This window comes from Haladaptatus sp. DYF46, from assembly GCF_021083305.1.
Classification (GTDB): domain Archaea; phylum Halobacteriota; class Halobacteria; order Halobacteriales; family Haladaptataceae; genus Haladaptatus.
Map to the genome: position 1 here is coordinate 113,476 of NZ_JAJFAY010000007.1, position 57,671 is coordinate 171,146.

At 52.6% G+C, this 57,671-nt stretch carries 48 protein-coding genes and 2 pseudogenes (2 of these 50 only partly in view); 28 read left to right on the forward strand and 22 right to left on the reverse strand.

Annotated elements, in window-relative coordinates:
* Window positions 1–1,360: the 5' portion of a hypothetical protein gene (locus LJF34_RS23860; RefSeq protein WP_231188390.1), read on the reverse strand. Its footprint begins 299 nt before the window's first position; the window shows 1,360 of its 1,659 coding nt (coding positions 1–1,360); its start codon is at window positions 1,358–1,360; its stop codon lies off the left edge, out of view.
* Between the two features lie 1,030 nt (window positions 1,361–2,390).
* Complete coding sequence (locus LJF34_RS23865) at window positions 2,391–2,552, reverse strand: hypothetical protein (protein WP_231188391.1); 162 nt, start codon at window positions 2,550–2,552, stop codon at window positions 2,391–2,393.
* A 35-nt stretch (window positions 2,553–2,587) separates the two neighbouring features.
* On the opposite strand from LJF34_RS23865, the gene epsC reads away from it, so the two are divergent.
* Together epsC and LJF34_RS23875 are read left to right on the forward strand one after the other, a co-directional pair.
* Window positions 2,588–3,469: a serine O-acetyltransferase EpsC gene (gene epsC, locus LJF34_RS23870; RefSeq protein WP_231188392.1), complete on the forward strand. Its 882-nt coding sequence runs from the start codon at window positions 2,588–2,590 to the stop codon at window positions 3,467–3,469.
* A gap of 2,462 nt (window positions 3,470–5,931) precedes the next feature.
* Window positions 5,932–6,045 (forward strand): annotated as a pseudogene (locus LJF34_RS23875) (IS630 family transposase); the annotation flags it as partial.
* A gap of 16 nt (window positions 6,046–6,061) precedes the next feature.
* Here LJF34_RS23875 and LJF34_RS23880 read toward each other — a convergent pair.
* Window positions 6,062–6,418, reverse strand: a pseudogene (locus LJF34_RS23880) (hypothetical protein); the annotation flags it as partial.
* A 969-nt stretch (window positions 6,419–7,387) separates the two neighbouring features.
* On the opposite strand from LJF34_RS23880, the gene LJF34_RS23885 reads away from it, so the two are divergent.
* Window positions 7,388–8,638 carry a transposase gene (locus tag LJF34_RS23885; protein ID WP_231188393.1) on the forward strand — a complete coding sequence of 417 codons (1,251 nt, stop codon included), beginning with the start codon at window positions 7,388–7,390 and terminating at the stop codon, window positions 8,636–8,638.
* 376 nt (window positions 8,639–9,014) lie between these two features.
* Here the strand turns inward: LJF34_RS23885 and LJF34_RS23890 are convergent, their stop codons facing one another.
* Window positions 9,015–9,983 carry an alpha-ketoacid dehydrogenase subunit beta gene (locus LJF34_RS23890; RefSeq protein ID WP_231188394.1) on the reverse strand — a complete coding sequence of 323 codons (969 nt, stop codon included), beginning with the start codon at window positions 9,981–9,983 and terminating at the stop codon, window positions 9,015–9,017.
* Window positions 9,973–11,049 carry a pyruvate dehydrogenase (acetyl-transferring) E1 component subunit alpha gene (pdhA, locus tag LJF34_RS23895; protein ID WP_231188395.1) on the reverse strand — a complete coding sequence of 359 codons (1,077 nt, stop codon included), beginning with the start codon at window positions 11,047–11,049 and terminating at the stop codon, window positions 9,973–9,975. The genes LJF34_RS23890 and pdhA overlap by 11 nt, the downstream gene beginning before the upstream one ends.
* Before the next feature lie 220 nt (window positions 11,050–11,269).
* Here pdhA and LJF34_RS23900 point away from each other — a divergent pair, with 220 nt between their 5' ends.
* On the forward strand, window positions 11,270–11,512 hold the full coding sequence (locus LJF34_RS23900; protein WP_231188396.1) for a hypothetical protein: 243 nt from the start codon (window positions 11,270–11,272) through the stop codon (window positions 11,510–11,512).
* Between the two features lie 564 nt (window positions 11,513–12,076).
* Here the strand turns inward: LJF34_RS23900 and LJF34_RS23905 are convergent.
* From LJF34_RS23905 to LJF34_RS23920, 4 genes are read right to left on the reverse strand one after another with little or no spacing between them, the layout of a single operon-like run.
* Window positions 12,077–12,751, reverse strand: coding sequence for an acetyltransferase (locus LJF34_RS23905; protein WP_231188397.1), 675 nt, complete (start codon window positions 12,749–12,751; stop codon window positions 12,077–12,079).
* Entirely contained in the window at window positions 12,748–13,704 is a 957-nt protein-coding gene (phnE, locus tag LJF34_RS23910) for a phosphonate ABC transporter, permease protein PhnE (RefSeq protein ID WP_231188398.1), read from the reverse strand. The genes LJF34_RS23905 and phnE overlap by 4 nt, the downstream gene beginning before the upstream one ends.
* A complete protein-coding gene (locus tag LJF34_RS23915) occupies window positions 13,701–14,516 on the reverse strand; it encodes a phosphonate ABC transporter ATP-binding protein (RefSeq protein WP_231188399.1) in 816 nt (271 codons plus the stop codon). The genes phnE and LJF34_RS23915 overlap by 4 nt, the downstream gene beginning before the upstream one ends.
* Before the next feature lie 22 nt (window positions 14,517–14,538).
* Window positions 14,539–15,573: a PhnD/SsuA/transferrin family substrate-binding protein gene (locus LJF34_RS23920; RefSeq protein WP_231188400.1), complete on the reverse strand. Its 1,035-nt coding sequence runs from the start codon at window positions 15,571–15,573 to the stop codon at window positions 14,539–14,541.
* Between the two features lie 277 nt (window positions 15,574–15,850).
* Between LJF34_RS23920 and phnG the strand changes: the two genes are divergently transcribed.
* Genes phnG through LJF34_RS23960 form a run of 8 tightly spaced genes read left to right on the forward strand, consistent with a single transcriptional unit; the run spans window position 15,851 to window position 22,644 of the window.
* Window positions 15,851–16,297, forward strand: a complete 447-nt coding sequence (phnG, locus tag LJF34_RS23925) for a phosphonate C-P lyase system protein PhnG (protein ID WP_231188401.1) — start codon at window positions 15,851–15,853, stop codon at window positions 16,295–16,297.
* A complete protein-coding gene (gene phnH, locus LJF34_RS23930; RefSeq protein ID WP_231188402.1) occupies window positions 16,294–16,869 on the forward strand; it encodes a phosphonate C-P lyase system protein PhnH in 576 nt (191 codons plus the stop codon). The genes phnG and phnH overlap by 4 nt, the downstream gene beginning before the upstream one ends.
* Window positions 16,870–17,988, forward strand: coding sequence for a carbon-phosphorus lyase complex subunit PhnI (locus LJF34_RS23935; RefSeq protein WP_231188403.1), 1,119 nt, complete (start codon window positions 16,870–16,872; stop codon window positions 17,986–17,988).
* Window positions 17,981–19,072, forward strand: coding sequence for an alpha-D-ribose 1-methylphosphonate 5-phosphate C-P-lyase PhnJ (locus tag LJF34_RS23940; protein WP_231188404.1), 1,092 nt, complete (start codon window positions 17,981–17,983; stop codon window positions 19,070–19,072). The genes LJF34_RS23935 and LJF34_RS23940 overlap by 8 nt, the downstream gene beginning before the upstream one ends.
* The gene (locus tag LJF34_RS23945; RefSeq protein ID WP_231188405.1) at window positions 19,069–19,896 is read left to right on the forward strand and encodes an ATP-binding cassette domain-containing protein; all 828 of its coding nucleotides are present in this window, start codon (window positions 19,069–19,071) and stop codon (window positions 19,894–19,896) included. The genes LJF34_RS23940 and LJF34_RS23945 overlap by 4 nt, the downstream gene beginning before the upstream one ends.
* Window positions 19,893–20,660, forward strand: a complete 768-nt coding sequence (locus LJF34_RS23950) for an ATP-binding cassette domain-containing protein (protein ID WP_231188406.1) — start codon at window positions 19,893–19,895, stop codon at window positions 20,658–20,660. Before LJF34_RS23945 ends, LJF34_RS23950 begins: the two co-directional genes overlap by 4 nt.
* The gene (locus LJF34_RS23955; RefSeq protein WP_231188407.1) at window positions 20,657–21,841 is read left to right on the forward strand and encodes an alpha-D-ribose 1-methylphosphonate 5-triphosphate diphosphatase; all 1,185 of its coding nucleotides are present in this window, start codon (window positions 20,657–20,659) and stop codon (window positions 21,839–21,841) included. Before LJF34_RS23950 ends, LJF34_RS23955 begins: the two co-directional genes overlap by 4 nt.
* Window positions 21,838–22,644: a sugar phosphate isomerase/epimerase family protein gene (locus tag LJF34_RS23960; RefSeq protein ID WP_231188408.1), complete on the forward strand. Its 807-nt coding sequence runs from the start codon at window positions 21,838–21,840 to the stop codon at window positions 22,642–22,644. The genes LJF34_RS23955 and LJF34_RS23960 overlap by 4 nt, the downstream gene beginning before the upstream one ends.
* Before the next feature lie 65 nt (window positions 22,645–22,709).
* Here LJF34_RS23960 and LJF34_RS23965 read toward each other — a convergent pair whose 3' ends face one another.
* Window positions 22,710–23,747 (reverse strand): phosphate uptake regulator PhoU, encoded by a 1,038-nt coding sequence (locus LJF34_RS23965; RefSeq protein WP_231188409.1) that lies wholly within the window; start codon window positions 23,745–23,747, stop codon window positions 22,710–22,712.
* A 191-nt stretch (window positions 23,748–23,938) separates the two neighbouring features.
* On the opposite strand from LJF34_RS23965, the gene LJF34_RS23970 reads away from it, so the two are divergent.
* Complete coding sequence (locus tag LJF34_RS23970) at window positions 23,939–24,805, forward strand: helix-turn-helix domain-containing protein (protein ID WP_231188410.1); 867 nt, start codon at window positions 23,939–23,941, stop codon at window positions 24,803–24,805.
* 167 nt (window positions 24,806–24,972) lie between these two features.
* A complete protein-coding gene (locus tag LJF34_RS23975) occupies window positions 24,973–25,968 on the forward strand; it encodes a phosphate uptake regulator PhoU (protein WP_231188411.1) in 996 nt (331 codons plus the stop codon).
* A gap of 39 nt (window positions 25,969–26,007) precedes the next feature.
* On the opposite strand, the gene LJF34_RS23980 is transcribed toward LJF34_RS23975, so the two are convergent.
* Window positions 26,008–27,069: an LEA type 2 family protein gene (locus LJF34_RS23980; RefSeq protein ID WP_231188412.1), complete on the reverse strand. Its 1,062-nt coding sequence runs from the start codon at window positions 27,067–27,069 to the stop codon at window positions 26,008–26,010.
* Between the two features lie 192 nt (window positions 27,070–27,261).
* Between LJF34_RS23980 and LJF34_RS23985 the strand changes: the two genes are divergently transcribed.
* Window positions 27,262–28,992, forward strand: a complete 1,731-nt coding sequence (locus LJF34_RS23985; RefSeq protein ID WP_231188413.1) for an alkaline phosphatase D family protein — start codon at window positions 27,262–27,264, stop codon at window positions 28,990–28,992.
* Window positions 28,993–29,110: 118 nt separating this feature from the next.
* The gene (locus LJF34_RS23990; protein WP_231188414.1) at window positions 29,111–30,010 is read left to right on the forward strand and encodes a lamin tail domain-containing protein; all 900 of its coding nucleotides are present in this window, start codon (window positions 29,111–29,113) and stop codon (window positions 30,008–30,010) included.
* Here LJF34_RS23990 and LJF34_RS23995 read toward each other — a convergent pair.
* On the reverse strand, window positions 29,987–30,775 hold the full coding sequence (locus LJF34_RS23995; protein ID WP_231188415.1) for a DNA polymerase domain-containing protein: 789 nt from the start codon (window positions 30,773–30,775) through the stop codon (window positions 29,987–29,989). The two genes, LJF34_RS23990 and LJF34_RS23995, sit on opposite strands and share 24 nt — an antisense overlap.
* A gap of 93 nt (window positions 30,776–30,868) precedes the next feature.
* Window positions 30,869–31,870, reverse strand: coding sequence for a Cdc6/Cdc18 family protein (locus tag LJF34_RS24000; RefSeq protein ID WP_231188416.1), 1,002 nt, complete (start codon window positions 31,868–31,870; stop codon window positions 30,869–30,871).
* Between the two features lie 148 nt (window positions 31,871–32,018).
* Between LJF34_RS24000 and LJF34_RS29335 the strand changes: the two genes are divergently transcribed.
* From LJF34_RS29335 to LJF34_RS24020, 5 genes are all read left to right on the forward strand, one after another.
* Window positions 32,019–32,204, forward strand: coding sequence for a TFIIB-type zinc ribbon-containing protein (locus LJF34_RS29335; RefSeq protein ID WP_342765905.1), 186 nt, complete (start codon window positions 32,019–32,021; stop codon window positions 32,202–32,204).
* Window positions 32,205–32,660: 456 nt separating this feature from the next.
* Window positions 32,661–33,806 carry a Fic family protein gene (locus tag LJF34_RS24005; RefSeq protein WP_231188417.1) on the forward strand — a complete coding sequence of 382 codons (1,146 nt, stop codon included), beginning with the start codon at window positions 32,661–32,663 and terminating at the stop codon, window positions 33,804–33,806.
* Between the two features lie 199 nt (window positions 33,807–34,005).
* A complete protein-coding gene (locus LJF34_RS24010) occupies window positions 34,006–34,329 on the forward strand; it encodes an SWIM zinc finger family protein (protein WP_231188567.1) in 324 nt (107 codons plus the stop codon).
* Window positions 34,330–34,458: 129 nt separating this feature from the next.
* Window positions 34,459–34,950 (forward strand): hypothetical protein, encoded by a 492-nt coding sequence (locus LJF34_RS24015; RefSeq protein WP_231188418.1) that lies wholly within the window; start codon window positions 34,459–34,461, stop codon window positions 34,948–34,950.
* 205 nt (window positions 34,951–35,155) lie between these two features.
* Window positions 35,156–35,830 carry a hypothetical protein gene (locus tag LJF34_RS24020; protein ID WP_231188419.1) on the forward strand — a complete coding sequence of 225 codons (675 nt, stop codon included), beginning with the start codon at window positions 35,156–35,158 and terminating at the stop codon, window positions 35,828–35,830.
* A gap of 1,645 nt (window positions 35,831–37,475) precedes the next feature.
* Here LJF34_RS24020 and LJF34_RS24025 read toward each other — a convergent pair.
* Together LJF34_RS24025 and LJF34_RS24030 are read right to left on the reverse strand one after the other, a co-directional pair.
* The gene (locus LJF34_RS24025; RefSeq protein ID WP_231188420.1) at window positions 37,476–38,144 is read right to left on the reverse strand and encodes an O-methyltransferase; all 669 of its coding nucleotides are present in this window, start codon (window positions 38,142–38,144) and stop codon (window positions 37,476–37,478) included.
* 224 nt (window positions 38,145–38,368) lie between these two features.
* Entirely contained in the window at window positions 38,369–38,605 is a 237-nt protein-coding gene (locus tag LJF34_RS24030) for a hypothetical protein (RefSeq protein ID WP_231188421.1), read from the reverse strand.
* A gap of 1,026 nt (window positions 38,606–39,631) precedes the next feature.
* On the opposite strand from LJF34_RS24030, the gene LJF34_RS24035 reads away from it, so the two are divergent.
* Entirely contained in the window at window positions 39,632–40,642 is a 1,011-nt protein-coding gene (locus LJF34_RS24035) for a sugar-binding protein (protein WP_231188422.1), read from the forward strand.
* Between the two features lie 176 nt (window positions 40,643–40,818).
* Here LJF34_RS24035 and LJF34_RS24040 read toward each other — a convergent pair whose 3' ends face one another.
* Window positions 40,819–41,136, reverse strand: a complete 318-nt coding sequence (locus LJF34_RS24040) for a twin-arginine translocase TatA/TatE family subunit (RefSeq protein ID WP_303646687.1) — start codon at window positions 41,134–41,136, stop codon at window positions 40,819–40,821.
* 1,145 nt (window positions 41,137–42,281) lie between these two features.
* On the opposite strand from LJF34_RS24040, the gene LJF34_RS24045 reads away from it, so the two are divergent.
* Window positions 42,282–42,812 carry a plastocyanin/azurin family copper-binding protein gene (locus tag LJF34_RS24045; protein WP_231188423.1) on the forward strand — a complete coding sequence of 177 codons (531 nt, stop codon included), beginning with the start codon at window positions 42,282–42,284 and terminating at the stop codon, window positions 42,810–42,812.
* Window positions 42,813–43,326: 514 nt separating this feature from the next.
* Here LJF34_RS24045 and LJF34_RS24050 read toward each other — a convergent pair.
* Complete coding sequence (locus LJF34_RS24050; protein ID WP_231188424.1) at window positions 43,327–47,247, reverse strand: malectin domain-containing carbohydrate-binding protein; 3,921 nt, start codon at window positions 47,245–47,247, stop codon at window positions 43,327–43,329.
* 770 nt (window positions 47,248–48,017) lie between these two features.
* Here LJF34_RS24050 and LJF34_RS24055 point away from each other — a divergent pair.
* From LJF34_RS24055 to LJF34_RS24070, 4 genes are all read left to right on the forward strand, one after another.
* Window positions 48,018–48,668: a PGF-CTERM sorting domain-containing protein gene (locus LJF34_RS24055; RefSeq protein ID WP_231188425.1), complete on the forward strand. Its 651-nt coding sequence runs from the start codon at window positions 48,018–48,020 to the stop codon at window positions 48,666–48,668.
* Between the two features lie 442 nt (window positions 48,669–49,110).
* Window positions 49,111–49,686: a hypothetical protein gene (locus LJF34_RS24060; RefSeq protein ID WP_231188426.1), complete on the forward strand. Its 576-nt coding sequence runs from the start codon at window positions 49,111–49,113 to the stop codon at window positions 49,684–49,686.
* A 238-nt stretch (window positions 49,687–49,924) separates the two neighbouring features.
* Window positions 49,925–50,158, forward strand: coding sequence for an AbrB/MazE/SpoVT family DNA-binding domain-containing protein (locus LJF34_RS24065; RefSeq protein WP_231188427.1), 234 nt, complete (start codon window positions 49,925–49,927; stop codon window positions 50,156–50,158).
* A complete protein-coding gene (locus LJF34_RS24070; RefSeq protein WP_231188428.1) occupies window positions 50,155–50,499 on the forward strand; it encodes a PIN domain-containing protein in 345 nt (114 codons plus the stop codon). The genes LJF34_RS24065 and LJF34_RS24070 overlap by 4 nt, the downstream gene beginning before the upstream one ends.
* Before the next feature lie 622 nt (window positions 50,500–51,121).
* On the opposite strand, the gene LJF34_RS24075 is transcribed toward LJF34_RS24070, so the two are convergent.
* From LJF34_RS24075 to LJF34_RS24090, 5 genes are read right to left on the reverse strand one after another with little or no spacing between them, the layout of a single operon-like run.
* A complete protein-coding gene (locus LJF34_RS24075; protein ID WP_231188429.1) occupies window positions 51,122–51,793 on the reverse strand; it encodes a cyclase family protein in 672 nt (223 codons plus the stop codon).
* A gap of 39 nt (window positions 51,794–51,832) precedes the next feature.
* Window positions 51,833–52,864, reverse strand: a complete 1,032-nt coding sequence (locus tag LJF34_RS29095; protein ID WP_255666470.1) for a molybdopterin cofactor-binding domain-containing protein — start codon at window positions 52,862–52,864, stop codon at window positions 51,833–51,835.
* Window positions 52,857–54,197: a molybdopterin cofactor-binding domain-containing protein gene (locus tag LJF34_RS29100; RefSeq protein ID WP_255666471.1), complete on the reverse strand. Its 1,341-nt coding sequence runs from the start codon at window positions 54,195–54,197 to the stop codon at window positions 52,857–52,859. The genes LJF34_RS29095 and LJF34_RS29100 overlap by 8 nt, the downstream gene beginning before the upstream one ends.
* A 2-nt stretch (window positions 54,198–54,199) precedes the next feature.
* Window positions 54,200–54,682, reverse strand: coding sequence for a (2Fe-2S)-binding protein (locus LJF34_RS24085; RefSeq protein WP_231188430.1), 483 nt, complete (start codon window positions 54,680–54,682; stop codon window positions 54,200–54,202).
* Window positions 54,679–55,524 (reverse strand): FAD binding domain-containing protein, encoded by an 846-nt coding sequence (locus LJF34_RS24090; protein WP_231188431.1) that lies wholly within the window; start codon window positions 55,522–55,524, stop codon window positions 54,679–54,681. The genes LJF34_RS24085 and LJF34_RS24090 overlap by 4 nt, the downstream gene beginning before the upstream one ends.
* A 1,508-nt stretch (window positions 55,525–57,032) precedes the next feature.
* On the opposite strand from LJF34_RS24090, the gene LJF34_RS24100 reads away from it, so the two are divergent.
* Window positions 57,033–57,671 carry the 5' end (the start) of an alkaline phosphatase D family protein gene (locus tag LJF34_RS24100; RefSeq protein ID WP_342765906.1) on the forward strand. It continues 1,368 nt past the right edge of the window, so the window shows 639 of its 2,007 coding nt (coding positions 1–639); the start codon lies at window positions 57,033–57,035; its stop codon lies beyond the right edge, outside the window.

Here is a 57,671-nt window from a genome sequence, read left to right on the forward strand (position 1 = left end):
GGCTGCTGTCGTCGATGCCGTTCTCGATGTGGGAGTCCGTGACGGTGACTCCCTCGGCGTCGCTCGTGATGCGAAGTGCCTCGTTCCCGCTGCGTGCGCGTGCCGAGACGCTTTCTATCATCGTTCCGGTACCGCTCTCCACAAGCGCGTTTTCTTCGGAGACGTAATCGCCCTCGTAGATCACGACGTTGTTCCCCGTATTCGTCAGCGCCCGTCGACCCGATTCACCGCCGTGGTGGACTTTCAGATTACGGAACTCGCTATCGTCGCGGTTGTTCTGGATAGCGCTCCGGGTGCCATTGGTCGCTGCGTTCCCGGTGACGGTGACGTTTTCGAGAGAAACTGGCTGTTCACCCTCCTTGATTTTGATAGCCTCCGAGCCCCCTGTCTCGTGATTGACGGTGGTTCGCTTGATACTCGTCCGGCCCGAAGATTCCTGAATGAAAATCGCATTGGATGGGCCATCGGTTCGAGTTGTGATAGTGGAGTCGACAACTGTTACGTCGTCCGCATCGCTCGTAACCCAAATTGCGGGACTCTTATCAATGTTCGTCCGTATGTCGACGTTCCGTGCGACGATGCTGGCGCCTCCTTCCAGGCGGAGACCACGCTGACCGATATCAGTGCTGCTTTTTTCGTCGATGGTGATAGTGGCGTCCTCGACGTAACTGCCATTGCCACCAATACGGACGTTCGAGCTCAGACTGTTTTGGAAGTGACCACCTTCGACCTGGATAGCACCGGTCCCGTTGGAGGCGTACAGCCCGTTGTCCGGGAAGCTTCCGAGTACACAGTCGCGAAATGTCATTGTCCCCTTGTTCGCTTTGTTGCAGAGGATACCGGTCGGTCCACGCCACAGGGAATCGCTCGGCGCGTTCCCTTCCCACACGGCGCCGTCAGGTGCCTCAAACCGTTCGACGAGACCGCTACCGTCTGAGTTGTGAACGACGGCTCGGAGCGGCCCCCACGTTCCACTGTCGTGTGTGCCCTTGACCTCGATATCGCGAATGGTCAACCCGTCGGTTATCTCGGCTTCGATGACACGGATACCAGTATTTTTTTCAGTTTGATCGACGGTGAAATTCTCGATTCGCAGGTCTGTTCCGAGGTCGTACTCGACGCCGAGCCGGAAGAGCCGGTAGTTATTATCACCACTATCGTCAAAGTCGGAGTAGTTCGCCGGGACGAGTGTCGCGTCGTTGCCAATCATCCCGAAGTTTTCGAAGCCAGTAAAGCGGAACTGCGAATCTATATAATATTCCCCTTCAGGGAAGTAAAGGAGTGTGTTGTCGTCTGCATTGTCTTCGAGTACCGGTGTGATGGATTCGTTTCCACCGTTGTCCGCACCGGCCTCAGTCACATCAATGACTGTGTCGTACTGGTCATCGTAATCCGATAGGGATGAAGAGGCGGTTCCCATAATTGCAGACGATGCTATGATAGATCCGGTTAGTTTGAGATAGGTTCGACGACTTGCGATACTTCGATTTTGCCTGTCTGACACCATCAAAAGTGCAGTCTCACCACCCCGTATTAATTATCTTGTGCCTAGTTCTGTTTCTCTCGCTTTTTCTCCGCTTAAAACGTTGTGAACGGTATAAACAGTATTCCTTCACCAATATTACCAAGAGTAAAAAATTCTCGGTGTTGTTTAAACAGCACTCAAATAAAATGAAATTCGAGGGAGTCAAGTAGCATTGGTGCACGATGCATGACAAGACGATTCCCCGACCGTGATGGGTCAATGAGGCTGAGCGACTGGACAATCAGTCTCAAATGACCAAACAAACTCGGACGTGGACGCCTCGAACTGACGCAGTTATATACGAAGCAACGACAGTTGGTCGTCGCTAACCATGCCTGGCAGTGCCGGCAGGATTTGAGAGGACCCATCCATCTCTGATACGAATTTCTGAAACACTACCTCCCGGGTGAGAAGGCACTGTACAACAAACCGTATTCGGCCCGTCGTGAAGAATGAGAGGGAAAGAGGGAACTCTCACAACCAGACATGACGACATTGTCGGGTGATGGCGCCAGACGATGGCGTCGTGCTGGCCTCTGTGAGAGCGTATCTCCACCAAAGCTTCGATGGAGCAAATAAGTTCGTCAGACATAGCTTAGTTGTATTATATAATTCAGTCAAGGGGCTGACCAACGGTTGCAGCCGAAAGTCTCACGGCTGTTGCAGCGCACGTCGTTCATCTTGAAGACTAGCGTTTTTGGTGTCGTTCGTCCACGACGACGGCGGATGTTTCCGTGTCTTAAACGATAGTCCATCCTCCGTGAAGAAGACGTATAGCGCGTCATGGACCTCCTTCCACATGTACGTTTTCCGTGGTCCGCCATCGACGTTGACAGAGACCTTGTAGTCCGTGCCCCAGGGGATCTTATCCTGCCGAGTTGGATTCCGGTGTTGGTTTTGAGATGGTGAGCGTTTTCTTGATTTGTTTGTACCCACCGTCAGCGTCGTTAACGCCGACAGTGACATTCTTCATCCTGTTCGCCTTGTGCTCTACAGAGAAAACAAGGCAAGTGTCCTCCTCTCCCACAGCTTCTTCCCAGCTAGCTCCATACAAAAAGAGTGATGGAGTACCGCTACACCGGTAACGCTCACCACAGCTTGGTCGCCGCCTACGAGGCCGACGAGCCTCCCTTTCCGGTCCACGAGCCCCGAACCGCCCCAAAGACCTCACATGTGCGCACTGAACTTTCGCTTCTTCACCGTCTCCTCTTTCCAAGCTGCTGGAATGCCTATGCAGACCACATTGACACCGAAGACGTTCAAGAAACCCTCACCGAACTCGGTGAGCAACTCATGAGAGGCTGCCAGTTGTATGCTCCCCATACTCACCCACGGGACTGCATCAGTGCCGTCATCGACGAGCTGCCCGCGATCAGAGAGCGGCTCAAACGCGATGTCGAAGCCGCGTACAAAGGCGACCCTGCTGCGAAGTCATATCTAGAGATTATCCGAGCGTATCCAGGATTTCACGCCATCGTCGCACAGCGTGTCGCTCATGAACTGTACAAGGAGAGCAGGGAGGAGTACGCCCGCGAACTCACCGAAGCTGCGAAAAGCGACACGGGTATCGACATCCATCCTGGCGCCGAGATCGGAGACTACTTTTTCATCGACCACGGCACTGGAGTCGTCATTGGCGAGACTGTCACTATCGGAGATTGGTGTCGGCTCTACCAGAACGTCACCCTCGGTGCCCTGCACTTTGAAGAAGAAGAGGACACCGACCACGCACTCAAGAAGGGGTATAAGCGCCACCCGGATATTGGCGATCATGTCGTCATCGGTGCCGGGACGAACGTCCTCGGCGCCATCTCCGTCGGCAATCACGTCAGCATCGGCGCAAACTCCTGGATTACCGAGGATATCCCTGCAAATACCACAGTGTACGTCTCTGACCATCCCGAGCAAGAACGCAAATCGAACGGTAGCGAGACGGAGGATTAGTCCACTTCGTTTCACTGTCGTGGAGGACAACCGCTTAAGTGGTGTGCGTCCACGGTAGTTGCGCCGGATGACATGCTTGCCCCTCCAATAACAGACGAGAGAACGCAAGACTCGCAGTTAATTTGCAGAGGAAACAACGGACAACGATATTCTGACGGCAGTGCGCGAGTCAGAGTTTCCAGCAGTGACCGCTCGGTGGGTGGCGGATACGCTGAAGATTGAGCGGCCCTCCGCGCATCGACGGCTTGAGGAGTTGCACGAGAATGAAGAGATAAAGCGGGGGAAGTTGAGTCCGCGGGTGGTTATCTGGTGGATTCCAGAGGAGTAGATGGTCGGAAAAGTTAGTATCTTATACTAACTCGTGCCAACCCAGAATCTATTAGAATCAGTGAAGAGGGGTGCCTCTGCTTGAATTACCTGATTTCACTAACTTGTGTGAAGGAAGATACTTATAAATGTGGTTGAAATATCAATTTATGCCCTCTAGACGACAGATACTCGTTGCATTCGCGAGCGTCTCTACTAGTGGACTGACTGGATGTGCCCGTCTTACCTCCACTCCTCCAAAGATCAAGGATCAACCCTGCCCACCCGGTGAGTTCGTCCAGTCGCCTGTTTCGTGTTCTCACTCGGACACTCCGGCGCATGGTGTTGCAGTGCGTGTCTCTCCGAGTACGATTAGTGATCAATCAGCAATCGACGACTTCAGGATTGAAATCAAAAACAAGAGCCAAACGGAGTTGTCTCTCGATGCGGCTCAGTGGCGAGTCTGGACTAAGAGTGGCAGCGACTGGGAGCGATTTGATGAGAATGAAGGGAACAATCAGTCACCAGATAGAGTGACACTGGTACCAAATAAGCATGTGAGTTGGACGGGGTTGAGGACTGCTTTTGATGTGTTTGACAGCAAATCACCGCCCGGACTCTACATCGCTGTCCTTCCCGTTCGCGTGCAAGATAAACATGTGAATTGTGTTTGTCTCTTCCGTATTATGCCGTAGGGCGATTACCGGGACTCAAATAACGGGGAGTCAGTTCCTCCAGGTATTGGATTTTCAGTAGTGGCCATTTGGTGGGTCACAGATCCGCTTGGCATTGAGCGACCGTCTGCCCATGGACGGGTCAGGAGTTACATGAAGATGGAGTGGTAAAGCGAAGAAAATTGAGTCCACAAGTTGCTATCTGGTGGATTCCGAAGTAAGTGTGAATAGACTTCTCAGTTCACGAAGTACGTCGAAAGACGTAGCTGCAGACAGGACACGTTCGTTTGAGTTCATCGATTACGCAATCACTTGTATTACCGGTCCATCCACAGTCAGGACATTGAGTGAGGCCAGTACTCATTTCATCTCACAACGGCCTCCTGTACCAACTACTTTGGGAACGCAAGAGATGTCCTGAATCGACGATCAAATCGACAGGTGTGTCCCTGAAGATACAAGTATATGTAGTTGTATTTATGGGATTTTAATAACTTAGATCGAAGGCTGGATATAGACGTTCTATTCCGTGATACTACCTGTATGAGCCCATATCGATCCGCAAATCTAAGGTTGGAATAGTAATAAGAGATGGAAAGTCTAAGGTTGGATGAGTAACAGGAATAGAGATATCACGGTAATGTCCGGCTTTCAGTCGTTTGAAGCCGTGAAAGGCTTCATTTATGATTTCGATCCAGCCTTAGAATCCTAAGGCTGGATTCTATGGCCAGAAACCATCCCTAAGCGATTCTATGCGATTTTAAAGGCGTCAAATACCGATCTGTACCTCCAAATTCTTCCAAAGTAATAGGGGGGTACGAACGAATAGAATGAGGATCGACAAGGGTGAGAATATCATGAGAGGAAGACTGTATAGGAGATTTGTATTTTCAGTATTTGAGAACAACGTCTGGTCAGTAGCTCACTGATCACTATCGCTAGTCGATGTATCTGTATCTTACCCGGCTTAGCCGACATACGGCGATGGGGAGAGTCACACCGTATTCTCGGGATTTGTTCATATACCCCCTGTTCCAACAGCCCTAAATGATTTATCACTAGTATAGTAACCCGAGTATGGATGAAGATCTCGATTGAGTTGCAAGACGGTCACGAGTTGGAACTCACAGATGTGGGAATTGAAACACACGAGCAATCCAATACAATAGCACTGAGCGTCGATGCTCTCATTAAAGGACTAGACGAGGAGACACTTGCTGCATTCGAAGACCGCAAACTCCATCCACTCTCCCTTGTCTTCGTGAGCGAGGATGAACTCCCAATTGATGAGGAAGAGCGCTCCAGTAGAAAATAAAGCACAGTCGGATTCCTCGTTGGGACGCGCATAGAGCAATTCGCTCTCACTAGCATCGTAATCACTCTCAGGACCACCGATGGTGAGATCTATAGTAGCCGTTAGAAATTTCTGCCCGGATAACGTTGAGTGTTCTAATGGACCATCTTGACGATATTTCTGTCGAGGAACTCCAAGACGCTCTGAGCAACCGATTCTTTGATTCACTCGACGAATTAACCACGGCGATTGATACCGCTCTCGACCAGCTATCTCTTCCAACAGTGAGCAACTACTTCTAATGTCTACTATAGTAAGAAGAATTCCGAGTGCGGTAAGATAGAGGGTACTCGATGGCATGGTGGGGAGCACAGCACGACCAGATAGGAGTGAGGCTAACAGAAACAGCGTCGGCAAAAACCCGTTGCCCCCGAAAATGTCGCTAATTGCGAGTTCATAATCGTCGAGTTTGATGGCTGCCATTCCGGTCGCAACTTCCGGCAATGAAGTAACAGCTGCTAACACTGTAGCACCGAAGACTGCACCACTAATTCCGAGATGGCGGGCGATTTGGTCGCTCGTTCGTTCGAGTACGATACCACCGACGAGTATTGCAACTGCAGCGAGAACGAAGAGACCGACGATGTACGGTGTTGTCTTGCCAGCGACCGTCATTCGGCGGTGTTTCTTTCGTTTGGCAACTCCTCGTGGCTCCTGCTGGCCGCCGGGTGCTGCACCCTCTTTCTCCCATGGTAGTCCTGAGACACAGAATTAGTATCTCGGGTGGAGTAATACCGAACACGAGAAATGATGGCGAGAGCTGGCTCCCCATCACGACGACGGAGAGGACAGCAATCACGACACTTGCCTCAACGACGAGTTGCAGCGATGACGCCCAGTACGTAAGTGCGTCCGATCGGCCAATTCCAAACACATCGAAAATGACGAGGACGACAGTTTGGATTGCGATTCCACCGAGAATATTCCCGATTGCCAAGTCCAGATTATGCGAAAGCGTTGCGCTCGTCGTGATAACGAGTTCGGGGAGATTTGTGACGATGGCGAGCAGAATGAGGCCGCTCAGTGCTTGTCCCAGCCCCCATCGGACTGAAAGGACATCGGTCGTGTTCAAGACATAAATGCTAGCGATATATACAACGTTAGCGGCACCGATGAAGAGTACAGACAGAACGACCAGAGAGCTACCCTGAAACATCGGTGTTTGTCAAATCCACACCGATGAGATAGCAGGTGGATTGTCATCGACGCAAGGAATGTCTTGGGAGGAAGCGATGAGTCTCAAACCGACCCCTCGAACAACGTGAATGGGAAACCGGCAGTCGAACGTGAAAGGATGATTCGACATTTTGTGGTATTAGGACTACTAATGGCATAGTCGTTCGGCTCACTCTGGGGACCCCGATATTGATCTCGAGATACAGTTCGTCACAATGAGGAATAGCTGGTAAGAACACGAACCAACACGAGATACGGCCGACAACAACTATCTTCCTTCGAGGAGAGAATCCCGCTCTTTAGGGCGGGCGTGAATCCGACAATTCCTACACGACCACCGTCGATTGCTGACCCGGATATTCCACGCTAATCCACACTATTAAGTAGATTTGTCTACATAGGCTATGTATGGCGATTCAGGTCACGCGCACCTACGTTGGTTCCATCCAGAACCACCGGCAGGTCTGCGATGGCCTTGACTCGCTCGGAGATTCCGCCTCAAAAATTTGGAACGTCGCACGATGGACAGCCGACCGAGTATGGGATGAAATTGGTGAAATCCCCGACGAAGGCTCGCTCAAATCGTATATGAAGAACCAGTCGTGCTGGAAAGACTTGAACGCACAATCTAGTCAGAAAGTCATTGAAGAACTTTCTGATGCTTTCCGGTCATGGTTCGACCTGCGACACAAGTTTGACGAGGCGAATCCACCCGGATACCGCAAACACGGCGACGAACGACCACGTAGTACGGTCACGTTCAAAGCAGACGGTTTCAAACACGACCCCCAGAACAATCGTGTTCGGCTCTCGAAAGGCTCGAATCTGAAAGAACACTTCTCGGACTTCCTGCTCTGTGAGTATCAGACTCGTCCCGATGTTGACCTCTCGGAAGTCAAGTCGGTGCAGAACGTTCGCGCCGTCTGGAACGGCGACAAATGGGAACTCCACTTCGTCTGCAAAGTCGAACTCGAAACCAACGATTCCACAGGCGACGGTGTGGCGGGCATCGACCTTGGCATCAAGAACATCGCCACGCTCGCGTTCCCTGACGAATACGTGTTGTACCCCGGTAACTCGCTTAAACAGGACAAGCACTACTTCAACCGTGTCGAGTACGACACTGAAGGTGAGAACGGCCCGTCTGAGAAGTCGATGTGGGCACGTCGGAAACTCGCTGACCGTGAGACGCACTTCTACCACACGCTCACGGACACCATCATCACGGAGTGTGTTGAACGTGGTGTCGGTACGCTCGCGGTGAGTTGGCCTGAAGAAGTTCGCAACTCGGATTGGGGTAAGACGGGGAACAAGAAGTTGCATACGTGGGCGTTCGACCGTATCTACCAGTACCTCGAATACAAAGGTGTGATACGAGGAGTTGAGGTGCTGAAAGAGAACGAGTGGAACACCTCGAAGACGTGTTCAGCGTGTGGTGATGACACTAAGTCGAACCGAGTTGAGCGTGGGTTGTACGTCTGCTCGTCGTGCGGTTTGGTCGGGAACGCGGATTGTAACGGAGCGGAGAATCTGCGTCAGAAGATAACTCCGAGTCCTCACGGCGAGGATAGGAGTAACGGCTGTGTGGCACAGCCCTCGACATACTTGTTCGACCGCGAGAGCGGAATGTTTCACACGAGAGAACAAGCCATGTCGTAGACCGGCAAATATCCCAACGTGCGGTATGGGAAGCCCCGTCGTTTACGACGGGGAGGATGTCACGCTTGTTCATCCCGTTTAACAGAGTTACGATGCCCTCTTCCAACGAACACGATACAGAAGCACCGTCAGGATGGACAACCGAAACAAGAAGCAATGAAATCTATGCGTGGGTCGGTCATGCAGAGCGAGTAGTCTGTACCCGCGAAGAACACAATGACGAGTGGATCACCTACTCACAACCACGGAGCGAACTCGGCACACCAACCCAAGTACGGTTCACAGATCGCCCTATCCAACTCGACCAGGCGCTCTCGATTGCTTTCGAATACATGAAACAAAACAGCGACACTGAGTAGTGGTCGCATTATTCATCTCACTCTTCGAGGATTTGCTCAATACCAGTCTGAATTCGACCAGCGTCCGGTAGGTAGTCGTCCTCCCGAGCAAACAGCGGATAGGGGACATCGTACCCAGTTACCCGCTGAACCGGCGCTTCGAGGTAATAGAGAGCTCGTTCATTAATGCGAGCGATGATTTCGGCGGCCATCCCTGCGGTTTGTGGTGCCTCGTGAACTACGACACAACGCCCCGTCTTTCGCACCGAATCGAGAACCGTCTCCGTATCGAACGGAACGATACTCCGAGGATCGATTATTTCGATACTTCCGTCGACCGCATCAGCAGCTTCGACAGCCTGCTGGCGCATCGCACCCCACGCTACGACAGTTGCGTCCGTACCCTCTTGAACCACTTCTGCTTCTCCTAACGGGACATGATACTCTCCATCGGGAACGTCTTCACGGAACGAACGGTAGAGACGGGTCGGCTCGAAGAATATCACCGGGTCGGGATCACGAAGCGACGTCGTGAGTAATCCTTTCGCATCCGCGGGAGTCGAGGGAACGGCGATTTTTAATCCTGGAATCTGTGCATATCCCGCCTCGAAACTCTCAGAGTGATGTTCGAGAGCACGGATCCCACCCCCATAGGGAGCACGAATCGTCATCGGACAGTTGAACTCGCCCCGAGTTCGGCTACGAAGTCGGGAGACGTGCTGTTGAATTTGATGAAATCCCTGAACCATGAACCCCGAGAATTCGATTTCCGGCACTGGTGTGAATCCGTAGGCTCCAAGCCCGACACCAAGACCGATGATACCTGCCTCGGCCACCGGGGCGTCGTACACACGGTTCGGATACTCGTCGATCAGCCCCTCCGTCACACGGAACACACCACCATCGACGCCGACGTCTTGTCCATACACCACGATGGAGTCGTCGCGTGCCATCTCCTCGAAGAGTGTGGTACGGATGGCTTCGACCAACCGTTGTTTAGTGGCCATCGTACTCACCCCGGAACGCTTCACGCTGGCGTTCAAGTTCGGGCGTCAGCGACGAGAACGTGTACTCGAACATGTCCTCGGAGTCCACTGACTTCTCTTCTTCCTGTGCCCGCTCAATCGCTTCAGCAAGGTCAGCTTCGATAGTCTCTTCGATAGTCTCGATGCGTTCGTCATCCAGTATATCTCGCTCACGGAGATACGTCTCGAAGCGAACGATCGGGTCACGTGTCGCCCACTCTTCTTCCTCGGTCTCCTTCCGGTAGACGGTTGGGTCATCGGCGGTCGTGTGTACCGACCGGCGGTAGGTGATCGCCTCGACGAAAACTGGGTCGCCGTTACGGGCACTTTCCAGTGCATCATTGACGACAGCGTACGTGCCAAGAACATCGTTTCCATCGACCTGTATCCCCTCGATACCTGCCGCAATCGCCTTCTGTGCCAGCGTTTCAGCACGAGTCTGATGCGTTCGTGGAACTGAAATCGCGTATTGGTTGTTTTGGCATAGAAAGACGGTGTGCGACCGAAACACGCCACCGAGGTTGCATGCTTCGTATACGTCGCCCTCGGAGGTTGCACCATCGCCGAAATAACAGAGCGTCGCGGCATCTTCCTTGGCGATTTCTTGTGCCCACCCGAGTCCCGCGGCGTGTAATGCTTGTGAGCCAACTGGAACAGATGGAGCCATCATACGGTCGTCTGGGGAAACCGCGGCACCTTCCTCCATCCCCATCGCGTACCAGAGCAACATGTGCGGCGGTGTGTTCCGTGAAAGATACGCGGGTTGTTCTCGAAATGACGTCACCATCCAATCGGCATCCGTAAGTGCCATCGCACTTCCGACCTGTGCGGCCTCTTGCCCAATTGCCGGAGCATAGGTGCCGAGTTGACCGCGTCGCTGTAAGGCGATCGCACGTTCATCGAGGCGGCGTGAGAGTTTCATTGTTCGGTACATTGCGAGTAAGCGATCCTCATCGAGATCAGGGTCGAGGTCGGTATCTATCGACCCATCCGAGGCCAACACCTGAACGTAATCGATGGTAAATTCGATGGCGTGGTCACGAGGCATGGGAGAAGAAGCATACGTTAGCCAGATACTTAGAGAGTTTTCCACGTCAGTGTACAACTCGTTGGCTATTAGGACACGAGCGGACAGCACAGGGTGCAGCGCTCGGAACAGAACACCGAGCTCGTCAACATCCACAAAATGCTTAGAGTGTGAACAAGTCGAGGGAAAGTACCTGAATGTACTCGAGCACGCGAAGAACATTACCAAAACGAATGACGTGATGGTCACACGATTGGGCTATCGAGAGGTTGCGACGCACTATTGCTGTGCGTACACAAACGACGGCTATCGAGTGATGGAGGAGATGGCTGAACGCATTCCCGGCGTGACCTACAAAGAGTCACGCACGTTGTCGGTCGACGATGCGATGGGCGTCGGTGGCCATCACATCGAAATCACGTTCGCCCATCCCGACGTAGCCGGATGGATGCGAGCCCACGAAGCCAACGCGGGAGGAAATTAACCACGGACGGAGCGGATTATACCATTGTAATCACGGGGGTTCGCAGAACCCCCGCTCGAACCAAACCACTACACGAGATTCACACCGCACTGCCGGTGACACATGGTGGTACTAGTGGGTTGATTACGGTGGAGTGCGTCTTTTTCTGCGAAACGGAGGGGGTCGTTCTCGCGATCCCCTTCTATTACAACGATATTATCAACAGACGCTGTGGGAGTAGAGGAGACGAGTCGTACTATCGGCGAGAATTGTATCGGAAATACCCGGTTCTATTATTGCGACAGAAGGGAAGACCGAAAATTGGAATCTCACTCCCACTCAAAAGTCAGTCGATAGCACTGTTTGCGTGCATCAATCACGGACGGTCGTGAGTCAACGAGATCTTGCTCGAGCAACGTCGCTTCGTACCGAGATTAAACGTTCGTTCCGCGAGAGTGTTCAGAACCTTCTGTCCTGGGCACTCACCAGTCCTGATCAAAACATCGACAAGCTAATGCATCAGATCGAAGGAATGTTCGTCTAACGTGCGAAGTCAAGTAAAAAGAGACCAACCAACCCATCGAATTATTTCGGTGTGTATCGTTCGAGGAACATCTCCAAGTCCCGAAACGCATCAAGACGGTCGGTCAGAGTCTCGTGACTCCACTCCCACCACTCGGACCGAATAAGACGTCCAGCGGTCTCCTCGTCGAAACGGACTCCGATATGTTCGGCAGGGACACCCCCGACGATGGTATAAGGATCAACATCATGGGTGACGACGGCACCGGATGCAACGACAGCACCAGTTCCGATTTCCACACCGGGAAGAACGGTCGCACCGTGTCCAATCCAGACATCGTGACTGACATTGACGCGATCGTCGGCACGCCATTCAAAGACCGACTCGTCGTTCTCGCCCATCCCATAGATCTCCGCCCTGTAGGTGAAGTGGTGAGCCGTGGGGCGGTCAATGGGGTGGTTCGTTGGTCCGAGGCGGACATCTGATGCGATGTTGCCGAACCGCCCAATTTTGGTGTAATCCAATTGAACCCGCTCCATTAGATAGGTGTAATCGCCAATGGTCGAGTTACTCACGCGCGTTTCCGGCCGAATTTCGGTCCACCGTCCGAGCGTGCTGTCCGTAATAATGACGGGGTCGTGAAGCGTCGGTTCCTCGGAGAGTGCCGTCACACGAGAAGTACCGTAAGAGTCGACGAAGTACCCGTCGTCCGATTTTGTTCCGACGTGTTTGCTCATCGGGCGAACGCCTCCCTCGTTTTCACGGGAAACTCCCGTATGATTTCGACGAACCCTTTCGTCTCCGTATCGTCACGAAGCCGCGAACGTATTCGCTGGCTGGTCATCTCGATGGCGAGGATGAGCACCACCGAGACGAGGATTGCCGCCATCATATTCGTATACTGGAACGTCTGGCGCTGCATGTTCATCACGAATCCGAGTCCACCTGCGCCGATGAGTCCGAGCGTGATGGCGATCCGAACGTTCAGTTCGAAGATGTACATTCCCCACGCGATGTACTGTCGAATCACCTGCGAGAGCATGCCGAAGTAGACCGTCTGTTTCTTGTTCGCACCCGTCGACTGGACACCTTCGACGGGACCGTCGTCTATTTCTTCGAGTTCGTCGGTGAACAACCGGCCGAGATAGCCCATCGTATCGACGGCGATGGCGAGAGTACCTGTGAACGGCGTCACGCCGCCCAACGGAATGAAGATGAGCGCCCAGACGAGCGCGGGAATCGCGCGGATGACGCTCATCGTGATCCGGAAGACGAAGTTGAACGGAAACGGCGTCACTCGCTCGGAACCGAGCGTTCCCATGACGAGCGCCCCTGGAAGGCCCAGGAGCGTCCCCGTGAACGCCATCGAAATCGTAACCACCGATAGATTCAGCAGATTTTCGGCGAGGATGAAGTCGATGTACCGCCCCACGTCGAGTATTGGGAGGCCGATAACGGTCGTCATCGGGAAGTAGTCGCCGAGTGCGTCCGCGAACGCCGGCCAGTACGCAACGAGTTTCGTCACGGAGAATCCGACGACCGTGTACGTCGCACCGAAGGCTATCATGACGAAGCCGAACCCGACGAGATACAGCAGCCTTCGGAGTCGTTTCTGCTGTCGAATGGTTTCGAGCCGACCCCGCACGTTCCCATCGAAGGAATCGGACTGGGTGGACGTATCGAGACTCATTGCGGCTCTCCGAGAATCCTGTTCGTTCGGTCGCGTCTTGGCTCGTCTGACGTGCTTGCCACCGTGGGCTCGGTCGGCATTCCCATTCCGACTGTCTCGACTTCGCCGTAGAGGTCGTCGATGACTGCTCGGGTGAGTTCTTCCTTTCCGCCATCGAAAACGATCGACCCGTCACGGAGGCCGATAAATCGGTCGCCGAAGTATCGGGCGATGTTCACCTGATGCAGGCTCGTCAGCGTCGCGATGCCGTACTTCCGGGAGGCCTTCCTAAGGTACTCCATCACGCGCTCCGCGCTCGCCGGGTCGAGACTCGCGACTGGTTCGTCGGCGAGCATGAGTTGGGGATTTTGGACGAGAGCACGTGAAATACCGACGCGCTGCTGTTGGCCGCCGCTCATGTGAGCGACGCGTTGATCGGCTTCGTCAAGGAGTCCGACGGTCTGCAACGCATCGAGCGCTCTGAGTTGATCGGTCTCGTCATTTTGTTCGAGCACGCTCCGGACGAATCCGGTTCGGTTCAGCGAGCCCGTCAGGGCGTTTGCGAACGCAGACAACTCTTCGACGAGATTGTGCTGTTGAAACACCATTGCGACGTCCGACCGCGACCCGGTCGATTCTTCTCCGCCGATCTTTATCGTTCCGTTCGTCGGGGCGGTTAACCCGTTAATACATCGGAGGAGCGTCGACTTTCCGGCCCCGGACTGTCCGAGAAGGACCACGAACTCGTCCGACTCGACGCTGAGCGAGACGTCGTCGAGCGCCGTCACGTCCCCGTATCGTTTCGATAGATTCCGTACTGTGAGTGTACTCATACGAATTGTATTCTACCGTCGATTAGCTCTCTTGCGTCAGGTCGATACCGAGTTCGTTGACGCGCATTATGACCGGTTGATAGTCGTCCATCGACGTGTCTTTCAGCGTCGTAAACGGAAGCGACCCGTCGTAGTCGTCACCCTTGTACTGCTTCATCTTCTCCTCGGTGGCCGAATGAAGCGTCTTCTCTATTGTGTCCTTCATTGGGTCGTCCCAGCTTTTTCGTGCGTAGATCGGTTGTTTCGGGATCGGCTCCGACCACAGGAATACATCGAGATCGGGGCTCGCCGACCCGGCATCGTCCACGTACGCGGACTTCTCTTTGACCTCGTCGGGGAGGTCGCTTTTCGGGACGTTTTTCATGCCGTTGCCTCCCCACGTCGAACACGCATCGGCTTTATCGTTGATGAGCTGTTGGAGCGCCGCCTCGTGGTTCGACCACGACCCTTGGAAGTCCGCTCCTTCGTCACTACCTGGGGCTTTTCCGATTTCGAGCCCGGCGTTTTTCAGTTCGTAGAGTGCGTAAATCGACCCCGACGTCGACAATGGGTCGGCGAATGCCATCGTTTTTCCATCGACGTCGGCCGGTTTCGAGATGCCGCTTCCGGGCTGTGTCATCATCAGCGAGTAATAAAACGCCGTGCCGCCCGTAACTGCCGTTCCCATGACGTCCATCTTGTCGCTCGCGGCGATAAGCGTGATATCGTCCATCCCGATTTCGGCCTGTTCGGATTTAAGCGCAGGGAGGATCGCCGAATAATCGAGCGGCACGCGATAGTTGACTTTCAGACCGTCGATCTCAGCTTCAAGGTACTTCTTCATCGGCATGTACTGTTTTTTCACCTCCGTGGGGTTGTCGGGCGTGAGGAGGATGGTGATCTCTTTGGATTTCTTCGACGAACCCATCGTCGTCCCGCTGCCTGCGGCGTCGGATTTGGAATCACCGGAACAGCCGGCCAATGCGGCCGTTCCTGCTGCACCCGCCGCCGTGATGAAGCCTCGTCGAGTGGTAATCGAATGAAATCGGGTCGTTTCAGTTTCGAAGTCTGTCGTCATACAGGCGGTGCAAGTGAAGGTTCCCGGATAACCGTTGTCTGGGTACAGTACTGATGGCTGTTCGGAAAGGGTCGAGAGTGCACAGTCGGCTTGATACCTACATGCCGTTCATAAGTCAACGTTCCAATGGGTGGAATTACGTGGGCCTATTCTCGTGAGTCCGTACCTGTCCGGACCGTCATTCGAGGCGACGGCGTTCGGCCACCTCCCATTTCGGATACGCGAGAGTACCCAGCGAACCCTTATGCGGACTCTGTCGGAGTCACCGACCGAACACATGACTGACCCAACCGACAGAACGGACCGGTTCGAGCTGATCGCCGCGTGCGACGGTGACACGCTCGTCGGACTCGCCGACGATCTCCTCGACGGCGAAAGGCCGCTCCGTATTCTGCAAGAACCGAAGCCACAACTGGTGATGCACCGCGTCCGCGAACCGGTCGAGCGACGACCGTTCAATCTCGGCGAAGTACTCGTTACCGCCGCAGAAGTCGCGTTCGCGGATGAACGGGGATTCGCGATGGTCGCGGGAAAAGCCGAATCGAAGGCCGTCTCGGGAGCGATAGTCGACGCCGCAGTCGCCGGTGACCATCCGGAAGCAAACCGCATCTGTACAGTTCTCATCGACGCCGAAACCGACCGCGAGGCAACGCGACGGAGACAGTGGAACGAGAGTCGAGCCACGACGGTGGAGTTCGAGACGCTGGAGGACGAGGACGAATGAGGGCGCTCGATATCGATCCGGTTCACGACACGCGAGCGACCTTCCGGTCGCTCGTCGACGCGACGAGCCGACCAGGGACTGTCGAAACGACGGCGATTGCCCCGGCAACATATTCGATTGTCGCGACGCTCGTCGATCACGAGGTGACACTCTACGGCGGGAGCGACGAACTCCACACGACGCTCGAACGCGAGAGCCGACTCGACAGCGCACCGTTCGAAGAAGCCGACGTCATCGTCGTCGATGGCGATACCGACGGCGACGTAACTGCCGCCAAACGGGGCAGTCTAAAAGAACCAAGTGACGGTGCGACGCTCGTCTACGACGTAGAGACGCTCGCCACGGATGCCGCGCCGGACGCCGACGCTCTGCCCGTTGCCGTCAGTGGCCCCGGAGTTCCGGACACTCGAACGTTCTATGCCGAGGGGATACCCGCCGAAGAGGTCGAGGCGATAGCGACGGCACAGTCGTCGTACCCTCGAGGTGTGGACGTGTACCTAACAGCGGATGATCGCGTCGTCGGGCTTCCACGGTCGGTCACCCTGACGGTCGTCGACGAGGAGGGGACGTAGATGGGCTACGTCGCGGTCAAGGCAGGTGAGAAGGTCATCCGCCGTTCGGAGGAACTCTTCGAAAAGCGGCGCGTCGAAGGGGAGGACGAACAACTATCCGTCGAGCAGATCGAATCGCAGTTCGGTCGCCTCGTCGGGCAGGTGATGAGCGAAGGCGGACTGTACGCGCCGAAGCTCGCGGCACGGGTGATAAAGCAGGCACAGGGGGACGCCGCCGAGGCCGCGTTTCTCCTGCGTGCGTATCGTTCGACACTTGAGCGGTCCGACGAATCGACGTCGTCGGACCCGGATTCCATGTTCGCCACTCGGCGGGTCTCGCCGGCGTACAAGGACGTCCCCGGCGGGCAGATACTCGGGGCGACGAAAGATTACACCCAGCGGCTCATCGACTTCGATTTCGACGGGACGGATCCGACCGAGGAGTGGGACCTCGGGAATAGCGAACCGACTTCGTTGCGAAACGTGATGGAAGTACTCCGCGAGGAGAACCTCGTCAAAGACCCGAGCCCCATCGTGGACGATACGCCGACGGACACGACCCGCGAACCGGTGATGTTTCCAGCTTCCCGCGATGCGATCCTTCAGGAACTCGCGCGAGGTGAAACAGGTGCGGTGACGGCGCTCGCCTATAGTGCGCTCCGGGGATATGGGCAGGTACATCCGACGCTCGGCGAGGTTCGCGTCGGCGCGCTTCCAGTCGAAATCGAACACCCCTACACGGGAGATCCTGCGGAAGTAACGAGCGTCGACGTGACCGAATCGGAGAGCGTCGTTCCGGTGTACGCAAAGCGGGACGACCCGAAGTTCTCTTTCGGGTACGGACTCGTTTTCGGCCGAAACGAGCGGAAAGCCATCGGAATGACGATCCTCGACGCCTCCATCCAGCTCGACGGGAACGAACCCGCGGAGGACGCGGAATTCGTCCTCGATACGGTGGACGGAATCGACTCTTTCGGATTCATCGAACATCTCAAACTCCCACACTACGTCACGTTCCAGAGTATTCTGGACCGTATTCGGGCGATTCGGGAACGGCAAGGATTCGATACGGGAGAGTCGGACGATGAACGCTCCGTACCCGAATGGGAGACCCCGCTGACGGTGAACGATGATGACTGAACACGATAGGACGAGCGACGTGGAATCGACCGCGGCGGCGGATTCGGCCGTCGCTGCCGAACCAAACTCCGTTTCGGAGGTCGTGGCGGGAACCGACGCCGGGCTTACGGGGTACAACTACGCGTATCTCGACGAACACACGAAACGCGAGGTCCGCCGAAACGTACTGAAGGCGATTTCTCTTCCCGGGCACCAAGTTCCCTTCGGCTCGCGCGAGATGCCGCTCGCACGTGGGTGGGGGACCGGGGGAATTCAAGTATCCCTGTCACTGCTCGGTCCGGACGACACGTTCAAAGTCATCGACCAAGGGAGTGACGAGAGTGTGAATGCGGCCAACATCAGACGACTGGCGGAAACGACCGCCGACGTCAAGACCACGACGGACATGACGGCGGCCTCGGTCATCCAGACGCGTCATCGGATTCCTGAGGAGGTACTCACCGACGAGCAGATTCTGGTCCTGCAGGTACCGACGACCGACCCGCTCCGCCGCGTCGACGGCAGCGACGACGCGAATCGCCGTCGCCACGCCCATAAAAATTACTCGAAGATGTGGGTCGCGCTGTACGAGAACGTCGTCGAATGGGACGAAATCCAGATCTCAGCGCGGTATCCGGTGATGGTTGACGGCCGCTACCTGATGGACCCGTCGCCCATTCCGCGGTGGGATACGACGAAGCTCAACGACGCGGATTCACTCTTCCTCTTCGCCGCAGGACGCGAAGCTCGAATCTACGCCGTTCCGCCCGACACCGACGTCGAACCGCTCGCGTTCGACGACCGCTCGTTTCAGGTCGAACGGTTCGACGGACGGGTGTGCCACCGCTGCGAATCGTCGGATACGTACTTGACCGAAGTTACCGACAACGATGGAACCACGCGATACGCGTGCAACGACGCCTCGTTCTGCGAGAAGCGGGCGGCAGATCCGACCCTACCGAAGGACCATCATCTCGATGTCGATGACGTGGGGTGGGGGCCGGAAACCCCGGACCCGATCCTCTGCGACGGTGATGACGGTGTCGCGGCGAACAGCGAAGACGAATCCGCTTCTGTTGCCGAGTCAGGAGGTGACGGCGCGTGAGTCTCCTCGAAGCGAACGACGTCACTCGATTCTACGGTGATTTCGACCCCTGCGGTTCCTGTATCAATCGGACCGGGGCAGCACACGGCCAAAACCGATGTCCGGAGTGTGGCACCGTGGTCGGCTGTGCCGACGTCGATTTGGACGTCGAGCGCGGCGAAGTTCTCGGCATCGTCGGTGAGTCCGGCAGCGGTAAATCCAGCCTCGCGGAGATGCTCGCACTGGACCTCACCGCGACCAATGGAACTGTCGACTTCGAATCCTATGACGGCAATCTCTTCGAAGCGAACTACGAAGAGCGTGTCGAGTTGCGGAACGCTCACATCGGCATGGTTCACCAACACGTCCGCGACGGATTGAACCTCGAATTCACCGGCGGCGGAAACGTTGCTGAGTCGTTGCTCGCCGCAGGATGGCGGAATTTCGGCGACGTCCGAGCACGAGTTCGCGAACTCTTCGAGGAGACGGAAGTTCCGGTCGACCGAATGGACGACCCCACGGAAACGTACAGCGGTGGAATGCAACGGCGCGTTCAGATCGCGAAAGCCATCGCCAACGACCCGGAACTGGTCATCCTCGACGAACCGACTACCGGATTGGATGTGAGCGTGCAGGCCCGCGTCCTCGACATGTTCAGGCGTATTCAGCGGGAGCAGAACGTCGCGACCATCGTCGTCTCACACGACCTCGGTGTCGTCCGCTTGCTCGCGGACAGAACCGTCGTCATGCGTCACGGCCGCGTTATCGAGTCGGGACTCACTGACCGTATCATGGAAGATCCGCAGCGGGAGTACACTCAGACACTCATCAATTCAGTCATATGACGATACTCGAAATCGACAACCTACAAAAGGAGTTTCGGATGCACGTAATAGACGGGAAGCGCGTCGTCGGCCTCGATGGCGTCTCCTTCAACGTCACGGACGGAGAGTTCCTCGCCATCGTCGGCGAGTCCGGCAGCGGTAAGTCGTCACTGTTGAAATGCCTTCATCGGACGTACCTCCCCTCGGGTGGGGAGATACGGTTTTCGAGCACGGACGGTGTCGTGGACCTCGTCTCGTGTTCCGAGCGTCGTACGCTCGAACTCAGAAACGACGAAATCGGTTACGCGTCACAGTTCCTCGACGAGATACCGCGTGTCTCCGCCCTCGACGTCGTCGCACGGCCGCTGGTCGAGGACGGCATCGACCGAACCCCAGCCCGCGACCTCGCCAAGGACCTTCTCATGGCGTTGAACCTCCCTGAAACGCTTCACGACGCCTATCCGGCGACGTTCAGCGGGGGTGAACGACAGCGGGTCAACCTCGCCCGCGCCATCGCGCCCAGACCGCGGTTGCTCCTCCTCGACGAACCGACGAGCGCGCTCGACCCGGAAACCAAGGCGGCCGCCATAGACTTGCTCCGGTGGTATCTCACCGACGAAACCACTGTCATCGGTGTCTTTCATAATCGCGATGTCGTCGCACAGTTAGCGGACCGCGTGGTCGTCCTCGACGACGCGACTCTGCAACAGGTGGTCGACACCGACACCTACCTGTCCGAAACGAAGTCCGATTCGGACGTGACGCTGTCGGAGGTAGACGCATGAGCGAAAGCGCGGAACCACTGCGGCAGGACGACGGGACGACCTACGAGGTCGCCATCGAAGACGCCCGCGTGGTGACGCCGACCCGGACGGTTCGTGGTTGCGTTCTGATTCACGACGGGAAAATCGGCGCCATCGAGGCAGACGACCCTGACGCCACCGCGACCGACCACATCGACGCCGACGGCCGGGTCCTCATGCCGGGCATTGTTGATCTCCACGGCGACGACATTGAAAGCCATCTGCATCCGCGAAGTAACGCGGCCGTCGAGCCGTCGATGGCGCTGGCTGCGGCCGACAGGGCGAACATCGCCTCGGGAATCACGACGAAATTCCATGCCATCGCGTTCGAAGACGCACCGGAGAAGAACCGTTCGCCGGAACTCGCGATGAATCTCGTCGATTCTGTTCGATCGAACGATTCCCTGCTCGTCGACCACCGTATCCACGCTCGCTGTGAGATAACCGACGAATCCGGGATCGAAGCGGTCGAGGATGTGCTCGCCGCCGATGCCACATCGCTCGTCTCGGTGATGAGCCACATCCCAGGCAAAGGGCAATTTCGGGACGTCGAGCGATTCCGCACCTACTACGAGAACGATGCGAACCTCTCGGTCGAGGAGGCGGACGCCCTCATCGAAGAGCGAACGAACCTCTCCGAGGAGGTGCTCGCCTCCCGCGTCGATCGAATCGTCTCGGCGGCCGATGAAGCCGACGTTGCCGTCGCTTCACACGACGACGAAACTCCGGTCGAAGTTGAGCGACTACACGAGCGCGGTGTCGATATCAGCGAATATCCGATCACGCTCGACGCCGCGAAACGAGCACGGACGCTCGGGATGGTGACCGCCATGGGCGCGCCGAATCTGGTCCGCGGAGGCAGTCAATGGGGGAACCTCGCGACGGACGAGGCCATCAAGGCGGGGGCGGCAGACGCGTTGCTCGCCGATTACCACCCGCCGTCGCTGCTCGCCGCCCCGTTCGTCGAAACGGGCGAGTCGCTTTCGACCCGCGTCGCCCGCGTTACCCTGAATCCGGCCGAAGCCGTCAGTCTCGGCGACCGCGGTCGAATCGAAGTCGGCGCCCGTGCCGATTTGATTCTGGTCGACCCTGAGCCGACACCGGTCGTCGAGCGTGCGTTCGTCGCGGGCGACCCCGTGTTCAAAGCGGAGGCGGGAAGATGAGCGACGACGGCTTGCAAACACGACTCGGGGCAGCGATGGACCTTCGTTTCGACGAATCGGTCCGCGAGTTCGCCGCATATCTCCACGACGTGGGACTCGATCACATCGAGCTCAAGCGCGAGTATCTCCACTCCCATCCGAACGCACCCTCGCCTCGCGAACTCTCCGAGTTGCGACGCGAGTACGATCTGACGTTCACCCTACACGCGCCGTTCCGTGATTGGAACCTCGGTAGCTTCAACGACGCCTCCCGCAGAGCGTCGGTCGAACAGGTGAAACGAACCCTCGATGACGCTGCCGCCGCCGACGCGGGTGCGGTGGTCGTTCACGGCGGCTCCGTTCCGCGGCGATATCCCGACCCTGTGCGGGAGAAAGCGAAACGAAACGCCATCCAGTCACTATCCGAATGCGCCGAACACGCCGCCCACGTTGGGATTCCACTCTGTCTCGAAAATCAACCCCGTTCGGACTCGACAGAGCGTCACACGACGACGCCGAGCGATTTGGAAGGGATGATCACTGACGTGGGCGCGGATTCTGATTGGCTCAAGCTCACGCTCGACGTCGGACACGCGACGGTGAACGGGTATGAGTGGCGGACGTTCGTCGAGCGGTTCGGCAACCGCATCGAAATCGTCCATCTACACGACAACGACGGAACCAACGACGATCACGAACCGCTCCAAGCATACGGGGATATCGGTTCGTCCGTCGATGCGTCATACTTCGTCTTCGAGATGAAGCGGGTCGACGATATCGCTACCTGCGTCGGAGAGGCCGAAACGAACGACACCGCAAAATAGGGGCTCACCACCGTATTTGAAGTCGATGACGAACCACCGCACTTCGACTGAACAGGATGATCACGTTATTCCAGTCCCGTTATCGAGGTGCCATCCGTTCTCTCGTTTCGCATGGTCTGCTGGATTCCCATCTCCGCGATATTTCGTCCGTAAGCGGCGGTCCGTCGAACGCTATCGAGCAGCAAACCGAACGTGAACGCGACGGTTGCGTCCTCTCGCGTGTAGAGGCTTTTATCGAGCGCGTCAATTGCATCGTCGAGTTCCGTTACTTCGGTGAGTAGGGAAAACGCCGTGTCGATATCAACGTCTGATAGGACGACATCGGCGGCCCGTTCGATGATTCGCCGGGCGGTGTCGGCGAGGCGGGCGAACTCGTCGACGTTAACGTCAGCGAGGACGCCGTCCCGTTCCATGACGAGTCCGACCATCTTCGTTGCGTGGTCACCGATTCGCTCGAATTGACGTGCGGTATGATAGTATTCGAAGAGTTCCGACCGAGTCGTTTCGAGCGCCTCGACCGTTTGGAGGTTTTCGATAGCACGTTGGAACTGCCGAGTGACGAGGCAGAACAGTTTGTCGGCCTCATTATCGCGGGCGACTACTCGCCTCGCAAGCCGAGCATCGTCGTCGACGACGGCACGAACGGCGTCACGATGCATCGAGAGCACGATCAGCTTCATCCGCAGAACGCTCTTTCGGATAGAGATGCTCGACGGGTCGATGATGTTTCGAAAGGTGAGTTTCGTTTCCGCCATCTCCATGATTTCGAGGCCGCTCAAGTTGGAACAGAGGTCCATTGCGGTTTCGAGGTTATCGTCGTCATATCCGTTGCGGTCCACGATGACGAGTTCACTGACGCCGACGAGGTACATCGATTTGACAACCTGGCCAAACATTTCTGTTGTGTAGCCTGAAACGTCTATACGAACCACCTGTTGGTCAGTATCCTTTCGTGATCCCGCTTCGATGAGTAGCGTACCGTCGGCTTCCGGATGGAGATAGAGTACAGACCCGCTCGAGATGTTCTGTTCCGTCGCCCACTGTTTTGGGAGTGAAACGGTGAAGGTGGTGCCGCCCGACAACTGAACCTTTCGCGTCTCCATACTCGAATATACGACTGGGGGTTCGACCCTTAGCCGTTGGTATGAGTACTTGCATGATGATGGTAGCCCTCCGTAGCAGTACCGAGTTCGAAATTGATTGTCGTAGAATACGTGCCGTAATCGAATCTCCGTACTAGTCCGGACTGTACGTGGCTAACTGATAACTAAAACCCCGACGAGATCTGACGAATATGCGCTGGAGCCAACCGAGCATCGCCCCGGAAGGTGGCCGAGAAGTCACGCTCGCTCGCGTCATCGAGACGATCGATCGAACGGCACCCGAGACGAAAGCCGAACTCGCCGACGAACTCGGTCTTTCGAAGCATTATCTCTCGGAGTTACTACAGGAGCTGAAACATGACGGTATCGTCCGAAAGGGATACGTCATCGACGACGGAGCCGTGTACGACAACGCCCCATCGCTTTCGAAATTATCCCACGACGAAGGTGCGAGGCATGCGAGACTCATCGAACAACTCGAACGGCTGGAATCGGTGACGACGGATCAGTATCGTGCCGCACGGACGCAGTTTGCCGGCGACGAACCGGCTCAATCAGCTGACGATCTCGAACCGTTGGCGAACGAACGGTGTCTCGTCGTCCTCCAAGAACTAAAATCGATGACGATGACGACCGATTGGCCGGGAAATCGAGTGGCCTCGGATCTCGGGATCATCGCGAGAAATCTGGAGATAATCGGCGACCGCGCGTGTTACATCGCCGATATCGCTGCGACGATGGAGACGGATTCCGTCGGAATTGTTCACGACCACGTACTCGAAATCTTCGACGGTGGGCTGACCATCAACGAAATTATCGTAGACGTTCTCTTCGATGCGAACGTCGCTCGTATGGACGAACTGTACACGGAAGAGGACGAAGTTCACAGGAAACTCGACGAACTTTTCGAACTGGTGACGGCCTACGACCCCGAGATGTTTGGGCAACTGGCGACCATGACGCGTGCCCTCGAGCGTGCGATTTACTACTGGGTCCACACGGCCGAGATGGCCGCACGCATTCACGTCGGCCTCGAACCGGAGCACATCCCGGAGTAACGTCCGTCAGACGTGGGCGGACGGTTACCCTCTCGATTACCGATAGTGAAAAGCAGCGAAAGGAATGTAAATATATACCTTTCATCTATTGTATGCCCATATGTGAACTTTTGTCAATAATATATATTGTTGATAAAATTTATTGTGGCTCTCGTGGACTACGCGACATGGAGACGCGTAAAATTCAGATTACGGGTGGTTCGACCTACACGGTTTCCCTCCCGAAGGGGTGGGCGAAGAGGAACGATGTGACCGAAGGAAGCGTTCTCGGAATTCATCCCGACGAACATACCCTCATTCTCGCCCCGACTCACATCGACAATTCAACCGAGGGGCACCTCGATGTGACAGATTCTTCCGACGAAGAACTCGTCCGTAGCGTGATCGCGATGTACGTGAGTGGATTCGAGCGTATCACACTCGAAATGGACCGCGTTACGACCGATGTCCGTCGCGCTATCCGGTCGGCGACGAAAAATCTCGCCGGTCTCGAAGTGGTCGAAGAGAAGAATCGGACGGTAACCGTCCAAGTCCTCTTCGATGCTTCGCAGTTTTCTATTTCCAACACGATTGCTCGAATGCAGGTGATCGCTCTCGGCATGCTGAACGATGCCATCACCGCTCTCAAAGAGCTCGACTGCACCCTTGCACGGGACGTCGTCGACCGTGACAACGATGTCGATCGGTTGTGGTTCGTCATCTCACGGATGTTCCGAAAGTCGCTTCGAACGCCCACCGCGGTCGAAGAACTCGGTCTCCCTCGTGAGCGATGCTTTGATTTCTATACGGGAGCACGTCAACTCGAACGTATCGCCGATCACGCCGCGAAAATCGGGACGGTCGCTATCGACCTCGAGACGATACCCGAAGACGTTGCAGAGTCGGTGACGAAGCTTCACGAGGAGACACAGGTGATAATCAACACTGCGATAGAGGCTCTCCTTACGGACGATAGGGAGGACGCCACTCGGCTGGCAAACCGTGCCCGTGACTCGGTTTCGACGATGGATGAACACATCCGCGCTATCAATGGTCTCCTTCGAAATCTCGATTCACGCCATGCCCAGCAACTTCGGCTCGGTGTCGATTCGCTTTCGCGGTGTGCGGACTACGGTGGGAACCTCGCCGAAGCAGCACTGCAAAAGGCCGCTCCTCGCCCCTGAAGTCCCGCGACCACCCGACACGTCTACCCGATCGATGAATCACGGCAATTTCCCGGAGTCACCACACGTCGTTGCCATAGGTTGATTGTCCTCGAGAATCGCGGTTTGTATGCGACAGTGATACGTCGCGTTGTCGTTCGGAATGCGAACCGTCTCTCCGGTTCCGTGTGGGTCCAACACGAGGTACGCTCGCACATCGATGTCGGACTGTTCCCCGCGTTGTACGTGCGACCGAAACCAATCGCCGACCCGATCGTTGTTCATGGTGACTACGAAGGTGACGGTACGGGTTTCGCCGGGACGGATGAGCGATGTCGTATTCACTGTGTTCGGCGACAGGGTTCCGTTCCCGGTGTGGAACAGCTCGATGTCGTTCATCGCGAGAGACATTCTGAGTCCCGTTGAGTCGACGGCGAGCGGAACCGTATCGCTCGGATTATGAATCCGATAGTGTATCAGTAGCGTCGTTCGTTTCGCATCAATTCGTCCCCATGTCGCCCACGCATCTTTGACCTCTGCACCGACGACGACTTGTCGATGGGAAATCGGAATCCGGCGACTAGTGACGTACCGTCCCTCCGTTCGTTCGACGACACGTGAAATCGAATCGAGGATCGGCGTTCGATCTTCGAATTGCGTGTCCGATTTCGTCGTTCTGTACGTCCAGTTCACAATCGGCGTAGTGATGCGAACCTGACCGTTTACCGTCGCATCGAGGGTTTCGTTATCGCTGAGAAAGCGTACCCACCACGAAACAAGTCGGTCAGTCTGTATATACGTCGTTTGCGTTTGTGACGTGTTTCCTTCAGGGAAGTCGATACGACTTCGAGAGCCTTCGGCGATGGAAACGCCGTTGAGAGTAAGGGAATAGTGGATGTGAAGAAATTCGCCCATCGTGAGGCCGATTGGGTAGGGGTTGTTCGTCCAGAAGGTCGTAACGACTTCGACGCGGTCGTCGGTGACGGTTCCCCAGTCACCGTAATCCTGAATCTCGACGTTCGGTGTCGGAACCGACTGTCCTCCGGTTACAAGGTAACCACTTGCCGTAAGAACCAGCACGGCCAGTAGCAGGTTGGATAGGGTGTCTCTCTTTCGTACCATTCGGAATCGGTGATCTTTCGAGAGACGTCTCTCCCTCGAGTTTCGGCGTGCTTGATGTCTTTCCGTACCGAAGGGTTCGAGCCTGCATACGTGATCGTTTATATTTCAACAATATATCGGAAAATATGGCTCTAAATCTCTATATATAATATTTCCATTAAATATATATTTGTGTCCTAATTGAACCAGAGTATGGGATTCAATAATGCCACTGGTAGTGAAGAAATCAACCGTCGGGGATTTTTCCGTAGCGTCGCCGGAACGACCGCCGCTGGAGGACTTTCCAGCCTTCTTGCGAAGCGAACGATTGCACAGCCGACGACTGCGAACCGGAATCAAGCCGAAGAGGTCTTTTCGTACGACCCGACTATGGACTCGGACACGACGTTCCCACAGTCGGTCATGAGTGGCGGGCCGACCGATTCTGGAGCTATCATTTGGACTCGAATCGCCAAAACGGCATATCGGGAACAGCAATCCGTCGGCATTCAGGTTGCCCGTCATTCGACCTTCGACGATCCGGTTTTCGAAGGAACGGTCGATTCCACAGCGGTTTCCACGGACCGGGATTACACAGTCAAGGTCGATTTGGACGGCGAACTCGACGCAGACCGTTTCTATTACTACCGATTCATTTACGATGGGGTGGCCAGTCGAACCGGCCGCCTACGGACGTTGCCGACCACGGACCAACATGTCGAAGAACTCTCGTTTGCGGTCGTCACCTGCCAAGATTACCAAAACGGCTACTACGGTGCATTCGAGCACATCGCAAACGAACCCGTCGACTACATCATACACCTCGGCGATTTTATCTACGAATCCTCCGATGGTGCGTACGTTTCCCCCACGGAAGGTATCAAGGAGGGACGCGATTTCGGCCTTCCGAGCGGTGCCAGCCTCGCCGAATCCTTGGACGACTTTCGTTTCCTCTATAAGACGTACAAATCCGATTCGCTCCTCCAATCAGCTCTCGAACGACACACCCTCATCGCCGGATGGGACGATCACGAAATTGGAAACAACCGATACTGGGATTACGCGACCGACGCTCCGGTCGTTCCCAACAAGGAAAACGGCTCGGACCCTTCGACTGCCGTTCGGATCACTGCGAACGGGATCCAAGCGTGGATCGAGCATATGCCGATGCGTGTCGAGTACGACCCATCGAAGGACGACTTTCACGAACAGCTCAAACTGTGGCGGCGGTTCGAGTTCGGCGACCTCGTGGACCTCGTTCTTACCGACGAGCGCCTCTTTCGTGATGGTCCCCCCTGCGAAAACCAAACAGTCACCTGCACCAACGAAGACGATCCGGATCGGACAATACTGGGTTCCGAACAGAAATCGTGGTTCACCGAGGTCCTCTCCGAATCATCGGCACGGTGGACAACGTGGGCGAATGAAGTACTCACGATGCCGTTGACTGCCGGAGAGACGTGGTATCAGGTCGAATTTCTTCACGACTCGTGGGACGGCTTCCAAGCCGAGCGCGCAGAACTAATGAACGCTGTCGATGATACAGGTCTCCAGAATTTCATCACGCTCACCGGGGACCTCCACTGCTCGATGGCCGGGTATCAGCATGCAGGCTACGGGGACGTTTCGTGGAATATGGATACTGTCGGTATCGAGTTCATGACACCATCGGTTACGAGCGTGAACGCAGCCGATGTCGTGGACTTCCCCAGCGACTGGGACAAAGAGGCGCTGGCCGCGATAGCGAAAGAGGAAAACGACCACCTCGAATATGTGAATTGGCACAAACACGGTTATTCGGTCGTCGAATTTTCCGAAGAGGATTGTACTTACACTGTCTATGAAGTCGACAAAGAAGAAGATTCGGCTGAAGCTGAGAGAGATATGTTAGTACAGTACCGGGTTCCAGACGGCGAACTCTCGCTTGAGTTAGTGTCGGAGTGAGCAGTACATCCACCGCTAAACTTCCATCCCGACCGAATTCAGTGCGGATATATTTGCCTATTTATTCCACTAATGAACCAATACAAATTTATTTAAAAATGGGTGTTGATTCCTAATTGTGGTAGAAAGTACTAAAGATAGGGTCGCTATAGTATTGCTATCGACATTACTTGTCTGTGGCGTAACAGCCGCAATCATCGTCACACCGGCCACCGCTGAGATAAGCGGTAGCCAACAAGTGACGGTGACGAACGTCGTTGATGGCGATACTCTTGACGTCCAATATGAAAACGGAACCACCGATACCGTTCGATTGTTGGGCGTCGATACCCCAGAAACGTACGGTGAAAATACGCCCGATGAGTGGGAAGGCGTTCCAAATACACAGGCTGGAAAAGATTGTCTCCACTCGGAGGGAGAGGACGCGAAGGCGTTCATGAAAAACAACCTCGAAGGCAAACAGATAACGCTCAAATTCGATTCTGAATCGGACCACCGAGGCTACTATGGTCGTCTTCTCGCCTACGTGTATTACGGTGGTGAAGATTACAACTACAAACTCATCGAGAGTGGCCAAGCCCGGGTATACGACTCGACATTCTCCAAGAGTAGCTCCTACTACAGTGCCGAATCGTCAGCCCAGAACACCGAACACAATGCGTGGACCTGTCGCAATGTTGACAGCAGTGGTGCGTCTGTGAGTATTTCCCAGATTCACGAGGATGCAGCGGGTAACGACAACAATAATCTGAACGACGAATACGTCGTTTTCAAAAATACTGGTTCCACATCAATCGATCTCTCTGGGTGGACCGTTACGGACGAATCGGGGAAGACGTACACGTTTTCCAGTCTGACGCTCAGTCCAAGCCAGACGGTAACGCTTCATTCGGGGAGTGGGTCAGACACGAGTGGCGATGTCTTCTGGGACCGTTCGACGGCCGTATGGAACAACGGCGGTGACACTGTTTTGATCTCCGATAGCAGTGGGTCATCAGTCGCCACAAAAGCGTACTAGCACACCGTTCTGTTTCATACAAAATAAACAGCTCACTCCATTATTTTCCTCCAAATAGCCGCTAAACGACGCTAAGCTCGACTCCGTATATTGGCTTATCTCCTGCTCGATATCCGATTCACGCCACCCAAGCGGCGATACCACACTCGCCGCAGCACGAACCAACAACTCCCGATAGAACCCAACATCATACTCGTCTACCTCCTCACTCGCCAACTTCACCCGCTCCCGCGAGCACTTCCCGTCATCCACCACCACATACGAGACACTCTGGCCAGGCAATCGCGTCAACCCCAGATCAGCCGCCCGCTCCAACGCCACCACACTTCGCGTCGATTGCGTGTAGTCCTCCTTCTTCTTCGAAACCCGATTCGTAATCACCAGTTCATTCGGATCGACCGCTCCCCGCTCAAGTCGATCCACCCACGACCGCAGTTCCTCACAAACTATTTCCGGGTCACGATACGCATCCACCGCTCGAATCAACGCTTTCTGTGCTTCGTCGATATACGACGGTGTACTTCGCTGACGGCACTCAATCCCCCGATACTTGTACTCATCCTCACCAGCAACCTTCCCAAAGTACTTCGTCAAGGCACCGGCATCCGAATCACGCAACGGCACAAACGATATCCAGTCGTAGTGGGCCTCATGCTCCAGCCGAATCTCCACCTCTTCAGAAATCTCAGAGACAAGCGCAGACAACGACATCTGCTCTTCTCCGTCGATCGGTGTCACCCACACGCTATCGACGATACCATGCACAATTCCCCACCCGTTCTCCTCGAGTACTGCCTTCGTCTCCAAAAGAATCTCCCTCGCGAACGCGTTAATCACCTGGGACTCAAGAGAAACCAGTCAACGAGGGCGGTAGGTACGAGCGCGGTTCTTTCCCTCGGCAATCACGAGCCGATAGTGCTCCATTTTCTTCAAATGATTCCGAACCGTCCGATTCGTTTTCGGCTCGTCGACACGCTCTTGGTACGCCTCGTACAATTCGCCTGGGTCAAGTTTCCCCTGTTCGTCCAAAATCTCATAGAGGACACGCTGATGGGGGTTGAGTTGGTCAATAGTTTTCTGGCGAACTTCGTGGCGACCGTCAGGTACTGCCTCGTGCACGATGTCGGTCGTGATGTGGTCTATTCCTGACTGACCTGCACGCCGGGCGGCGTTTCTGAGAATGCCAATTGCAACTCGTGCATCTCCGGCAGCGGCATCAGCGATCAGCGATAGTTGCTCGTTTCCAATTGTCCCTTCCGAAAGACCACACTGGACACGAGCAGAAAGGATCGCGACGAGTTCCTCAAGGTGATATTTTTCAAAAGGGATGCGAACGCAGGTCTGCAACCGACTGGTCAAGCGATCATCGAGCTGGCTGAATACGTCTTCTTCTCGATTCGAAATGAGAATCATCGTGATGTTCGGCATCCGATACAGATCATACAGGATGCTCTTGTCTTCGAGTTGATCGACCTCGTCAAGAATGGCAACGAACTGCGGGCCGTCATATCCTTGGAGTCTGTCGAGCAGTTCGTCTTTCGGCGTTGATCGACGATGAATGTCGACCGTGTTGCCGATGCCCTCCAGAATCCGATAGAGCACCTGGAATCGCGTATACTCCTGCCAGCAATTGACGTATTGCATGTTGATATCGAGAATATTCTCACGCAAGCGTTCGACCGTATAGTTGGCGAGACACGTCTTTCCCGCACCAGACGGCCCGAGCAAAAGCGACGTTTCACCGGGTTGGCCGTCCATAATCGGCTTGAGTGTGTTCGAGAGCGCGTTGACCTCTTGGTTGCGATGCTCGATCTCATTTGGGATGAACTGTGGTTGGAGGACCCGAGCATCTTGAATCATCGTTTGACAGCATGATTCTATGCCCACTCTGATAAACGAGAGTGGGTAGTTTCCGATTCTTCCAATACGTATGGATGAGAGTACTACAGGGAGTTTTTTCGCCCCCTGAGGGGTGCGGGGCGTTCCAGAACGAGCGTCTCGATGAGGAATGATTTCGATAATACGCAGCGACAGCTACGCAACCGGCTTCGATGAAGACGTACCGAGCGAACTAACCAACCAATGTCCCAGATGCGACGGGCTGATCACCACCAACATGATTGAAACAGTCTGCGAGGACTGTGGCCTCGTCATCGGCGACCAACGAACCACTCACAGGCCAGAGCTCGCATGAAAGACTTCCTGATGCAGTTCACTGGCCGATCACACAGCACTGTCATCGCCGAGTGCCGACAGTGTGGAACGACGGTTGAAGTCGAAACGAGCGAGTGTCCGGAATGCGATCACACCGGGATCGCAATTTACCGATTCGATTGATCGACCTGAGCTACTATCGACCCTTGCTACGAGTGATCCCGTTCTGCACACGTCGGGAACGTGTTTTTTGTACCGCCAAGGGATACAAGCGATGTAATGATGTTCTCGACAGCACTCGCTACATAGATTGAAACTCAATATCTGCATCCGTGAAGTATACATGCTCATATATGGGTTGCACAGAGAGGCCGAATTGAGGTTTGAAAATATACAATCCGGGCTCGATTTTCACATGAGAGTTTCTTAGCGAGCCATTCGTATACTGAGTATAAAAACAGCTATACCAATCGAGCCATAGAGTGTTACTACAGAAATGCCCACGAGAGAGCTTCCTGATAATGCACCGGGAACGTACGTCCCGTATCATCCGAATCCGTACTATTCTCCAGAAGCGCTCCCAGTAGAGCCGAAGCTCAAGATTTCTGATCAAACACGTGACCTCGTGGCCGATGCCGCGTATCAGATCGGCCGTGTCGACGGAATTAGCTCAACAGTCGACTTTTCCGCCGTTCTCTACACATCTCTCATTCGTATCGAAGCCGTCGAATCCGCCCGTATCGAAGGAGCAGACGTCGAGTATCAAGAACTCGAAGCGTATCACACACAACACCCTACAGGTGAGACAGACCCAACGATCGAGAAAGACCTGAGAGAGGCACTGAACTACGAAAATGCGCTCAACAACGGGCTCAAGAGAATAGAGAGCGGGGACTCGATAACGCTCTCACTTATTAAAGAACTTCACTCGATGCTCCTCGAAGACGTTCGAAACGACGGTGACGTCGTCGGCGACTTCCGCGACCACATGGTCCATCTAGCAAGTCCACAGTCTGGACAACGTCCGTTCGTCCCCCCGACTCCAGAAGGTCTCACTGGACTCATGCAGTCGCTTGAGTCGTACATCCAAATGGGTGGGCAGTATCATCCGCTTATCGACGCTGGCATTATTCACTACTTTTTCGAGACAGTTCACCCGTTTTCGGATGGAAATGGTCGGCTCGGGCGCCTTCTCATTATCCTCTACTTGGCGAGTGAGGGCTATCTCGAAAGTCCGTACATCTACCCGAGTGCGTATTTCAATCGCAACAAGGTCGAGTATGTCGAGCAGATGCGTGCAGTAAGCGAGGAAGGTGCATGGGATGAGTGGCTCATGTTCTTCATCGAAGGGCTTCGGAGTCAAGCTGAGACGTCATACAACCGGACCCAACAACTCCGAGAACTCCAAGAGCGGTACGAGAACGAATACTCGGGGAGTACAACCACGGACGCATTCGCTCGTCAGTTGCTCCAGTATCCATATTTCACTGCTCCAGACCTGGTGGAGTATCTCGATGTTTCACGTCGAACCGCCTACAAGATCGTTGACGATCTCGAAGCAGATGGCCTCATAGAAGAAGTGACTGGAAAGGAACGCGGAAAAGAGTACAAAGCAGTCGATGTGTTCGACATCCTCGAGTGAGGAGTGAGCGGACACGAGACGACGTACAGCTGTTTTTTGTGCCCCCGAGGGGTGCGGGGCACACTGCGTGCCTCGTGGAGCGAGTATGTCCAGTAAACACGTCCTATCCCACCTGACGTTCACAAAGCGAGTTGCAAAGCGCGCCCAGTACGAAGCCCTCGAATTTTCACTCACAACGAGGGGTGTCCTCGTTCGAAATATGAGTCATGCAAATCCAGCTGATCATGAATATCTCGTGACTGTTCGCGATGGGATACCTATTGAGTGCGAATGTCCTGCGGATGATCGCTACGATGGGGCCTGCAAACATCGGATTGGCGTCGCAATTCGAACGCCACTCCTGCAGGCAGCGACAGACCACTCTCTCATAGCAGACGGAGGGACACAAATTGAGAACAACCCTGAAGCCTATGAAAACGGTAGCGACAGTGACCAGCTAGCTGACTGTGACTGTGAGGGGCTTGGTGGCTTTCCGTGTTGGCCCTGTGTACGGTCCGGGCGTCGAGATCTCCCGGAAAAGTAGTGCGAATCACGTGTGAATCTGCGCTTCTTGCAGGAGTATTTTATTGGCGCCGGCGATGGGTGCCGGCGCATAGATGAAGTGTTGTGTGATAGAGTTGTGTCAAACCAATGCGTCGGCGAGGTGACTGATATGCACCAAGTAATTTACGCACTCGTAGAAGCATCGACTGAAGACACTGCGCTTGCATGCGGAAGATCAGCGTTCGACCGATTGGTTGGCGCTGGTCCCGACAACGCTGCCATCTTTGATTACTATGTGATGTTCGATGACGAGCGGTCATCTGTCGCAGGGAAAGCTCGGTGGGGCGAACTTCCGGTTGTCGCACTAGTCGACTCAAAAGACGGCGAAAAACTCCTAGAGCGAGGCTGGGAGGCACCTAGACAGGAGTTCGAACGCAATCTTGAGCGAGTGAGAACTGCGGTCACCGAGTTCAGTGATGAGGAAATCATGCACGACAAAGATCTTGCTCGACATGCCTGTTACAATCTCGGGGCGTATCGTGGTCCCTCGCTCTACCTCTACACTGAATTCGGCGACGCGATTCGCAATCGAGAACACCTTGAGCATGTGCTCAATGCCGACGAGCAGGTATGGGTCGTTCCGGCAGATGTTCGCTACTAAAACCAATCGCGACAGACGCTCCACAACGAATAGACTGGATCAAAATCTTTGTACAGAATATTGCACTGTTTGTTTAGGACAATAAAGTATAATAGCCACCCCGATAGTGTGTTAATGAGTGGCAATGCAGTCGTGTAGAAATCAGTTGCTCACCCGGACGTCGCTTCCGGGTGCACAACAACTCGTTAGCAACGAAGAATCCCAGGTGCAAGCAGAAATAGATGCCTTCGAAGACTTTCTTGACCTGCTCGAAGAGATTCCACCCCATCCATATCAAACAGATGATGGTTCAATGTATGGCGCAGTTCAATCTCCATCACACTCCTCACACACATTCTCGAGTGCGGTTCAGGACGCCTATCGTGAAACAGTCCTTGCAGTCGACCATTGGAAAGAAGAATATGGTGAGAGGACCACCCTGGAGAGCATTAAAAATGAATTCAGGCCCGAAGTAGCAGCCGGCTTGGCGGGCGGGTCAGCGATGTGGTCACAACCGTTGTGGAACCAACTCAAAAGTTCGAGTGAGGAGGCTATCGAAACTCGTCAGCGATCATACTCGGCGATAACCGAAGAACAACAGCAACTCAAGAACCTCCACAGTTCGCTTACCGATATCGGTGAGGAGCTAGCTGCAATCGAACAGCGTGAGTTCACATTCAATGAGTGCAGCGATCGATTGACGTCGATACAACAGCAGTTGGATGAGCTGACACACGAACAGCAATCGTATTTGCATCAGCGTAAACGATTGAATCCAGAATTGTTCACGACGTATGTCTATGCCAACCTCGACACTAAGTATCCTGGATTGGCAGCGATCGCAACAATTCGCCAACTCCTCGATCGCATTGAACTTCGCCATTGGGCGGGAACGTACTAACCGTTGATCCAGAGTGGAGAATCTGTCGTAGCCAATTGATCCTGCGATCGTGGCTGCGACCAAACTCCTAGCAATTAGTGGCGGTCATGCGAGAATACATCGAGCTACCACGAGCAAATCGAGTCCATACGACGAAACACCACCTCACTACATTGCAAGCCGGGAGGTGTTACTGTGACTGTGAACGGTGGTCGTCAAGCTTGGTCGCAATATTATGCAATAGGTGTTCAAGTTGAGACCGTTCGCTTTGCCACCAATTCGTTGAATGATGATACTCGGCGAGGACCGCCTGCATAGCCTCCAATTGGCTGATGGAAAATGTGACGCGTCCAGCGTCAAGTGTTTCGAATGCTTGGAAGATCTCGAGTGGTGGTGGATCAACAACTGGGTCTTCCGCAGTCGTTTCCCGGTCAATACGGTGGAGCAGCACGTGGTGGAGTGTCCAATGCTCTTCGGGAGGAAGGTAAAGGGCGTTCGACTGCGACTGAGAGGACTGTGATTCAGTGGACATAGCGGCTGTATTGGGGGAATTAAGTGTAGGGGTCGTCACTTTATAAATGCTTGTGCAATGGTAGCACAGCTCTCAGCCGATGACCGGGAAGGCGTGAATACGATTCTCCACTTGGATCGGGTTGTGAATCACGAAGGAAGGTTATGTGCGCTTATAGTGAACAGAGTGACATCAGGTGTCTCCGGCCTGAGCAAGGGTGGAATTTTCGAAGCGTCAGAATGAGCAAATAGGTCAATAAATATCATCATATGCGTAGACATACCCAAATGTGGTACCCTCCTCACTCAGCAGTGCACTTGGAAGTGTATCGAGTGCATCCCCCGTACGTCGTGTGAATAGTGATCACCGATTCAGAGGCATGCTCGCCTCGCTATTGTCTCGGTCATGCAGGAACAGCACACGGCGTGACAAGGTGGGTGAGGCATCGGCGCCACGCCGTATACTGAGTAACAACGGCCGCAATCTTCAATTCAAATCCCATACATGAAAAATGTTGTCCAACCGGAAGGAAAGTGAAAAACGTAGGCACACACTGTGAATACCTACGACAAGAAGTTCTAGCTTACACAAGACCACCCGGCACATTCGTCGCGAGCACTGCTGTTTCACTCCTCGTTGTCGAAAGTACGTAGAGAATTTCCATTTGGGATTGGAGGTTCAATATTCGCCATCTCTTTCTAATGAGCGATCCGCGAGAACTCATTCGATTTCCATCTCATTGGCATCCTACCATCACGAGAGGAGTGAAGCTTCATGCTCGGCTAAACACACACCAGTGATGAACGCAACCACAGCCCCTACTCCCATCGCTGGCCAACGAGCAAGTCCGGCCGCGAGCGCTATCTGAAGCGTCATTTGCGCAAGTACGAGCCCTATTAGGCAAATAAGTACGCGAGTTGCCGACCGATCCAGTAACGTATCTGGGTGTAGGTTTTCTAATCGAATCATAGTCCGTTCGTTAGTGTATGTATCGGATGGCCCCCTCATATTCCGGGGCCACAGAGTGAAAGTAAAGTTCCGTATGAGGAGTTGCTTGTCAGTTCTTATCGCTCGCGACCCGTTGGACACAACGAAGGGTTGCGAGCCTTCCAGGACAAGTATCATACGACACCACAAGTCGTGTTGATAGCTGTCTCAAGTTCGAACTGAGACGAACAGACCCTGCCCGACAGGAATGACTGTCGTCTCGAATCCGGGTGAATCACGGACATGGTGGAAGTACTCGACGACATTCTCCAACATCGGTACCGGATTTGCATCCCCATCGTTGTGAAGGTACGCTTCGAAGTCAGCGGACGTGAACTCCACGTCCGGATAAAGTACGTTTTCGGCGATGACGATACCACCGGGGGCTATATCTTCGCGGACGGCCTCGAACGCATCAATATACCGCTCCTCTTCATGGTCGAGCAGTACAAGATCGAACGGTCCGTCGTGATGTTGGACCGCCTCAAGTGCGTCACCGACTTCAAATGTAGCACGGTCAGCGTAGCCACCGCGCTCGAAGTAACTTCGCGCTTGAGCGAGGTTGTCTTCATCAAATTCGGTGAGGACGACCGTTCCATCTTCGCCAACGATTGGCGCGACCCAATATCCGGAATAACCGAATCCTGAGCCGAACTCGAAGACGGTTTCAGCATCGATCAAACGAGCACACAGTCGAAGAAACGAACCGACCTCATGGCCAACAGTTGGAAAGTCATCCTGCTCTGCCTGTTCTTCCATCTCGGCGAGAATGTCGTCGGTTTCTGAAGTCGTCAACGACAGGATGCTATCGGTAGCATCCGTGTGTAATTTTGACATACACTTCTTAATCCTAACACCAAACGTATAACGTTATATTGTTATCGACTACCGGAAACCATAGATCTCCTCGCATTCAACGGTAGATTGATGAGAGCAGAGAACGTGTAATAGTTTCGACGGATGTGGTCTGGGTAATTGCTGCCATTCAGATGATGTCCCAGTCAGAATTCCACGTCGAATCAATTGTTTGCTAGAAAAGAGCTGGAACAAGGCTGTCTTTGTTATTTAGAGTCGTAATCCGTGAGTCTGAGTTTCTCTTCAACCTCATAGATATGGCCCCGCATGTAGAGTCGCTCGACGATATCCTCGGCGGCTGGTCGATCCAGATCCTCTTCTTCGTTCAAAATCGTATAGGCGTGCTCATATGAGAGTTCATTTTCATCAGGGAGTTTCTTCGTGAGCGCGTCAAGGGCATCTTGCGCAAGTGGAGTGAGTGACGATTTCCCATCTGGAACCATTCGTACTTCCCATTTCACGAGGGCATAGGTAAATCCTCGGTCAAAATTTCAGCGAACCGGAGCAGAAGTTTTTCAGCTGGTACATCGGTCGGTTGACAACGTATCTGACCCTCCGTCGACGAGACCACTGTCAATGGAAACGGCCATCGGTTATGGTCATACCATGCAATAAAAACCGGCACAAAGTTGTTACTCCAGGTCATTATGATTGATCAGCAGGACACTGATTCGGAAACTGTCTATTTCTAATCTTGCCGAGAAACACAATTGTTTGGATACTGCGTATTTTGTCCAAAGTCACGAGTATCGAACCTCACTCTCTCGAATTGTGATGTGTGGTTGACCGACTATACAGACGGAAGTCTGATTGGAAAAATGATTCTATACGCTCAAAATATGGACTGATCGATACCACGCGTTATGAGTGGACAGTCTAAACCTCTATCTTTGTCTTGAATAGATTGCACATTACTATGGCTGTCAGAGATCACTCAACTGCTCAACAATCGGATCCTATCCGGAGAGGAGCGAAATTGGTCAGGGCTCTCTTCCATGATAATTAAACAGTTGAAGCTGTCACACCAATTGATTTATTTCGGTTGCGTCTGTTGTATCAAATGTCCTGAAGAGGACAGATACGTTTGTCAAGAATGGCTGAGAAGCTATTCAACGCTGATGTGAAACTGCAGTACTCTCCACTCACCTCACATCGGTTTGTGCCAGACATTACCGAGGAGAACAACGTGACGAATTTGCTCTCATGGTTAGTTTCGAGAAGAGGAATCTCGATGTCTGCCACAGGACATACTTAAAAATCCGGTTAGTAGAGTCAGTATGGACTACGTTAAAGATGAGATAATAACTATCTCCAAAGAGAACACCGAATCCTAAAAATCCGAAAACTTCGAACCTCGTGACCCAGACATTGGCAGTCACGCTTTTGAGGACCTAAGTGTGAAATATTGTTCTATCATAACTATTAAATCACTAATTTTATTGTTATCGATGATATAATAGGATCCGTGAATGTCACGAGACAACCTCAATCAAGATACGCGTACCGAGAAATTCGAAAATTCAGCTGGACTGAAGCGCCGTGCTGTGCTTCAAGGCATTGCTGCACTCGGATTGGGTGCCGGCAGCGTCGGCTCCGTCGGTGCTCAGCAAAATGACGTTGTTGATACCGGTGCGGATACAGGAGCGTCCCTTGTGGCTCAGGACAACGGAGAGTACGTTGTCCCCAATACTGGAGGTGGGACGGACGATGAACCGGCATTCACGTTGCTACCCGAGGGGGATACATTCAATGACATCGACGGAGATGGTGAAACAAGTGGACCGGAGGATCTCTCAGCAGATGTTTTCCTCGGTTACGATACAAACAATCTCTACCTTCGGGTGGAGCTTACCGATGACACGCACGCTGGGATCTCTGGTGCGGACATGTGGCAAGCAGACTGCCTCCAATGGGCCGTTGCCAGTAATGACACATACGGACCGGAATACGGGCTCAGCCATGTCGACGGCGACACATCGATCCACCGATGGATTCAGGGGAATGAGTCAGCAGGCACCTCCGCAATCGCTGCTTCGACTGCGCGGAGTGAAACGACAACAACGTATGAAGCGACAATCCCTTGGAATGCCATGTTCGCCCAGAGCAAGGAACCTGGTGACTCCTTTCCGTTCAGTGTTCTAATAAACGAACGTGACAGTGATGGTTCTCGTGATGCCGTCCTCGGTTGGACGCTCCCAGGGATTAGTACCGATAAATCACCAGCGGGACTTGGAATGCTCGTTTTAGGATCTAACGATGCACCAAATCCAGTTGTTGGTGACGATGAACCACTGGATCCGGATAGTGACGGGAAGTATGAAGACATCAATGGAGACAGCGAGACAACGTACGGTGATGTTTCTGACTTCTTCGAGAATTACGATGGTTCATCTATTCAGGACAATCCGGATGCCTTTGACTTCAACGAAAACGGTCGCCTCGACTACCATGACATCGTCAAATTGTTCAAAGACATCTAACCCGGATTGAGGCAAGCTCCAAACCCGATCACGGGTTCTTATTGAACACACCTTCAAACAGTACTCATGAATCGAAGTACACCAACAGACTGAACCGCAACCCATCGAATTTGGATATTCCTCAGAAGAAATAGGGCAAGCCTGGTGGGGATTCTGAACAAATCTCCGTCATCACCTCAATTGCTGTGGTGGTCCATCTCTGTCAACGGTTCGTCCGTCTCACTCGATGATTTCGATGTGGATGATTCCGATTCATCGGAATCAGTTTCGTCTGATTCACCTTTCATTTCTTTGAGTTCTTGTTCCATCTTTTCTCGACCTTTCTTAAATTCTCCTTGTGCCTGCCCTGTCGAACGAGCCAATTTTGGGAGCTTATTGGCTCCGAAGAGGAATATGAATATTACAACGATAATCAGCATCTCTGGTCCACCAGGAAGTGCGAATAAGGGATTCAAACTGGTCATTTCAATATTGTCTTCATATTGTTCAGCCATAAGTTTTTCTATGGTCTAGATACCTCACATTCAGACTGACATCACCACCGACACACAATGATTGTCAATCATAGTAGAAAAATGGACAGTACGAGTCTATTCTCGTTAATCGCGATATCATTTTGCAGTCGAAATAGTATAAAATTTCGTTGTTAGATACAATCTCCAAACACTGAAAGTTGCATAAATCTATTGGACGGAGAGTTTCTTGTTTAAATCCATTACCTCAAATAGTGGAACATGATAACAAGAAAAGTCGAAAAATAGGGTATTTTGTGAGTAAACTATTGGGAGATCAATCAATGACTGTTTAATTGCTTGTTCATGATTACAGAATCTCTGCTTCTCGTCTAGTAGAATACTCTCAGTTGATAATTGGAAACTGAACCACCGTTTTTGTTATTTATCATTTTCATGTTGTGTGATATTAAGATAACCATTACAGACATAGTTTTGTAATCATGGTCGAGCAATACATGTCGGGGTATTATGGAATATAAGAATATTCCTTCCTTGATTCTGTATTCTCAAAAACTAATTATGTGTAGACCTCCATCGATTCTCCCACCAGTACCACCGGAATTTTAAGCAATTGAATGACAACTAGGTGACAGTACTCTAAATGAAGTGATTGACTACGAACCACTCAACCCACACCCAGGCCAGGTACTATCAGAATCATCTGGTATGAAATTGTCATTACCCTGTGGCAGTGGAACTCTAACACACCTCTATCAACCGGATGGGGAATTGTAACACGCTTGCATCCGTACCTCGCATACTACTGCACTTTCAGTGACTATGCCTCAATCAACCGAATTCTTCAAGAAAAAGTGACTACTCCTCCGTAAATAGTTCTGTATCTAGAACGAAATAAATCTTATATGGATTGCTAATAATAATTGATGTGTATATCTATTACTCTCCTCCAAATAAGGAAGTTGCTGAGAACGACGAAGAATTGGAGTACCTCAACGAAGCGGGGCAAAATGGCGACGATGTTGCCCGCCCCCCGAGCGAATCACTTGGGAGCCCGTACAATCAGCTCTCACGCTTTACTGTGAGCGATAACACGATCGACCCGGACTATTGGCAGCGATAGTGAAGACGACGGTCAAGTCATCGAAGGAGGAACAACGATCGAGTTGGGTGGCGAAACGTCAGGTTGGAAAGGACGGACTCCCAGTTCGATCGAGGAGGCCAAAAACCCCACACTCAGGTTGCAGGCAAACGAAACCTACCAAATCGCCTGGGAAAACCTTGATGGCGTTCTTCACGATATCAACATCCTCAACGCACAAGGCAACGAAATTGTGGGGACTGAAACCATGAGCACGGAAGGCGAAACGCAGACTCTCGAGTTTACCGCCACCGCTGAGATGGCCGCCTACAACTGTTCGGTCCATCCCAATCTAATGCAGGGAGAAGTCGTTGTCGAAGAAGACGACAGTGACGGACTACCACCCGTCGTCGGAGACTCATCGCCGACAGATCCCAATGGCGACGGTAATTACGAGGACCTGAATGGTGACGGCGAGGCTAACTACGCCGACGTGGTCGACCTATTCGACAATATCGAAGAGGACGCGGTGCAGGACAACCCTGAGGCGTTCGACTTCAACGAGAACGGACAGTTGGACTTCGACGACATCGTTGCGTTGTTCAATTCTCTCTAACCTTCTTTCTGCTTATTCTCAATTTCTGATTTGTTTGTATCAACAGCTCGATTTTATCGACGATGGTGACGGCCAGTGAATGCGAGCAACCATTGGTCGTCGTTCACCCATTTTAACGGAGCTATCTAAATCAACGATCGGTATCATAGCTGTCGCAATCTCTCCGATGAAGCCCGCTGGTATGAATCTATATTTTAGAGAATTCATCGTAGACGATGCGACAGAAGACATACGGAGAGATGCCCAGAATCTGTTCAGTCGAGAAACCGATTCAACGGCATCAGCACGCTTGAATAGCCAACCAGAATGAACCGATACGAAGCAAGGGTATCACAGCCAAATAAAAGCGCTTTCGAAACGAGGACTTGCTTACCAAGGGATGTATACGACACTGCCGAGAATCCACGGCTAAATCGGCATGTGACTGTAATCGCTGCACAGTATCTGTCTGCTCATTCGATCAAACAGCCCAAGGAGACCAGTGCGAGTAGGTCTGGTCACCTTTTCAGGGGTGTCACATAGAGTTGAAGAGCTCTATGATGTCATCGAAGTCCAGTTGTCCATTCTGATTGAAGTCGAACGCTTCGGGGTTGTTTTGGACTGCCGAGCTCTCGAAATTATCGAACAGTGCCACCACATCGTTATACGTGACTTCTCCATCGCCGTCGACGTCCTCATAGAGGCCGTCACCGTCGGGATCAGTTGGGCGCGAATCGCCAACGATTGCTGGCGGTCGATCGTCACCGCCGCTGTCGCTTTCTTCGACGGTAACTGTGCCACGCATCCGTGTGGGATGGGCTGAACAGTAGTACTCCGCCATCTCGAGTGAGGCAGTGAACTCTATCGTTGCCGTACCTCCTTTTTCAGTGACGAACTCCGTCGAGACGAGGGAATCGCCATTTTCGTCGAGGATTTGGAGGTCGTGCGGTGCACCATCGAGGTTTTCGAAGGTAATCGTGTAGCTCTTACCCTCCACGAATGAGAGCGTCGGGTTCGTCTCTCCATCGATTGAACTAGGTGCCTGGCCAACCCAGCCAGACATTTCGCCGCCAAGTTCAAACACTTCACCACTACCGCCGTTGTCCTCTCCAGATTGGATTTTGAAACCGCTAAACTTTGAGTTGTCGACCTGTGTGACAGTACTGATCGTAAGGGTACCGTCAGTGACTTCGACACCTTCAATCGTCTTTGTAAGGGCGACATCGTGTCCAACCTCTGCATAGATGTCGAGTGGTGAATACACGGACTGGTCTTCAACAGAGACGTCGAATACTCGATCACCAGGGTTTGTCTGAACGATTTCTGCAAAGTACAGGGTCACATCGTAGGTGCCGTTCTCCACAGCAACATCGAATGAGAGGTCCCCTCCATACAGTTCTGTTTGATAAAGCAGGTCGTGATCGGTTCCATCGATTGGATCTCCACGCTCGGCTGGCTCTACTGCTTTATCGTTTCCACTCGCATCTGCATCGCCGTAGGCGTGTACTGCTGGACTGTCTTCGACAAAGTCGAGACCATCGATGCTAACAGTTCCATCTTTCAGTTCACCACCGGCATCAAACCCAAACGGTGTCGAGATGGGTTCGATTTCCGCGGGTCGGATTTCAATGCCGCCCATTTTTGAATTTTCGATCGGATCCGAAGTGGTGATCGAAAGGATACCGTCGGTGACTTCGACATTTTCGACCGTCTTTGTGTAGGCTGTTCGGAAGCCGACCTCCTCATACAGGTCGAGGTTCTCGATTACCTGTGTCCCTTGGACCGAGACGTTCATCACACGTGTATCTGGTTCCTGGAAGGCAAGTTCTGCGAGATGCAGCGTCACGTCATAGACGCCGTCCTCGATATGGATGTCATACGAGAGGTTCTCTCCCCACTGTTCGCTTTGATACAGCAGGTCGTACTCCGTTCCATCGATCGGATCAACCGGCGTCGGGACGTTTGGACTGTTGCCCCCCTGATTGAAGACTTGCACAGCAGGCGAATCTCCAACGAACTCCAACCCATCAATGGTAACGTTTCCATCGGTCAGAGAACCACCGGCGTCATAGCCAAATGGCGCTGAAACCGGTTCGATATCACTCTCTTCGGTAGCCGTGACGTGATACAGTCCCCCATATTCTAGGAGGTAGAGCCCCCCGTTCTTACCCGTGTGAAGCATCATCGGTGCGTTTCCGCTGAGAGGGAAGGGACCAATGCGACTGACCTCACCGTTGGAATCGTAGGAGACCGTTTTGAACCACCCACGTCGTTCCATGATAATGTGAGCCCCATCATAGGTACCCGGGAGTGCAATGTCGGAGTCGAAACTGTCCTGGATGTTATAGAGCTCACCGATCATGGGCGACCCGCCCGTTGGTGGATCAGTTCCTTCTAACGGGTACGGGATCTCATCGGGGACATACTCCTCAGCATAAGCCGGGACATTATTGATGAGCTCATTCCAATTATACGGATTAGTGATAGTAGCAGGCTGAGCCGGTGGGAGTTCAGTGAGTCCGTCGTTGTTGGGCGAGTCGTTGATCGGGTTTTCCGGATCAAAGGGCTCGCCAGATTCACCTGTAGCGAAGTCATAGTCTCTGTATGGAACGTTCATGCCCGTGAAGTACGGCCATCCGTAGAAGCCCGGCTCATCTACTCGAACCCACTCTGTAATCCCTAATGGTCCACGCTCGGGATCCCAACTACCGGAATCGGGACCGTAGTCTGCGATATAGGGATGGCCAGTTTTCTCGTCAACGGTGAGTGTAAACGGATTTCGGAATCCCATCGCGTAGATTTCGGTTTTGACGAGCCCATCTGCGCGAGCGTCAGCATATTCGTCACTGGTGAAGAGGTTGCCCTCAGGAACGGTGTAGCCACCGTCGTCCTTGGGCGTGATCCGGAGTAAACTCCCCCGGAGATCGTTCGTATTCCCAGCCGATCGCTGAGCATCGAAGAATTTTCGGCCATCACGTTCGTCGATAGGAGTGAACCCGCTTGATTCGAACGGATCGGTCCCATCACCCGTTGTAATCAGAAGATTACCATCGTGGTCGAATTCAAGCGCACCGCCAACGTGACAGCATCGTTCGCGCTGAGCTGGAATTCGGATGATTTCAACCTCCGAGTCTGGGTTGATTGTGTCGCCTTCGACTGTGAATCGGGAGACGAGATCGTACGGTTGGGGCCCATCCATTGCTTCGCTCGGAGACTGTTGGTATGTGTTGAGCGAGTCGACCCCCTCTTGAGTATCGGCAACCACCTCATTCGAAGGATCGTAGAAGAAGTAGATCCAACCGTTCTGTTCAAACTCTGGATCAAAGGCGATTCCTTGGGCACCTTCTTCGACACCAGTGTGGACGTCCTTTTCTAATGCTGTTGTCGTTTCTCCAGAGTCAGGGTTGTAGACACGAACTTTTCCAGTACCGGTTGGATTGTCAGGATAACGATCGAAATTCTGCCCGCGCTGGGTGAAAAAGACACGTCCATCAGGTGCGACGTCCAATTTCATCGCATTGGTAGCGTCAGCAACCTTGGTTTTAGTCAGGTTGATAGGCTCCGGTGGAGCATTCGATTTTGGTTCGGGATAGACAGGAACCCGGAAGTCGAATTCTTGCTGATCACCGCCAACAGAGAATGATATTGTGGCATTCAGTAAGTACGGGCCGCTATCGGCATTCGGTCGTGTCACCTTCCAAGAGACGGGCTGGGAATCTCCAGCAGCAAGGGTCCCGAAGCTCGTTTCCCCCTGTGCAGTGACCGCTACATCCGAATCAGAGGGAGGGGCGAGTGTGATGTCGCCATCCGCCATCTCAGAGGAATATTCGTTTGTGATCGACGCTTCCAGCGTAGTCGACACGTTTTCAGCGGTGAGCTGGTCGTCATCAAATGCCACCACAGATTCAGGAGTTGGACCCGACTGGTACCACACATTTCGGAAACGAACTGGTTGACCGTGGTCCTGAATCTTGATCGGTGCTTGTACCGGATGCTGACTATACTCAAGGACGTCCTTGTAGGCAGTAGGGCCGTTGAGGACAGTTTGGCTCTGAACCAAAATGTTGTTCCAATAAACGGTAACGACACCAGGCGATTCAACGTCGCCGTTGTCGGCAAAACGAGGTGCCTGCCAAATTATATCGTAAGCATTCCAGTTGCCTTTGGGACGGCTCGCATTCACAAGCGGAGGATGTTGGCCGTAAACCGACGCTGCATAACCGTCTGCGTACGTGGGATTTTCGTAATTGTTCAGAATCTGAATCTCGTATTGATTTGCCAAGAAAAACCCACTATTCCCTGGTGTTTGACCACTGCCTGTAACACTCGGTGGAGTTTGCCACTCGACGTGGTAATGGCCATCACCAAAACCATTTTTGCTCACTATCGGTTGATCACCGACGACAACGTAGTTATCTTTGATTTCCCAACTACTGGAGTTGTCCCAATCGTCCAAAGATATCGACTCATCGTCACCATCGCCGATGAGTACTGTGGCGTCTGCGGGAGCTTCGGGAAATGTGAGTTCACCTGCAGCAACTGCAGGTGGGTGTGGGCGGCATGCGTCGCCGACTCGCCACGGAGAATCAGGAAGTTGGGGTGTGTCATTGAACCCGGGACCCTCGCAGGTCTCAGGAAACTGGTTCCCCATACTGACATCGTGGTCCGCAACGACAGGTGATGTGAATCCGCCAGCCATCGCAAGACCTGTTGCACCCAACACTGATCGGCGTGTAAACTTATGATCGTCGCTCATTTTCGAATGACCAAATGTAGGACTTATTACTCGGGGCATAAGTTTTACTATTGATATTGTATATTTTCACAGGGAATAGATGTGGTGACACGGGCTACAAGGAACTAGTATGGGTACAATCGAGGAAGCGATTTTGTTCGTATATTCAGAATGATATTCTATCCATTTTTCCCGATGATTTCGGCTGATTGAATACGATTCTATTCATTTTCTGAATATGTTATTACTTCCTTACACCTCTAATTCTGTAATGACACGCGAATCGTCCGTTCTGTCGTAATGTACGATATAAGAACTCGATTCTATTATTTCGATATTGTAGTTAGACCCTTCAAAACCATTTTTGCCGCCTGAAACGCTATCGTGTAATAGCATGGTCAAACATACCCGCTTGTCGTCGTTCTCATATTATTTTGTCCACATCACAACAATTAAATGAAGGCGTGACAACCATTTGGTCGTGTAGAATGATGTCAAAATCGAAGTTCAACGGCATTTTGAGCAGCGTGGGGATTGTGACGATTGTTCTCGGGATTGCGGTCGGAGGAGTTACCGGAACAAATGCTCACGAACAACGGTCTCCTCAGGTCACAGCGAATGCAACTCAACTCGATACAGGGGAATCCGGTACAGTTCAAATAAATGCTTCTCAAATTCCAAACGGGCTCTCTGGCTTCGATTTCATCGTGAAGTTGGAAAAATCTGATGTCGCGACCATCACACAAAGTAACTTCTCTAGCTCATATGGTCTCACGAACACGACAGAGTTGAACAATGGGAGCATACAGGTTCAAGCAGTCGACCTAAATAAAAATTTCCAACCCGGGGATAAAGACGTTCCCCTGGTTACACTCACAGTGAAAGGAGAACAAGATGGTCAGACGGAAATTGACGTTGTTGATCGGAATTTCGACGCCGAAGATGGTAGTCCTATTAACGTAACAGTCGCCGCTGGAGCGATTTCGGTTGGAGACGGTGCGAAGACCACTACAACCACAAGGACGAAGTCTAACGAGGCATCCACCACGACATCTTCCGATAATGGCCAGCCCGGATTCGGTGTTGTTATGGGAGTGATAGCGATCTTCTCAGTCGCTTTCCTCTCATTCCTTCGAGACTAAATAGCTATCAAATATATGTCGTCTGATTTCCACTCGGTGTCGGGTTAAAAGCTCCAAGGTGAAGATAGTATAAACCTCACTTTTCGAAGCGAACCTAGCCTACCGGCCGCGCAGTGACCAATTCCATTCCCGTCGTCAGGGATATGATCACCAGCGATTTCCGAACTATGAGAACCAATCTCTCTATGAATGGTTTTGGTGAGGTTCCTCTCATTAGCACCCGCTACCACCCGTTGGAATCTGCCGTGAATACATCGGTGACCAGTATCCAGCCAGTCCGCTTAGTTCTGCGCATGGTCAGCCTGTGGCAGCAGTCACGTTATCCCAATTCGGTAATGGTGGGCAGTACACCAGAAACACTAAAATTCGGTCGCATGAAGGTTAGTAGCTTGTACTAACCACAGGCCATACCATTTAACACATCTTGGTCGCACTCGAAACTATGAGCGAATCAAACATCGATTCCCTGTCTATCGGAGATCGCGTGATTGACACCGAAGACGACGATCCCAATGAGGGTATTGTCATCGCGAGACCACCAAAGCAGACGATCCAAGACTGGGAGTTTCCGACCAGCGAGGGGCCAATGACGACTGCCGACACGAACCCCAAATATCCAGCAAATACGCAGTTAGTCATCATCTCATTTCGCTCTGATCTAAACGACTATTGGGAAGACTGGAGAGATACAGATCCTGAAGACCTTCTCGAAGGTGTTGAAGACAACTCCGTCCATCGATACGGATTCCCAGAGCCACGACTAACACCCGTCGTCGAGAGTGAAAGTCAGCTACGACAAGATGAAAAATCAACCGACCAAGAAGCAATATTAGAGCTGTATAAACCGATTATCGAACGCTTAGAGCAGAACGAATTTACCGTGGAGTACGAAGCAGACACACAGGCGCTCCAAGTAGAGAAGTACGGAGTTGAGCATACTATTACCCGTGATGGGACGGTTTTAGGCGAAAGTGGAATCAAAAATCGGGTCGAATCGATCGTGAACCGTTTTCTCTAACTGAATAGGACTCTTATCGGACAGTAGTAGTGGACGAGTATCGGAGAGTGTAGCGGCCATCACTCGAACTATCGAGGACTGTGGTCGGTCGGAACTTCTTCAGCGTCGATAATCTGAACACCTACTTTGGCATCGTTTGGATGGAACAAGATTGTAGTTGGAAGTTAATTTGCCAATGCAACGCAAATAATAATATTACAAAGGAGGTATTATTAACCCGTATCACCGGAGTACTCCCATGTCAATAGAGACGGACAAGCAAGGATGTTTGTATATTCCCGAAGAAGTACGAGAGAAGTACGGCGAGAAGTTTCATATCGTAACATGTGAAGACAGGGTCGAACTTATGCCGGTTACAGATGACCCCCTTACGGCCGTTCATGAGGCAGCAGGAGACCTCTCCAATGCATCCATTGAGAACATTCGAAAGAGTATCAGTACGGCAACCGAGGTCAAGGATACGAATAGATGACTGTCTACGTCGACACAGTCTACGTAGAGACGGACTTCTTGCTCGCGATAACGACGGATTCAGATTGGCACCAGTTATCGGTAGAGGAGGTTCTCGAAACTTACGAGGTCGAAACATCGGCCTTCTCGTATCTCGAACTCATTCTCGCTCATGCACAGCACGATTTTGATTGTGTCTCACTCGTGACAAACCTTCTCGAACTTGTGCCTGTACAGGATGAACAAGAGAAACAAGCGATCCTGAAAACCGTTATTTACTATGAGAGAGGAATGACTCCGTTAGATGCCTTCCACGCGGCAACAGCGGATGCACGCGAGATGGATATGCTTTCACCAATGTGAGAACACTAGGAGAGCGAGCAATTACGAGTTCCCCTGGACCGATTGACGATTGAAATTATTTGGAGTATACGTCTCGGAGGTTATTGAGGCCAGCCGAAAAGACATGGTTCAAATGTTCTGCTTCTTCTTTCCTTTTTTCTTCTTCCACGTCATAATGTGCGAACCATTTCGCCAACGTTTGATTCGATTCTGTGATCGGTATTAGCCTGAACTCACTCAGATAATCAGTCTTAGCACCGCCATCCTCCATAGTATACTGATAGTATTGGTCCACGTCCGAGTGGGCTAACAGCCGTTCCCGTACTGTTCGGTCACCAGCTTGAAAATCCCTCACTGCACCGATTTGAACTGGTGATCTATCCTCGTCGATAGTACAATCCGTTATCCCGGGATGCCACGAATCGATACTGTCAAACGAGCGTACGGTGTCCCACACATCATTTATTGGTCCGGGGATCACCTGTGAGACCAATACTCTTGCTTGATAGGGCATATAATCCATGAAAAAGATTGGCATAGATTCATATAAATTTTTCGAGTAGCATATTGAGTAGTCGTATATGATAGAATGAAACAATAAAATTCCTTTTAAAATGAACCCCAAAGGATAGATACCGGGGTCCTATTCGAGCACCGCGAAGAATCGAGCGGGAGACCCTTCAGCCCCGGTCATTTTAATGAACGGGGCAAAAAACTGAAATCGCCCTTCTGACGGTAATTCCGAGAGGTTAGTGAGGTGCTGCATGAGGATCGCATCGTTTTCCAGAATTATTTTGTGGATCACGAAATCTTCAGGTGCAAAATCGGGAAGTCGAGCCGAATACTCACTGAAGCAATCGAACCCCACCGCTTTAGCACCGTTGTCGATGAGCCACTCGACGGCCGCTGGAGAACAGTAGGGGGAATCTTCATAGTAGGTTGGATAATTTCCCCACTGGGCATCTGTCCAGTCGGTTCGGATCAGTACGATATCGCCATCTCGTATGTCTGCAGCCTGCTCTTTGACATCCGCTTGTGTGATTTCATAATCCGCTCCACCTTCGCTGAGATCGATAACGAATGCATCGCCACAGACCCGATCGAGTGAAACATCGGCAGCCGTCTCACCACCTTCAATAGTATGACGTTCGAAATCGACGTGAGATCCGGTGTGCAACAACATATCCACTTTACTGCTCTGCCAGTGGCTCTTGCCGTCCATCGTCTGTGTAGTCAGATCCAATTGCTTGTCGACAGACGGCGGGCTCAGGGTTTCTTCTCCGATGGTTACTGATAGATCGACTATTCGTGACATGGACGGACCTCTTTCGTTCGTTGCTCGGTGAGCATGGTTTTATGCATCGTTTTCCTCCCTAATTTCTGTTTCTTTTTGTTTCTTTTCTAGTTCTGTAAGCACAACCTCCGGTGTCACTGGAATCTCTGTTATTCGAATATCGATCGCGTCATTGATTGCATTGACGATCGCCGGAATGGGGGGCGTGGCAGACATTTCGCCGATACCCTTCGTCCCGAACGGACCAGTCTCGGAGGGAATCTCCAAAATCTCGTGTTCGATATTGGGTACCTCATCGGGTCCGGGAAGACTATACTCACTGAAACCCTTCGGCTTGTGATCAGGGGTTGGATAGTAGGGGTCTGTAGTTTCATATAGCGCGTGAGCCATCCCCATCCAAGCGCCACCAACGATCTGCCCCTCGACAAGTGCAGGGTTCACTACTTGGCCGATTTCGTACGTGCACGTGATATCGAGGACGTCTACTTCGCCGGTATCTGTGTCCACTTCCACGTCAGCAACCATACATGCATGAGCCTCTGCTGAGTCAGGGTCCATCTCACCGGTTTCAGAGTCGACGTCACTTTTCGGTTTGAAACCGATGCCACGGCCGGAAATAGTACGTCCGTGTTCGAAATGTGCCGCCATGGCCGCATCCATGACACTGATAGAATACTCTGCTGCGCCTTCGACGTGGATATTGCCTTCGCCATCCATCACAAGATCTTCGGGATCTGCCTCTAATTCCTCGGCTGCAACTTCCATGAGGACTTCACGAGCCTCTGTAGCAGCTTCGAGAATGGCATTTCCTGCACGGTGGGTCAGCCTGCTGGCGAATGTTCCCATACAATGAGGACCGGTATCGGTATCTCCAGTATCGATGATAATGTTTTCAACCGGAACTCCCATTGCATCGGCTCCAATTTGGGCGAGGGCCGTTTTCGCCCCTTGTCCCAGATCGGTGCTCGAAAGTGAAATTACGAAGTTTCCGGTGGTGGTACTATGAAGAAGCGCCTGGGTCGGATCGCCACCCAAATTCATCCCAGTCGGGTAATTAACCGAAGCAATTCCACGCCCTCGCTTTTTAGACATGGTTTCCCTCCGTTTCCTCAAATGAACGCATTTCTTTGAACTCCGTTGGTAGGTCCTTCCCGACCATGTCAGCAGTCGATTGCAAACACTCGATGAGGCTTGCGTCTTCGATTTCCTTGCGGTGAGGCTTGATATCTCCATTCTGGTAGGCGTTCTTGAAACGAACTTCCCACCGATCCAGGTCTAGTTCGTCAGCAATCCTATCCATTTGGCCTTCGATTGCGAACGAACAGGGCGTGACACCAAACCCTCGCATGGCGCTGCTCGGCTGTTTGTTCGTGTACACACAGTAACAATCGAATTTGGCGTTCGGTATCTTGTATGGACCGCCTAGATTTGCGGCGTGTTTTATTACGGCATATGGGGTATGTCGATTATAGGCACCTGCATCAGCGTAACTGGTAACCTCCCGAGCAACGAGGGTACCATCGTCAGTAACCCCGTCTTTGAAATACATTCGCCAAGCACCACGTGGGGAGGAGACCTGCATTTCCTCCTTACGGGTAAACTCATATTGAACGGGGAATCCCGTTTTCTTTGCAGCGAGCGTCGCCAGCGGTTCGACAATGACGTCCACCTTGCCACCGAAGCCGCCACCCACTGTTCCGCCTTTGAATTGGAGTTTACTGAACGGGACATCGAGGATCATTGCCGTATTGTCAAGCGAAAAATAGAGCGCTTGCGTATTGGTGAATACTGTGAAGCGCCCATTTGCTTCGGGTTTAGCAATAGCCGCCGTTGTCTCGGTTGGTGCCTGTTCGATAGGACTGGTTTGATACTCTTCGGTAATAATGTGATCCGCCTCTGCAAACCCTTCTTCGACATCGCCGTATCGGACACGACGACACTCGTGTCCTTGGAATTCGAAATGATTCGTTCCCCACGGTTTCAACGTAGGAGCGTCTTCCTCCAGAGCTTCTTCCACGTCAAAGACAGCTGGCAGTTCAGTCAGGTCGACTTCCACCTTCGATGCCGCTTCCATCGCGGCGTTTTTACTGTCGGCGATCACTGCCGCGATGGGTTCCCCTTTGTATCGAACCCTATCTTCAGCGAGCAGTGGTTCCTCGTTCGGACCGATCCCGATCAACCGCAGGATAGTGTATATGTTGTTGGGAACGTCTTCGTGAGTGAGTTTGGCGACGTATCCGGACACCTTCTCGGCCTCCGAGAAGTCAATCCCATTGATTTCGGCGTGCGGAACCGGGCTTCGAACGACATGGAGATATTTCATATCCGGGAACGTTCGATCGGTAACGTACTCCGTTTGTCCCGTTACGTGTCCTTCGCCGTCACGCCGTTTAACGGTCGTTCCAACCGAATTGAGTTCTTGCATTGTTAGTCACTCTCCCCGTTCAGGCTTTCTGCAGTAGCTTCCACGGCATCAATGATCGGGTCGTACCCTGTACACCGACAGATGTTTCCGGAGATCGCATCCCGAATCTCCGCCCGAGATGGGTCCGGGTTTCGGTCTAAAAGCGCTTTGGTAACCATGATCATCCCAGGCGTACAGTAACCACACTGCATGGCGAAGTGTTCGTTGAACGCCTTCTGGAGAGGATGCAGTTCATCGCCAGTAGCTAACCCTTCTAACGTAGTGATCTCTTCACCTTCGGCTTCCTCAACGGGCACCAAGCAAGACATGACGGGAGCGCCATCGATGAGTACAGTACAACTCCCACAACCACCCTGCTTGCATCCCGTTTTCGTAGCTGTGTTTCCAAGTTTGTCCCTGAGTACCGATTGGAGCGGTTCCAACGGTTCCACGATCTCCTCAACTGTTTGACCGTTTACTGTTAATTCGACGATTTTCGAACTCATTGTTTGTTCTCCGCGTTAGTGAACTGATCAAGTGCGTTTGAAACATGATGACGAACCATCTTCCGGCGATACCATTTGCTTGCGATGGCATCCTCGGGTGGATCTGCCGTTTTTGCTGCTACGTCGGCCGCTCGATTGAGTATGGGTTCATCGAGTTCAGATCCCAACAAAATCTCCTCCGCGTTCCGCATCCGCATTGGATGAGAGCCAGCACCATTCAGACAGATACAAACATCCGTGACGGTATCGTCGCGATATTGTAGGTTAACTGCGACCGTTACTATCGAGGGAGCGGGTTCTTGACTTCGTGTATATTTCATATACACAGTCTGTCCCTCGACTGTTGGGATTCGAATTTCTGTAACTAGTTCATCGGAATTGATTGCCTGTTCTCCGGACGTGGTGTAAAAATCCGACAACGGAATTCGACGGTCTCCGTCTCGATTTCGAATCGTCACGTCCGCATCAAGTGCAAGAAGCGCCACAGCAAAATCGCCAAGCGGCGGCGGTGCAAACAAATTACCACCAACTGTTCCCATATTCCGAACAGCCCAACCGCCCGTGTGTCGAGCAGCCTTTTGTAACATCGGCTCGTCGATTTGATCGAGGACTTGGGCCATGGTGAGTGTCGCCCCTAAACTCAGGTATCCATCTCCCTCCTCCGCGTAGTCGAGATCTAGTTCCCGAAGATCCATCACGTAGCGTGGGAATTTATGTCCCTCGTTTATTTCTGCCATCGTGATAGTTCCACCAGATATGATTTCGATGGAGGATGTGTACTCTGCTGTGAGATCAAGGGCGTCTTCTAGCGTTGTTGGGCGATAATACGCTTCAACAGCCATACCACCGTCTCCTTTCATTTGGTACGATTATAGTATTTCCTACCATTTCAGAAACACTAACGTGTTCCACATAATTAAATCCTTGTGAATGATAGGAATTTCCGATGTACTAGATTCGCTAACCACCTACTGGATGGCACACCAATGAAGACTGAGAACATGAGTGAAAAACAGCGCCTCGCTCGCATTGCAGATGACCAAGACAAAGCACTGTACATTCACAGAGAGAAAATAAAGTCGAAGAAGAAAGCAGATAAGCCGAATGAACCCGATGATCGTCGACAAATTTACTCCAACCGACTCAACAACCCCATAGCACAGAAGCAATCGCACGCGATATCTATGAAATGAGATAACCCTTTCGAGCACGTATCAGAAGCAGGAACGAGCTAAGACCGTGCTCAAGGGTGTCGATCGATCAATATGCACTCTCAATCACTACTACAATTCCGTTTAGTTTCGGCGAATACACTAGCACTCACAGCAAAGAGTTAGCTACCGTTTCAAAACTAGAAGTCAGCTGCTGGTGTGTTTGGAGTCCTGTCTGAAATCGGTGGATGATTTTTGACTGGTGTTCCGGACATGCAATGAGGACGACTGCACCGTCTTGGACTGGTATTAGGGGTTGAGTTGCAGTGTGCGTTGCGAAGCGACAGCCAGGACATGAGATACCACCAGCAGGGTGGTGATGAAAGAGTGTTGCTGTGTCACTAGAGGATAGCCCACAAATCGAAGTGAACTGTTCGAGATGGTCATCACAACTAATGAGTGGGATTCGGAGGTGGTCCAGAAGGAGAAATGATATGGTCTGTTGGCTATCGGGGCGGAGGGCTGACTGACATGCGGTACAACCGATAGACGGGAAACCGTCGGTGTTCTCCGACTCCGATTGGTGAAAATCTGTAGGGGACATTATATAGTGTAACAAGCTGCGATACGAATAAGTAATTCGGGCATATGCTACAATAGAATCAGAATGGCAGGGTTCACAGAGCTCACAAACACGACAGCGAGCTTCAGATTGAGTTACCCATTAATAGCGACGGTGAGGGTGGAAAAAGGAATGATTTCACAAGGAGAGGTCGCGACACGGTCCCGGCCTGTGATTTCGAGATTTCCGAATAAACACCTACCAGCAGGCTCGTCTAACAATCCATTCGAATTTTCAGACGCCACTCGGAGTACTGCCTTTCTGAATTACTCAAAAACAGCCAAAAATAAGATCGTAAATCCAGATATCGACGACACGTATCCCAGTGAATCGTTGTATATCGAGTAGAACGTAGATTCCATACAATTACATATTAATACCACAAATTAATATATCTCTGTTTAAAATTAGTAATATATATTAATATTATAAATTTCTATTACTCAAAGATTGATTTTTGAATATGAATGGTGAATTCAGAAACTGACGATGCAGTAGATAGCACACGAGAAGAATTCTTCCCTACCACCCGACGAGGGTTCCTACAGACGACGACCGGTGTTACGGGACTTACGGCATTTGGGGCGATGGAGTTGCGAACGCAGAAGTCGACCATTCAAATCATTTTGTTGACGATCCGTTTACACTCGGTGTTGCCTCTGGTGACCCACTCCCCGATTCCGTCGTACTTTGGACCCGTCTCGCTCCGAACCCACTAGAGAGTGACGGTGGGATGCCCGACTTCAACGTTCCTGTACAGTGGAAAATTATTGCAAAGCACCATCACGATGGCGGATGGGATGACCATCGCGACCACGACGATGATCATGATTGGAGCGATCATCACGACCAAAATGATGGTCACTGGGAGCACAACGTTGACGACAGAGACAAGTGGGATTCGAATAGAGAACTGAATTTTAACAGCGAAAACGAAGGGAAACGCGATAGTGGACGGAATACCGGCAGAGGATTTCATCTAGTACAATCCGGTGTTGCATTTGCTCGTCCGGAGCACGCTCACTCGGTACACATCGAGGTGGAAGATCTTGAACCAAACACCGAATATTACTACCAATTCAGATTCGGTCGATATCGAAGTCCACTTGGACGGACGAAAACCGCACCGACAGCAGATTCGGAGATCGATGAACTCGAGTTCGCTTTCGTTTCCTGCCAGAACTATCCATACGGCTATTATACCGCTCATGAACAT

Bases quoted from the DNA above. Each gene is read 5' to 3' on its own strand.
- epsC (WP_231188392.1), top strand. From the start codon at position 2,588: ATGGAGTACCGCTACACCGGTAACGCTCACCACAGCTTGGTCGCCGCC.
- LJF34_RS23885 (WP_231188393.1), top strand. From the start codon at position 7,388: ATGGCGATTCAGGTCACGCGCACCTACGTTGGTTCCATCCAGAACCAC.
- LJF34_RS23890 (WP_231188394.1), bottom strand. From the start codon at position 9,983: ATGGCCACTAAACAACGGTTGGTCGAAGCCATCCGTACCACACTCTTC.
- pdhA (WP_231188395.1), bottom strand. From the start codon at position 11,049: ATGCCTCGTGACCACGCCATCGAATTTACCATCGATTACGTTCAGGTG.
- LJF34_RS23900 (WP_231188396.1), top strand. From the start codon at position 11,270: ATGGTCACACGATTGGGCTATCGAGAGGTTGCGACGCACTATTGCTGT.
- LJF34_RS23905 (WP_231188397.1), bottom strand. From the start codon at position 12,751: ATGAGCAAACACGTCGGAACAAAATCGGACGACGGGTACTTCGTCGAC.
- phnE (WP_231188398.1), bottom strand. From the start codon at position 13,704: ATGAGTCTCGATACGTCCACCCAGTCCGATTCCTTCGATGGGAACGTG.
- LJF34_RS23915 (WP_231188399.1), bottom strand. From the start codon at position 14,516: ATGAGTACACTCACAGTACGGAATCTATCGAAACGATACGGGGACGTG.
- LJF34_RS23920 (WP_231188400.1), bottom strand. From the start codon at position 15,573: ATGACGACAGACTTCGAAACTGAAACGACCCGATTTCATTCGATTACC.
- phnG (WP_231188401.1), top strand. From the start codon at position 15,851: ATGACTGACCCAACCGACAGAACGGACCGGTTCGAGCTGATCGCCGCG.
- phnH (WP_231188402.1), top strand. From the start codon at position 16,294: ATGAGGGCGCTCGATATCGATCCGGTTCACGACACGCGAGCGACCTTC.
- LJF34_RS23935 (WP_231188403.1), top strand. From the start codon at position 16,870: ATGGGCTACGTCGCGGTCAAGGCAGGTGAGAAGGTCATCCGCCGTTCG.
- LJF34_RS23940 (WP_231188404.1), top strand. From the start codon at position 17,981: ATGACTGAACACGATAGGACGAGCGACGTGGAATCGACCGCGGCGGCG.
- LJF34_RS23950 (WP_231188406.1), top strand. From the start codon at position 19,893: ATGACGATACTCGAAATCGACAACCTACAAAAGGAGTTTCGGATGCAC.
- LJF34_RS23955 (WP_231188407.1), top strand. From the start codon at position 20,657: ATGAGCGAAAGCGCGGAACCACTGCGGCAGGACGACGGGACGACCTAC.
- LJF34_RS23960 (WP_231188408.1), top strand. From the start codon at position 21,838: ATGAGCGACGACGGCTTGCAAACACGACTCGGGGCAGCGATGGACCTT.
- LJF34_RS23965 (WP_231188409.1), bottom strand. From the start codon at position 23,747: ATGGAGACGCGAAAGGTTCAGTTGTCGGGCGGCACCACCTTCACCGTT.
- LJF34_RS23970 (WP_231188410.1), top strand. From the start codon at position 23,939: ATGCGCTGGAGCCAACCGAGCATCGCCCCGGAAGGTGGCCGAGAAGTC.
- LJF34_RS23975 (WP_231188411.1), top strand. From the start codon at position 24,973: ATGGAGACGCGTAAAATTCAGATTACGGGTGGTTCGACCTACACGGTT.
- LJF34_RS23980 (WP_231188412.1), bottom strand. From the start codon at position 27,069: ATGGTACGAAAGAGAGACACCCTATCCAACCTGCTACTGGCCGTGCTG.
- LJF34_RS23985 (WP_231188413.1), top strand. From the start codon at position 27,262: ATGGGATTCAATAATGCCACTGGTAGTGAAGAAATCAACCGTCGGGGA.
- LJF34_RS24000 (WP_231188416.1), bottom strand. From the start codon at position 31,870: ATGATTCAAGATGCTCGGGTCCTCCAACCACAGTTCATCCCAAATGAG.
- LJF34_RS29335 (WP_342765905.1), top strand. From the start codon at position 32,019: ATGATTTCGATAATACGCAGCGACAGCTACGCAACCGGCTTCGATGAA.
- LJF34_RS24005 (WP_231188417.1), top strand. From the start codon at position 32,661: ATGCCCACGAGAGAGCTTCCTGATAATGCACCGGGAACGTACGTCCCG.
- LJF34_RS24010 (WP_231188567.1), top strand. From the start codon at position 34,006: ATGAGTCATGCAAATCCAGCTGATCATGAATATCTCGTGACTGTTCGC.
- LJF34_RS24015 (WP_231188418.1), top strand. From the start codon at position 34,459: ATGCACCAAGTAATTTACGCACTCGTAGAAGCATCGACTGAAGACACT.
- LJF34_RS24025 (WP_231188420.1), bottom strand. From the start codon at position 38,144: ATGTCAAAATTACACACGGATGCTACCGATAGCATCCTGTCGTTGACG.
- LJF34_RS24030 (WP_231188421.1), bottom strand. From the start codon at position 38,605: ATGGTTCCAGATGGGAAATCGTCACTCACTCCACTTGCGCAAGATGCC.
- LJF34_RS24035 (WP_231188422.1), top strand. From the start codon at position 39,632: ATGTCACGAGACAACCTCAATCAAGATACGCGTACCGAGAAATTCGAA.
- LJF34_RS24040 (WP_303646687.1), bottom strand. From the start codon at position 41,136: ATGGCTGAACAATATGAAGACAATATTGAAATGACCAGTTTGAATCCC.
- LJF34_RS24055 (WP_231188425.1), top strand. From the start codon at position 48,018: ATGTCAAAATCGAAGTTCAACGGCATTTTGAGCAGCGTGGGGATTGTG.
- LJF34_RS24060 (WP_231188426.1), top strand. From the start codon at position 49,111: ATGAGCGAATCAAACATCGATTCCCTGTCTATCGGAGATCGCGTGATT.
- LJF34_RS24065 (WP_231188427.1), top strand. From the start codon at position 49,925: ATGTCAATAGAGACGGACAAGCAAGGATGTTTGTATATTCCCGAAGAA.
- LJF34_RS24070 (WP_231188428.1), top strand. From the start codon at position 50,155: ATGACTGTCTACGTCGACACAGTCTACGTAGAGACGGACTTCTTGCTC.
- LJF34_RS24075 (WP_231188429.1), bottom strand. From the start codon at position 51,793: ATGTCACGAATAGTCGATCTATCAGTAACCATCGGAGAAGAAACCCTG.
- LJF34_RS29095 (WP_255666470.1), bottom strand. From the start codon at position 52,864: ATGTCTAAAAAGCGAGGGCGTGGAATTGCTTCGGTTAATTACCCGACT.
- LJF34_RS29100 (WP_255666471.1), bottom strand. From the start codon at position 54,197: ATGCAAGAACTCAATTCGGTTGGAACGACCGTTAAACGGCGTGACGGC.
- LJF34_RS24085 (WP_231188430.1), bottom strand. From the start codon at position 54,682: ATGAGTTCGAAAATCGTCGAATTAACAGTAAACGGTCAAACAGTTGAG.
- LJF34_RS24090 (WP_231188431.1), bottom strand. From the start codon at position 55,524: ATGGCTGTTGAAGCGTATTATCGCCCAACAACGCTAGAAGACGCCCTT.